47 protein-coding genes and 1 riboswitch are annotated in these 47386 nt (G+C 42.1%); of the genes, 23 read left to right on the top strand and 24 right to left on the bottom strand.

The window, feature by feature from the left end:
• The first annotated feature begins 247 nt into the window (after positions 1-247).
• From BIY37_RS07740 to BIY37_RS07720, 5 genes are all read left to right on the top strand, one after another.
• Positions 248-1366 (top strand): site-2 protease family protein, encoded by a 1119-nt coding sequence (locus tag BIY37_RS07740; protein ID WP_070067258.1) that lies wholly within the window; start codon positions 248-250, stop codon positions 1364-1366.
• 405 nt (positions 1367-1771) lie between these two features.
• Entirely contained in the window at positions 1772-2284 is a 513-nt protein-coding gene (def, locus tag BIY37_RS07735) for a peptide deformylase (RefSeq protein ID WP_080324939.1), read from the top strand.
• Positions 2285-2344: 60 nt separating this feature from the next.
• Positions 2345-3304: a methionyl-tRNA formyltransferase gene (gene fmt, locus BIY37_RS07730; protein WP_070067256.1), complete on the top strand. Its 960-nt coding sequence runs from the start codon at positions 2345-2347 to the stop codon at positions 3302-3304.
• Positions 3305-3361: 57 nt separating this feature from the next.
• Positions 3362-3805 (top strand): DUF116 domain-containing protein, encoded by a 444-nt coding sequence (locus tag BIY37_RS07725; RefSeq protein ID WP_070067255.1) that lies wholly within the window; start codon positions 3362-3364, stop codon positions 3803-3805.
• Positions 3786-5180 (top strand): transcription antitermination factor NusB, encoded by a 1395-nt coding sequence (locus tag BIY37_RS07720; protein ID WP_070067254.1) that lies wholly within the window; start codon positions 3786-3788, stop codon positions 5178-5180. The genes BIY37_RS07725 and BIY37_RS07720 overlap by 20 nt, the downstream gene beginning before the upstream one ends.
• Before the next feature lie 47 nt (positions 5181-5227).
• On the opposite strand, the gene BIY37_RS07715 is transcribed toward BIY37_RS07720, so the two are convergent.
• From BIY37_RS07715 to tatC, 4 genes are all read right to left on the bottom strand, one after another.
• Positions 5228-5806, bottom strand: a complete 579-nt coding sequence (locus BIY37_RS07715) for a Slp family lipoprotein (protein WP_070067253.1) — start codon at positions 5804-5806, stop codon at positions 5228-5230.
• Between the two features lie 172 nt (positions 5807-5978).
• The gene (locus tag BIY37_RS07710) at positions 5979-6512 is read right to left on the bottom strand and encodes a Slp family lipoprotein (protein WP_070067252.1); all 534 of its coding nucleotides are present in this window, start codon (positions 6510-6512) and stop codon (positions 5979-5981) included.
• A gap of 185 nt (positions 6513-6697) precedes the next feature.
• Positions 6698-7219, bottom strand: a complete 522-nt coding sequence (locus BIY37_RS07705; protein WP_080324938.1) for a Slp family lipoprotein — start codon at positions 7217-7219, stop codon at positions 6698-6700.
• 119 nt (positions 7220-7338) lie between these two features.
• On the bottom strand, positions 7339-8685 hold the full coding sequence (gene tatC, locus BIY37_RS07700) for a twin-arginine translocase subunit TatC (RefSeq protein ID WP_143299212.1): 1347 nt from the start codon (positions 8683-8685) through the stop codon (positions 7339-7341).
• A 380-nt stretch (positions 8686-9065) separates the two neighbouring features.
• Here tatC and ribH point away from each other — a divergent pair, with 380 nt between their 5' ends.
• The 6 genes from ribH to BIY37_RS07675 all read left to right on the top strand — a co-directional run bounded on the left by ribH (position 9066) and on the right by BIY37_RS07675 (position 13819).
• Positions 9066-9560 (top strand): 6,7-dimethyl-8-ribityllumazine synthase, encoded by a 495-nt coding sequence (gene ribH, locus BIY37_RS07695; RefSeq protein WP_070067249.1) that lies wholly within the window; start codon positions 9066-9068, stop codon positions 9558-9560.
• A gap of 78 nt (positions 9561-9638) precedes the next feature.
• The gene (gene nusB / locus BIY37_RS07690; RefSeq protein ID WP_080324937.1) at positions 9639-10922 is read left to right on the top strand and encodes a transcription antitermination factor NusB; all 1284 of its coding nucleotides are present in this window, start codon (positions 9639-9641) and stop codon (positions 10920-10922) included.
• A gap of 24 nt (positions 10923-10946) precedes the next feature.
• Positions 10947-12287, top strand: a complete 1341-nt coding sequence (gene ftsY, locus BIY37_RS07685) for a signal recognition particle-docking protein FtsY (RefSeq protein WP_080324936.1) — start codon at positions 10947-10949, stop codon at positions 12285-12287.
• Positions 12288-12290: 3 nt separating this feature from the next.
• Positions 12291-13025: a succinate dehydrogenase/fumarate reductase iron-sulfur subunit gene (locus BIY37_RS07680; protein ID WP_070067248.1), complete on the top strand. Its 735-nt coding sequence runs from the start codon at positions 12291-12293 to the stop codon at positions 13023-13025.
• Positions 13026-13040: 15 nt separating this feature from the next.
• On the top strand, positions 13041-13211 hold the full coding sequence (locus tag BIY37_RS13480) for a hypothetical protein (protein ID WP_179129334.1): 171 nt from the start codon (positions 13041-13043) through the stop codon (positions 13209-13211).
• Between the two features lie 5 nt (positions 13212-13216).
• Complete coding sequence (locus BIY37_RS07675) at positions 13217-13819, top strand: LOG family protein (protein WP_070067247.1); 603 nt, start codon at positions 13217-13219, stop codon at positions 13817-13819.
• Positions 13820-13823: 4 nt separating this feature from the next.
• Here the strand turns inward: BIY37_RS07675 and BIY37_RS07670 are convergent, their stop codons facing one another.
• On the bottom strand, positions 13824-14471 hold the full coding sequence (locus BIY37_RS07670; protein WP_315850102.1) for a thioredoxin family protein: 648 nt from the start codon (positions 14469-14471) through the stop codon (positions 13824-13826).
• 245 nt (positions 14472-14716) lie between these two features.
• On the opposite strand from BIY37_RS07670, the gene BIY37_RS07660 reads away from it, so the two are divergent.
• The 4 genes from BIY37_RS07660 to BIY37_RS07645 all read left to right on the top strand — a co-directional run bounded on the left by BIY37_RS07660 (position 14717) and on the right by BIY37_RS07645 (position 19761).
• Positions 14717-15001, top strand: a complete 285-nt coding sequence (locus BIY37_RS07660; RefSeq protein ID WP_070067244.1) for a hypothetical protein — start codon at positions 14717-14719, stop codon at positions 14999-15001.
• A 173-nt stretch (positions 15002-15174) separates the two neighbouring features.
• Positions 15175-17715, top strand: coding sequence for a magnesium-translocating P-type ATPase (mgtA, locus tag BIY37_RS07655; protein WP_080324935.1), 2541 nt, complete (start codon positions 15175-15177; stop codon positions 17713-17715).
• 13 nt (positions 17716-17728) lie between these two features.
• A complete protein-coding gene (locus BIY37_RS07650) occupies positions 17729-18730 on the top strand; it encodes a lysylphosphatidylglycerol synthase transmembrane domain-containing protein (RefSeq protein ID WP_080324934.1) in 1002 nt (333 codons plus the stop codon).
• Positions 18731-18993: 263 nt separating this feature from the next.
• Positions 18994-19761, top strand: a complete 768-nt coding sequence (locus BIY37_RS07645) for a SagB/ThcOx family dehydrogenase (protein WP_070067243.1) — start codon at positions 18994-18996, stop codon at positions 19759-19761.
• 98 nt (positions 19762-19859) lie between these two features.
• Here BIY37_RS07645 and BIY37_RS07640 read toward each other — a convergent pair whose 3' ends face one another.
• Positions 19860-20690, bottom strand: a complete 831-nt coding sequence (locus BIY37_RS07640) for an ion transporter (protein WP_070067242.1) — start codon at positions 20688-20690, stop codon at positions 19860-19862.
• Positions 20691-20829: 139 nt separating this feature from the next.
• Positions 20830-22293: a potassium/proton antiporter gene (locus BIY37_RS07635; protein ID WP_070067241.1), complete on the bottom strand. Its 1464-nt coding sequence runs from the start codon at positions 22291-22293 to the stop codon at positions 20830-20832.
• Positions 22294-23092: 799 nt separating this feature from the next.
• Between BIY37_RS07635 and rlmN the strand changes: the two genes are divergently transcribed.
• Together rlmN and BIY37_RS07620 are read left to right on the top strand one after the other, a co-directional pair.
• Positions 23093-24190, top strand: a complete 1098-nt coding sequence (rlmN, locus tag BIY37_RS07630) for a dual-specificity RNA methyltransferase RlmN (RefSeq protein WP_070067240.1) — start codon at positions 23093-23095, stop codon at positions 24188-24190.
• A gap of 495 nt (positions 24191-24685) precedes the next feature.
• Positions 24686-24874, top strand: a complete 189-nt coding sequence (locus BIY37_RS07620) for a ferredoxin (protein WP_070067238.1) — start codon at positions 24686-24688, stop codon at positions 24872-24874.
• A 71-nt stretch (positions 24875-24945) separates the two neighbouring features.
• Here the strand turns inward: BIY37_RS07620 and BIY37_RS07615 are convergent, their stop codons facing one another.
• Positions 24946-25083, bottom strand: a complete 138-nt coding sequence (locus BIY37_RS07615; protein WP_080324933.1) for a 50S ribosomal protein L34 — start codon at positions 25081-25083, stop codon at positions 24946-24948.
• Between the two features lie 361 nt (positions 25084-25444).
• Here BIY37_RS07615 and BIY37_RS07610 point away from each other — a divergent pair, with 361 nt between their 5' ends.
• The 4 genes from BIY37_RS07610 to BIY37_RS07595 all read left to right on the top strand — a co-directional run bounded on the left by BIY37_RS07610 (position 25445) and on the right by BIY37_RS07595 (position 29579).
• A complete protein-coding gene (locus BIY37_RS07610; protein ID WP_070067237.1) occupies positions 25445-25762 on the top strand; it encodes an HU family DNA-binding protein in 318 nt (105 codons plus the stop codon).
• Positions 25763-25779: 17 nt separating this feature from the next.
• On the top strand, positions 25780-26247 hold the full coding sequence (locus tag BIY37_RS07605) for a SoxR reducing system RseC family protein (protein ID WP_070067236.1): 468 nt from the start codon (positions 25780-25782) through the stop codon (positions 26245-26247).
• Positions 26248-26316: 69 nt separating this feature from the next.
• Entirely contained in the window at positions 26317-28443 is a 2127-nt protein-coding gene (locus BIY37_RS07600) for a serine/threonine-protein kinase (protein ID WP_070067235.1), read from the top strand.
• Between the two features lie 252 nt (positions 28444-28695).
• Positions 28696-28794, top strand: a riboswitch (cyclic di-GMP riboswitch).
• A 59-nt stretch (positions 28795-28853) separates the two neighbouring features.
• A complete protein-coding gene (locus BIY37_RS07595; RefSeq protein ID WP_070067234.1) occupies positions 28854-29579 on the top strand; it encodes a tetratricopeptide repeat protein in 726 nt (241 codons plus the stop codon).
• Positions 29580-29852: 273 nt separating this feature from the next.
• Here BIY37_RS07595 and mscL read toward each other — a convergent pair whose 3' ends face one another.
• The 12 genes from mscL to groL (BIY37_RS07540) form a co-directional block, all read right to left on the bottom strand.
• Complete coding sequence (mscL, locus tag BIY37_RS07590; RefSeq protein WP_070067260.1) at positions 29853-30290, bottom strand: large conductance mechanosensitive channel protein MscL; 438 nt, start codon at positions 30288-30290, stop codon at positions 29853-29855.
• 436 nt (positions 30291-30726) lie between these two features.
• Positions 30727-30879: a hypothetical protein gene (locus BIY37_RS13475; protein ID WP_179129333.1), complete on the bottom strand. Its 153-nt coding sequence runs from the start codon at positions 30877-30879 to the stop codon at positions 30727-30729.
• Between the two features lie 191 nt (positions 30880-31070).
• On the bottom strand, positions 31071-32960 hold the full coding sequence (locus BIY37_RS07585; protein WP_070067233.1) for a carbon starvation CstA family protein: 1890 nt from the start codon (positions 32958-32960) through the stop codon (positions 31071-31073).
• 171 nt (positions 32961-33131) lie between these two features.
• Positions 33132-33791 carry a DedA family protein gene (locus BIY37_RS07580; RefSeq protein WP_070067232.1) on the bottom strand — a complete coding sequence of 220 codons (660 nt, stop codon included), beginning with the start codon at positions 33789-33791 and terminating at the stop codon, positions 33132-33134.
• A gap of 75 nt (positions 33792-33866) precedes the next feature.
• Complete coding sequence (gene der / locus BIY37_RS07575) at positions 33867-35198, bottom strand: ribosome biogenesis GTPase Der (RefSeq protein ID WP_070067231.1); 1332 nt, start codon at positions 35196-35198, stop codon at positions 33867-33869.
• A 35-nt stretch (positions 35199-35233) separates the two neighbouring features.
• Positions 35234-36445, bottom strand: a complete 1212-nt coding sequence (locus BIY37_RS07570; protein ID WP_070067230.1) for a hypothetical protein — start codon at positions 36443-36445, stop codon at positions 35234-35236.
• Entirely contained in the window at positions 36438-36641 is a 204-nt protein-coding gene (locus tag BIY37_RS07565; protein ID WP_070067259.1) for a DNA gyrase inhibitor YacG, read from the bottom strand. The genes BIY37_RS07570 and BIY37_RS07565 overlap by 8 nt, the downstream gene beginning before the upstream one ends.
• 17 nt (positions 36642-36658) lie before the next feature.
• Positions 36659-36925, bottom strand: a complete 267-nt coding sequence (locus tag BIY37_RS07560) for an FmdB family zinc ribbon protein (RefSeq protein WP_070067229.1) — start codon at positions 36923-36925, stop codon at positions 36659-36661.
• A 106-nt stretch (positions 36926-37031) separates the two neighbouring features.
• Positions 37032-38150, bottom strand: a complete 1119-nt coding sequence (dnaJ, locus tag BIY37_RS07555; RefSeq protein ID WP_070067228.1) for a molecular chaperone DnaJ — start codon at positions 38148-38150, stop codon at positions 37032-37034.
• 247 nt (positions 38151-38397) lie between these two features.
• The gene (gene groL / locus BIY37_RS07550) at positions 38398-40017 is read right to left on the bottom strand and encodes a chaperonin GroEL (protein ID WP_070067227.1); all 1620 of its coding nucleotides are present in this window, start codon (positions 40015-40017) and stop codon (positions 38398-38400) included.
• 53 nt (positions 40018-40070) lie between these two features.
• Complete coding sequence (groES, locus tag BIY37_RS07545; RefSeq protein WP_070067226.1) at positions 40071-40355, bottom strand: co-chaperone GroES; 285 nt, start codon at positions 40353-40355, stop codon at positions 40071-40073.
• Positions 40356-40437: 82 nt separating this feature from the next.
• Positions 40438-42117 (bottom strand): chaperonin GroEL, encoded by a 1680-nt coding sequence (gene groL, locus BIY37_RS07540; protein ID WP_070067225.1) that lies wholly within the window; start codon positions 42115-42117, stop codon positions 40438-40440.
• Between the two features lie 391 nt (positions 42118-42508).
• Here groL (BIY37_RS07540) and BIY37_RS07535 point away from each other — a divergent pair, with 391 nt between their 5' ends.
• A complete protein-coding gene (locus BIY37_RS07535; protein WP_070067224.1) occupies positions 42509-43462 on the top strand; it encodes a biotin--[acetyl-CoA-carboxylase] ligase in 954 nt (317 codons plus the stop codon).
• Between the two features lie 2 nt (positions 43463-43464).
• Here BIY37_RS07535 and BIY37_RS07530 read toward each other — a convergent pair whose 3' ends face one another.
• From BIY37_RS07530 to BIY37_RS07520, 3 genes are all read right to left on the bottom strand, one after another.
• Positions 43465-44061, bottom strand: a complete 597-nt coding sequence (locus tag BIY37_RS07530) for a hypothetical protein (protein WP_143299211.1) — start codon at positions 44059-44061, stop codon at positions 43465-43467.
• A gap of 142 nt (positions 44062-44203) precedes the next feature.
• The gene (locus BIY37_RS07525) at positions 44204-44986 is read right to left on the bottom strand and encodes a ParA family protein (protein WP_070067222.1); all 783 of its coding nucleotides are present in this window, start codon (positions 44984-44986) and stop codon (positions 44204-44206) included.
• A 171-nt stretch (positions 44987-45157) separates the two neighbouring features.
• The gene (locus BIY37_RS07520; RefSeq protein WP_070067221.1) at positions 45158-45754 is read right to left on the bottom strand and encodes a PocR ligand-binding domain-containing protein; all 597 of its coding nucleotides are present in this window, start codon (positions 45752-45754) and stop codon (positions 45158-45160) included.
• 523 nt (positions 45755-46277) lie between these two features.
• Here BIY37_RS07520 and BIY37_RS07515 point away from each other — a divergent pair.
• Positions 46278-46958 (top strand): DUF1326 domain-containing protein, encoded by a 681-nt coding sequence (locus BIY37_RS07515; RefSeq protein WP_070067220.1) that lies wholly within the window; start codon positions 46278-46280, stop codon positions 46956-46958.
• Positions 46959-47031: 73 nt separating this feature from the next.
• On the opposite strand, the gene BIY37_RS07510 is transcribed toward BIY37_RS07515, so the two are convergent.
• A partial coding sequence (locus tag BIY37_RS07510; protein ID WP_230402466.1) for a hypothetical protein occupies positions 47032-47386 on the bottom strand: 355 nt, incomplete at its 5' end.

The following is a 47386-nucleotide window of genomic DNA, read 5'->3' as shown; positions in this document are numbered from 1 at the left end:
AATAGGGCTGAATTTAGGATGATTGGCGAGGTTTTTTAAACCTCGCTTGTTTTAGGTCTAATTTAACGTTTAGATTTTCAAGGATGCGGTTGTAGAATGGAGAGATTCTTCGCTCCACATTGAGAAAGTAGCCTGATGTCTAATCTGGGAAAAATTGCTGCCTACACCAAACTAACGTAGTTGTCCTTTCAATTACTTATTACCTTATAAACTATTTAAACGAAAAAAGGAGAAAGAGGGGTGTAAAATGAACAAAACCTTGGTTTCGGGCTCATGGAAAATTGCAACAATAATGGGGATACCAATACTGATACATTTTTCGTGGTTTATCGCCTTTGGTTTGATAACATGGTCTCTATCTACTCAGTACTTTCCAAAGGCGGCTCCGGAGCTTCCGGTAGCAGCCTACTGGATTAAAGGCACACTGGCTGCCTTGCTGCTCTTTGTTTCGGTCATCATCCATGAGCTTTCCCATTCATACATCTCCCAAAAATATCGTATTCCCATCGCAAGCATTACCCTGTTCATTTTCGGAGGCGTTGCCCAGTTGAAAGAAGAGCCGCCACATCCAAAAGCGGAGTTTTGGGTTGCTATCGCCGGCCCGATTTCGAGTTTTCTCCTGTCGGCAATCTTTTTCCTGATTGCGATAAACACGGGAGGTGGACCTGGCGCGCTTTTTTTCTACCTTGCACGGATCAATTTTATTCTCGGTGCCTTTAATCTCATACCGGGCTTTCCTATGGATGGAGGGAGGCTGCTCAGGGCAGCGCTTTGGAGCAAGACGAAAGATTTTTTCCGTGCAACCCAAAAGGCAGCTGCTTTTGGACAAGCAATTGCCCTGTTTTTTCTTTTTTTAGGACTGCTTCTGGTTTTTACCGGTTCTTCCGGTGGATTCTGGCTGTTGCTTTTGGGATGGTTTCTTTACATGGCAGCACAGTCGAGCCTGCAACAAGCAAACCTTCACGAAATACTTTCCGGTATAAAAGTCAAAGAGGCTATGACAAGGGATATTGTCACCCTTAATTCCGCACTTACCATCGAGGACGTGGTTGATAAATATTTTCTCAGATACGGATATGGTTACGGTGGGTTTCCCGTTATGGACGACGGAAAATTGCTGGGTATTGTAACCCTTAAAGAGATTAAAGATGTCCCTAGGAAGGATTGGAGTAAAGTAAAAGTATCAAATATCCTGATTCCCCATAGTAAAAAATGGGAAGTAACCCCCGATTCTGATCTCATGAGGGCGCTTGAATTAATGATAAAAGAGGACAAAGGCAGGATTCTCGTTATAGAAGATGGGAAAGTTGTTGGTCTGATCACAAGAAATGGCATTGCACGGTATTTGCGGATTAAGGGTAAATAAGTTTCCAGGGAAAGAAAGATGTTTTCGAAATACCCAGCGCGGCATAGCCGCGCCAGGATTTAATATAGACTGATTTTTTAAACACAAAGTGCTAACTTTTTGACTGAATAATAGCTTAGGAAAAGGAAAGAAGCTTGTATTCACTAAACCGTTTTTGTATAATTAAAAAATTAAATAAAACTTTTATCTTCCATTTTTCTAATGGCAAGTAAGGTTTTTTAGAACTGGTGCGATTTTTAAACTGGAGATCCATAGCTGAGATATTAAAATTTACAATCAGGTTTTATCCGTAAGAGTCTTTGCCTCGTTAGAGTATTGCGAGGGAAACTTCTTTTCCCCATACCCCGTCTTTACAAGAATGCGCTTCATGTTTAAATTCCTAACGTTAGATGAGAAATAATAGCCATGAATATTTTACTTTATCCTGAACCCGTGCTTCGTCAAAAGGCAAAACCACTCAAGGAAATTAATACAGAAGTATGCAAAAAGGCGGAAGAAATGATAGAATTAATGCACCATGCCCAGGGTGTCGGTCTTGCAGCGCCACAGGTGGGATGGTCTGTTCGTCTATTTATTATCGACGTAGACGGAACGAGTCACGGGGAAAAGATTTTTATTAACCCTATCATCATAGAAGCTTTTGGCGAGTTGAATAAAGAAGAGGGTTGTTTGAGCTTTCCTGGTATTACGAGCAAGATTATTCGTGCCCATCGGATTAAAGCGCAGGCGTATAACCTGAAAGGGCAAAAAATAGAGATCAATGCTGAGGGGCTGGCCGCCCGTGCATGGCAGCACGAAATGGACCATCTCAACGGAGAGCTTTTTATTGATAAAATGGGTCCTTCAAATCGGTTAGCGATATCTCACCGGTTAAAAGAATTCGAACGGCTCTACAAAGCCACCAAAGTTCCTGTGTAAGTAATAGGGTTCTGGGAAAAAGAAAAGACAAATTTTGAACAAAGACGGATCTATTAAATAATGAAGGTAGTTTTTATGGGGACGTCTGAGTTTGCTGTTCCCAGTTTGTGCTCATTGGCAACGTCTACACATGAAATTGTTGCGGTTGTCACGCAGCCGGACAGGCCCAAAGGCAGAAGTAAAATTCCAAGCCATTCACCGGTAAAGAAAAAGGCACTAGAGCTGGAATTCAATGTTCTGCAGCCTGCCAACGTCAATGATGAACCGGTAGTGAAACAACTCCAGGACCTTTCGCCTGAATGTATCGTTGTCGTTGCCTTCGGCCAGTTTTTGTCTAATGCTGTTCTCCTTCTTCCGCAATATCGCTGCCTGAACATTCATGCGTCTTTGTTGCCAAAATATCGTGGGGCAGCCCCTATTAACTGGGCAATCATGCAGGGTGAAACCGTCACCGGCGTTACTGCCGTAATTATGACTGCCAGGATGGATGCCGGCGACATTGTTGCTCAAAAAACAACCCCGCTATCACCGGACGAAAATGCAGGGGAACTAGAAAAAAGGCTTTCTGCAATGGGCGCAGAACTATTGATAGATACTTTACACCTCGTAGAAACAAGAATAGCTACTTACACGAAACAGGACGAAAATGGCGTATCCTTTGCGCCAAAATTAAAAAAGGAACAGGGCTTGATTCTGTGGTCTCAGGAGACACAAAAAATTCATAATCAAGTACGAGGTATGACGCCTTCTCCGGGAGCGTATACCTATTTTCTCAAAAACGACTCGAAAGAAAAAGTAAGGATTATTATACAAAAGACACAGATTCATAACGCGCCAAAAACGAAACCGTTTTGTACCCCTGGCATGATTGATGAAATTATGCCGTGTGGAATTCATGTGGCAACGATGGACGGGACGATTTGTATTACACAATTACAGCCAGAGGGCAAGCGTGTGATGGATGCGCAGGACTATTTACGGGGTCATAAAATGATCGTTGGGAATATGTTTGTATCGTAAGTTCGGATATTTTCTACGGCAAACTAACCTTTTACCATTTACACAAAGGCAGGTACTATGGAATTTATTGATAAAAAAGTTGTTTCTATCAATAACCTCATGATGAAGTTTCGCAAGAAAAAGTGCTCTCCAAAAAATTTGCTGATTTTATTTCCTCATTGCATTCAGAGTTCGCAGTGTAAACAGAATGTTAAAAACGATTTGAACGAATGTAAACGTTGCGGGAAATGTAAAGTCAAGGATTTGATAGAATTTTCTGAAAAGTACGGGGTTCATATTACCCTTGCCAGCGGGGGACGTGCAGCCCTTCAAAGGGTAATGGATGAAGACATCCATGGGGTAATTGCGATCGCTTGCGAAAAGGAACTCAGAACGGGCTTGATGGCGGCTATGTCTAAAGCAATATTTGCTGTACCCAATCTCAGGCCTCACGGATATTGTAAGGATACGGATGTATATCTGGATGAGGTAAAAGAGGCGATTGAAAAATTCCTCACCTAAGACAGATATCCGCTATGAGTGTATTCGTATCCTGCGGGCAATTGACGAACAAGAGGTTTTCTCCCGTGAATTGCTCGCCGAAAGATGCTCACGCGGCGATTTGTCTGAACGTGACAAAAGACTCCTTGTCGAGTTGACAAATGGTGTTACTCGCCATCGACTGTCCCTTGATACCCTCATTTCTGGTTTTTCAAAAATCCCGCTTGCCAGGATAGAGCCTTGGATAGTGTATGCCTTGCGGATAGGTCTCTATCAGATCGTCTATCTGGACAAAATTCCCTCTTCTGCCGCAATAAACACATCTGTAGAACTGGTAAAAAAATTAATCCGTCGTGCAGACGCTGCTAATTTTACCAATGCAGTTCTCCGATCCATCGATCGCAACATTCACAACAAATCTGCTCCTGCAGCGGAAATTACCGACCCCCGGATGGCCTTGCACAGGCGCGAAGACACCTGGTGTACCTTTCACACTCCGATATTCCCCAATCCCGGAGAAGGGCTCTCTTCCTATCTCTCAATGATGTATAGCCATCCGGAGTGGTTAATACAACGATGGATCGTCAGGCATGGAAAGGAAGATACCATTAAAATCTGCAGAGCCAACAATCGTGCTCCAAGACTATTCCTTCGTATAAATCAAAGGAAGATAACGGCCCGGGAATTTGTTGCGCTGCTTGATCAAAAGAATATCTCCTCACACACTATCGGGAACGCCGTTATTGTTGATGACATTGTCGTTTCAGAGATACCGGGATTTGTGGAGGGGCTGTTCTATGTGCAGGACATTTCTGCCATGAAAGTAGCAGAATTCCTCAAGGCAGAAAAATCGCATACTGTTTTAGATTTGTGTGCTGCACCGGGAGGAAAGACAACCCATATTGCGGAATTATTAGGAAACACCGGGTGGATTTACGCATCAGATATTTCTTCAAAACGCCTGCAGTTGATCAAAAAAAATTGTCTGCGGTTAGGAATTCAGAACGTCTCCCTTGTGTGCGCTGACGCATCGGAAGACCGGGTTCCTTTTCATATTCAGTTCGATCGGGTACTCATTGATGCGCCATGTTCCAATACCGGCGTACTTGCACGCCGCGCAGAAGCACGGTGGAGATTAAGAGAGCAAGACATTCACAAACTTGCCTCTCTCCAATATTCGATCCTGAGGACGGGCGCTGCTCTGATGAAATCTGACGGTTATTTAGTTTACAGCACCTGCAGCATCGAACCGGAAGAAAATCAGGATGTAATAAAAAAATTTATTGATACTACATCCCAGTATTATCTCGACGCAGAGGAGTCTTATTTACCCGGTGAAAATACCGGAGATGGGGGATACATGGCGAGGCTTTATCAGAAACAACGATACCGCTGAATGGTGAATCTGCATCAAACAATCATCAGGTTCTTATGCCCGCAAGATTACTTTTTGGATCTTCGGTGACATCTTTCTCTATCAATAAAATGAGTTCGCCACCACCAATAGTTATCATAGTAAAAATAGGAATAAGGATAAGGATAGGATATATAATCACTATCTTTAATTACTTGCCAAAGATATAATTCCTTTACATGAATCAGTGGATACGTATACTCTATCTTATTTAAAGGCAGGGTTCTCTTTCCCATAATTTCTCCTGCAACAGTAATCTCTCTTCCTTTGGTGTACACATAGGTGTCCAGGTACCGGCTGTCAAGCGCCAAAAACCTTCCTTCTGTTTTGTCCACATCTTTCGGTTGGCCGCGAAAACCAGCAGGGCGTTGTAATATCTGTAGTAAAGTTCCCTCTTTTGTATTTTCTGCATCGACAATAATCCCGCTAAGAACTATCATTTGGCCCTGATAATGTTCCGGATTCTTCAGTACCTCTGAAAAAGTGGTTTCTGGTCTGACCTGATCCCGGATTTGTTTTGAAATAACAGGTGCGCAGCCAGCTATTGACAACAACAAACCAACCGGCATGAGTTTATAAAACAACAAGGACATCTTTTTTGTTTTCATAACATCTAAAAAAACATTTTAGCATTTTGACGAAGATTGTAGCGCCAATCATTCGACCGAACTTACAACAAAGTTCGGCATGGTCAGCATTTGACGGAAAATAAACCGTCAAGCACTACACATGCACAGCGCACTCGGGTTAGACATCTCGTCATATTCAAATATTAGAGGATTAATAATACGGATAGCGGCTCCGCAACCACCAATAGTCTTGCGGGTAATAATAGTAACGACTGGGATATGTTTTTTCCGTTGGCCAGAGGTAGATTTCTTCTACCGAAATCAGTGGGTACTGATAGTCTATTTGTCCCAAAGGAATGATCCTCTTTCCCAGAATCTCCCCGGCAATCGTAACTGACCGCCCTTTGCTATATACATTTACATCCAGATAACGGTTGTCAAGGGCAAGAAACCTTCCGCCTGTCGCATCCACATCCTTAGGCTTCCCGCGAAATCCTGCAGGACGCTGCAAGATTCGCAACACAGTCCCCTCCTTTGTATTTTCAGTTTCGATAATGATTCCACTAAGTATAATCATCTGACCCTTGTAGCTTTCGGGATCGTGGAGTACCGCACTGAAAGTAATATCCGGTCTGACTTTTTCCCTGAGCTGTTTCGATATAACCGGTGCACAACTCACCATGAATAAGAATATAACAATCAGCATACCATAAGAACGGGCAACGCCTTTGTCGGTTTTCTTCATTGTGATTAACCCCTTTTTCAGAGGAGAGATACATTTCTAGAATTAGTATTCTCATTAATAGTAATAGTTAATAACCATATCATCAACAAGATTATTGTGTAATACTAAGGAGATAATTTGCCATTGTGGAAAATATCTTGTGCTATTTTCTGAAGTGCGGTCACTTACTTTCATTTCAAGCTTTATCAGTGCGAATATCCAACACCAAAACCAATATGAACGGAAGGAGAAGGAGTATCATACCTCCTTGTGTCTGGCCAAAGGTATAATTCTTTCACATAAATCAGCGGGTAAGCATACTCTGTTTTATTCAAAGGGAGAATTCGCTTTCCCTGAACCACTCCTGCAACCGTAAGAGCTCGTCCATGAGTAAACACATTCGTATCCAGATAGCGGTTATCAAGCGCCAGGAATCTCCCTTCGCTTTTATCGGTGTCTTTAGGTTTTCCCCGGAAGCCAGGAGGGCACTGTAATATTTGTAATAAAGTGCCCTCTTTGGTGTTTTCGGTTTCGATGATGACTCCGCTCAAGAGGATCATTTGCCCTTTGTAACATTCAGGATCGTTCAGTACCACCTCAAAAGTGACATCTGGTCTTACTTGCTCCCGGACTTGTTTCGATATAACCGGTGCGCAACCAACGATCAATAACAATACAACTGTTAACATGGATTGAGAAGAAACGAAACAGACAAACTTTTTTATCATAACTTAAGCCTAAGCGCGAGAAGACCGAGACGTAATTTCTATAAATTAGTATAAAGATGCCCAAAAAAACAGCTTATTTTATTTGGCTTATTCGCTCTTTGAAGGGAGACGGCATAATGCTATTTACTGCCTTCCGGTTTATTGATCACACCTTCAGACCAGGTAATGATAGCTCCAATGTCGACGGGTTCACCGCCGATGGACATCTTATGCTGACGTCCTTCCAATAACTTTTTTTCCTCACCCTCCATGAACAAAATAGCATCACCCTTCACTGCGGTTACGATAGTTACAAAATCTTTTGCCACAATGTTCAAGGTTCCACCTTGAGTTCTGATCCGCCCATTTGGTGTATCAATTTCCAATGGCATTTCTAACCCTTTTGTGGAAATGAGAATCTGGCCTGATGTAAGCCTTATCTTTCGTGGATCGAGAAAATGCACTTCGGTATTTTCATCCATACCCACATAGACGCCTTTTTTTGCCGATAGAGCGGTTCTTCCTTCGCCACCGGTTTTCAGGGCAATACCGTTCCGGAAATGGGTATGGTTTGACACCCTTTCCCATTCCCGTCCTTCGGGATACATAAATAGAACCTCTCCCCTGGTGTCTAACAAATTGACTTCTCCACCCTTGTGCGTTAGGTAAAAATAAAACACAAACAACAGCATCAGCCCTCCTCCCACAATCATGCCTAAAAAGGTAAACCCCTTCTTTGTGGGCCTTGCAATGAGTATTCCCAATTCATAGAGGACAATCATAGGAATAGCGGTCATGATCTGGGTAAAAGGGTCTGGTGGCGTGACTATGGCGGCGATAATAAAAATTACCAGGACGGCATACTTTCTCCATGCAATAAATTTATCCGGAGAAATGAATCTGATCTTTGAAAGGAGCAGCATGAGAAGCGGCAACTGAAATACAAGCCCCAAGGCTACCGTCAGCATAAAAACAAACGAGACGTAGTCCTGCATGGTAATGATAGGTTGAATGCCCGGGCCAAGGATGCTGATTAAAAATTGCAAACCAAAGGGAATGAGCAAAAAATACCCAAAAAGCCCGCCAACTACGAAGGCCGCATATGATATGGGAAGGAACAAAAGCACGTACCTCTGCTCTCTTTTATACAGCCCGGAGCTTACAAATTGCCATATTTGATATATTACAAAAGGATAGGCCAAAAAAACCGACGTTATGAAGCACAATTTCATATACGCATAGAAACCCTCCTGATAGCTTAATACCTGCAATTCCGTTGAAAGACCAACCTTTTCCATAGCATACTTATGAGGTCTTTTAGCTATATCCAATATCTGCACTTTAAAAAACCAGCACAAGATAAAACAGAGAACAATTGAGACAAGGGAATATACGACCCGGCGTCTCATCTCTTCAAGATGCGCACCTAACGGCATTCTTATACTTTCCGTTTCATGCTTTGCCTCTTCAGGCTTCGTTTCTTTCACATCAGGCTCCCCTTGTGTTGTATTGACGATAAATGCATACCCGGCTGTACAAAAATTAAAAGGTTTATAATACAGACACGTTTCTAAAATTACAAGGAGCAATTCCGTGGTCTCCTCTCTGAAATTTTATTGATAATTTTGTAATGAGCGAGAGAGGTCTTGCCTGATAGAAAAACCTTGAAAGATTTACCGGTATATGCTATTATCTTTGCTGAAATATAGGATGGGTTTCGTCTATAATATGGGCAAAACAAAACCAAAAAATTGTCTTTCCGAAGTTGTATTTTTGTTACCGTCAACAAATACAACGCTGTTAATTACGAATATTAGTTTAAGATATTGGGGTTTTCATTTAATTTAAAATGGTGTAAGGACTTTGTATGGTGAGGGAATTCCAGGGGAATCTGCTTGGCACCGGGAAGGTTTTTGGGATCGTTATTAGCCGCTATAATAACTTTATAACCCAACGATTATTGGAAGGCGCACTTGATGGGTTTACCAGACATGGCGTAAAAGAAGAAGATATTGATATTTTTTGGGTGCCAGGCGCCTGTGAAATACCCATTGCGGCACTTAAGGCAGCGGAGAGCCGCAAATATCATGCATTAGTTTGTTTGGGTGCTATTCTTCGCGGAGAAACTCCCCATTTTGACTATGTCGCAAACGAAGCCGCCAAGGGTATTGCACACGTTGGACTGTCTACGGGTGTTCCAACCATATATGGCGTTATTACCACAGAAACCCTGGAGCAGGCCATTAACCGCGCTGGCGCAAAGACAGGGAATAAAGGGGCTGAAGCTGCTTTGTCGGCAATAGAAATGGCAAATCTTGTCGATCAGATATCGGCCGGTGTACAAACAGCGAAAAGACAATGACCACTTCGGTTACAGTTCATTTCAGCGCATCTCCCGAGTGACTCCTTATTTCGGACTCTTACATAATAGCAATATTCCATGCGCAACAGAACAATTGCCCGAGAAATCGCCCTTCAAGCCCTTTACCAGCTTGACCTGCGGGGCGATGAAATCCTTGGCGAAATAGATAGTTTTTGCAAGAAAAGCACGGAAAAGCATGACGTGTACCAGTTCGCCATAGCACTTACCAACGGTTGCCGGTTACATCTGAAAGAAATCGATGAAAAGATATCACTTGTCACAGAACATTGGGAATTGCGACGTATGGCCATTATCGACAAAAACATTCTCCGTTTGGGAGTTTATGAATTATTATATAGAAACGACATCCCCCCAAAGGTATCGATTAACGAAGCAATAGAGCTTGCCAAAAAATTTAGTACAAAAAACTCAGGAACATTTGTGAATGGAATTTTAGATAAGATTTATAACCAATTTGGAAATGGAAAATTGAAAAACGTTACGTGTTCCTCCGCTCTTCAGGCAGTGCCAGAAATCCATTATGGGGATGCAGATCTGCATATACACACTACCTATTCCGATGGCACCATGACACCGGAGGAAGTTGTCGATAGTGCTATTTGCTGTGGTATCTCAACGATTGCAATTACTGACCATGATACCGTTGACGGACTCGTAATCGCCTGCCGCTATGGCCAGAACAAAAATATCCATATTATACCAGGAATAGAACTTTCGTCATATCTCAGCCCTTCTGAGGTGCATATTCTTGGATATTTTATCGACATATATAATATTTCTTTGCAAAAGACAATACAACAATCGCGCAATGACCGTGTGAATCGTATTCACGCCATGGTAGAAAAATTACATAAGCTTCACGTTAATATTAATTCACAGGAAATCCTTACCCTTGCCGGACAAGGATCCCCTGGGCGTATGCATGTGGCTGAAATAATCTGGAAACACGGCTATTGCGATACAATTGTAGAATCATTTTCAAAATATATTGGAGATAATAAGCCTGCATATGTTCCAAAAAAAACATTGACATCGCAACAGGCAATTGAACTTATCAGAGATGCCGGAGGAGTGCCGGTACTAGCTCATCCAGGACTCACGCAAAGAGACCATATTATTGAAGATTTGGTAAAATACGGCTTACAGGGGATTGAGGTGTATTATCCTTCGCATACTCCACAAGCCGTTGAGAAGTATCTTGAGATTGCAAAGAGGTATAACCTTGCAATAACCGGCGGCTCGGATTTTCACGGCGAAAGAAGAACAGGCTGCCCAATTGCCAAAATAACCATACCGGGTGATCTTATTAGCAAACTGAAACAAAGATGCCCTTCCCGCTAAGAGTACTATGGAGGTAATATCCTGATGGGACAACCATCAAGCAGAGAGAAAAATACCGTAGAAGGAGAAAAGGAAGAAACGCCAAAGACTATCGCTACGCAAGAAAACACGGAAAAACAACCGACAGGTTTATTGCAGAGACAGGATAAAAATTCAGGGAAACCCCGGCGTAGTTTCTGGGTCAGATTCAAGACGTTTACCTTTGAGCCTCCCAAAAAGGTCATTGTGGAAGGCGACACGATACGGCTTGTCCCCATTTTGCCAGAACCAGAAACAGCGGTTGTCGAGAAGGACATCCCCGCAACCACGGAAGAATTCACCGCAGATACAGCAGAAGTGCCGATTGGCAAAAACGAAGCAGAAAGCCAGACCTTGATACCCCCCGAAGAATTGATTTCTCCGTTGCCGGAAGCTGTTTTGGCGGAAGAACCAGTTAAAATTAAAGAAGAATCTCCCGTTGCAACAGAAAAACTCAAAAAAGGCATGGAAAAAACACGGAACCGTTTTTGGTCCCGTTTAAAAGGCCTGTTTTCCTTCAAAAGAGGGATTGATGAATCAACACTTGAAGAATTAGAGGATATCCTGCTCGGTGCAGATATTGGTGCAAAGTCAGTTCAAAAATTGATACACGAGCTACGCGAAGCATGGAAATCAAAAATGATAACTGAGACCTCACAGATACGTGATTTTATAAAAAACAAACTCAAAGAAAGCTTACGGTCTCCTCAAATCGACATCAATTACTCCCATACTTCTCCAACGGTTATCCTGGTTGTCGGGGTAAACGGAGTGGGTAAGACAACGGCCATTGCAAAACTTGCAAACATATTTATTCAGGATGGCAAAAAGGTCATGGTCGCTGCAAGCGATACCTTTAGGGCAGCCGCAGTGGAACAATTGGACATCTGGAGCAAACGCATAGGGGCGGAGATTGTAAAACATCAAACCGGTTCGGATCCCGCAGCCGTGGCATATGACGCCTTGGAAGCAAGCATCGCAAGAGGTATCGATGTGGTAATTGTAGATACGGCCGGGCGTCTCCACACCCACGAAAATCTCATGAACGAACTGAGCAAGATAAAACGGGTTATTTCCAAAAGGATTCCCGGCGCTCCACATGAAGTGCTCATGGTGCTCGATGCCACAACGGGACAAAATGCCCTTTCCCAGGCGAGGATGTTTAATCAGGCCGTAAATGTTACCGGAATATTTTTGGCAAAGCTGGACGGTACGGCAAAGGGTGGTTTTGTGTTTGGGATGCGTAATGAAATAAATATCCCCGTAAAATATATCGGACTCGGTGAAAAAGCGGATGATATAGAAAAATTCGACCCCGATGCCTTTGTAAACGCCTTGTTTGAGTGATTCATGCAAACGAAAGAAACCGTTTTTTTTCATATTTTCCGATTTCATCCGGATCGCGATAAAAAACCATATTTCCAGGAATATGAGATCCCTTTTCTCCGGAAAGACCTGACGGTATTAGAGGGGCTTTTTTATATCCAACACCGGCTGGATGATTCACTCGCTTTCCGGTCTTCGTGCCGGGCAGCCATTTGCGGCTCCTGCGCCATGCATATTAACGGAAAATATCGTCTTGCCTGCAACACTCCGGTTCTGAAGCTCAAAACAAAGAAAATTACCATTTACCCACTTTCCCACATGCCCATCATTAAAGATCTCGTTGTTGACATGAAATCTTTCTGGGAAAAGTATGAAGATATGAAACCATACCTCATGCCAGGCAAGTCATTTCCCGCCGAGGGGGAACAATTACAAAGTCCTGAAGAAAGGACAAAGGTGGACGTTCTTATCGATTGTGTCCTCTGTGCCTGCTGTCATTCCTCGTGTCCGATTACAGCATCGCACGAAAAATATCTCGGCCCTATGGCCTTCCTCACAGCAGACCGGTTTGTCTCTGATACACGGGATGGTGCACGGGAAGAGCGTCTGGCAATGGTAAACGATGAGCATGGCGTATGGCGTTGCCATACGGTTTTCAACTGCCAGGAGGTCTGTCCGAAGGATCTGGATCCGAGCGGTTCCATTGCTCATTTAAAGATGGAAATTATAAAGCGCAAAATCCAACAAAAATGTTTTTGAAAAAGGATGATTGATATGGACGAAAAGAAAAAAATTATCGTTGTTGCACGGACAGAGGGTATTGAAATTATTGTGGAGGGTGAAAAAGATACCGATGACTATGAATTGACCCTCTCAAAACCCCAGGCGATGGAACTTGCCATGAACATCCTGAACACCTTATATAAGACGGGTGTAAAAGTATAAAATACATGGCTGACCACACTTCCATAAAACGCATCTGTGTATTTTGCGGTTCCAAACGCGGTGCACGTTCTGTGTATACAGCCACTGCCCAACAACTCGGCAAGGTCATGGTCTCTAAGGGAATCGGGCTTGTTTACGGTGGCGGAAGTATTGGGTTGATGGGAGATATTGCAGATACTGTTTTGCGGGAAAAAGGCAATGTTATTGGTGTAATTCCTCATGCCCTCGCCTCGAAGGAGTTTGCCCATTCTGGCCTGACAGAACTTCGGATGGTGTCGAGTATGCATGAACGTAAGGCCATGATGGCAGAACTGTCCGATGCCTTTATAGCAATGCCCGGTGGCTTTGGCACACTTGATGAACTCTTCGAGATACTCACCTGGGCACAGCTGGGTTTCCATGCAAAACCCGTTGGATTACTGAATGTAGAAGGATATTTTGATTTATTGCTGGAGTTTATCCATCACGTTTTACAGGAACGTTTTATAAGTGCAAAGCACCGCCGTTTGATCATTGCATCAAACGATCCCGAGGACCTCCTGACAGAGCTTATCCGTTGTACTCATCCCTCAAAAATTCCTCAATTGCTTGACTGGAAAGAAACATAAATAATCAATCCTTTACAAATGACACCTTTGTTGCCCAAATACTATGAGAATAATCTTTCTTGATTTTTCTCCACGCATTGAGTAATGCATCCACGTTATGCGATGTCTTATATTCTGAAACACCATACCAATACTGTGCTTCCGGGGCAATATTACTCCTGGGATACCTGTCAACCACGGACTTCAGTAACAAGCTGGCAGTTTTGCAATTCTGCATTTCCAGCGCCATGAAACCTAACCCAAAGTATACTTGTGGTAAAAATTCGTCAGGAGGTAAAAAACCATTGAACCGGTAATATTCGATACCAAGGGGATCTAACACAAGAATTGTTGGTGTCCAAAACACCCGATATTTGCTGGGAAGATCGGAACCGCTCTGCATATTGATTTGCAGGGGGATAAAATTTTTATTGATAAATTCTACTACTGTGGCGTCAGGGTACGTCACGGTACCCAAGGTTTTGCAACCGGTTCAGGTAGGTACAAAGAAGTCTGCCAGGATATTCTTATGCTCAGTTTTCGCCTTTGCAATGGCATCGTCAAGGCTTTTTTCCCATACAATGGCTGACGGTGCATTTTTAGTGTCTGCAGCAATAGCTACCGGGGTGGATACTATAACGAGGGCGAGACAGCCTGCAACATACCGTAACATGATCATCCTCCTTTTTAAATGTGACCTGACAGATAAAATCCTTTTTATTCAATAGCACACTATTTATCTCGTGTCAATAAAAATATACATCCTTTAAGAAACAGGTTACAAGAAGGAGAAGCCCGACGAAGATATTTCACAGAAAAAAATCAGAGGAATAATTCCTGTAGATAAAACGATGAAAGTTTGTTGTAATTATTCCAACGTAATTATTCAGCGTAATTACTCCATTTGCCCGTATCGCTATGGCTAACGGTGGTACTGAACTTGCCGAAAATAAGGCAAACAATTGTCCCCCGCTGGCGGGGGATCAAGGGGATGGAAAAAGAACGTGGATACCATGCGAAAAAACAAAAGCCGATGATGCCAACAATTGCGCTATGAACAAACACAGCCGTTTTGCCGGCTGCTTGCAGAAGAAAGTGTGTGGTATTATCCTGATGATTGTGGAGTGTTTGACACCGTGGGTTGGCACAGTCCACCCCCCTGCGCCCCCGCCAGCGGGGGACATGTCGGGTGCACAATACTGACGAGAGTTTCATGGTTTTTGTTGATTTCTTAACTTACTACGTATGGACTTTACCCACATGCCCTCTATTGGCGGTCATGCAGGGCTCGATTTCGAAAATACGCTGAATAGTTACATTCCAATAAAAAAGAAATTATGGGCATTAAGAAATCAATTTGAATATTATTTATCTTTATGTATTTCCCGGATACAAGTTTACCCTACTGGTGTTTGCCTGTCGATGAAGTGTTAAAGGTTCTGGGAAGTTGCCGTAACGGCCTTAGTATGGCAGACGCTGCGGAACGATTGCAGCATTTTGGTTACAATACCGTTCTCGAACGCAAACGAGGCAGGCTCTTATGGCTATTTTTGAGTCGCTTTCTGAACCCCCTCGTTCTCATTCTAGTGTGTGCGGCATCCCTCGCTGTGGTGCTTCATGATTGGCTTGACGCAACCATAGTGCTGGCCATTATTTTTATCAGTAATGTGTTAAGCTTCTTGCAGGAACGCCACGCTTCAAATGTTGTTGAAAAGCTTCGCCGCCAGGTATCCGCAAAGACAACGGTACTGCGTAATAGTCAAAGGCAAATTATCCCCAGCGAAAACGTTGTTCCTGGTGATATTATTCAGCTTTCAGCCGGCAGTCTGATTCCTGCAGATGGAATTTTACTTGAGGCAAAAGATTTTTTTGTTTCACAGGCATTTTTAACTGGTGAGACTTTTCCCGTTGAAAAGAGCCCTGACCTTGTACCGAAAGATGCAGACCTCGCGGAACGAAACAACAGCGTGTTCATGGGGACATCTGTCCGCAGTGGTACGGCAACCGCACTGGTTGTACGCACGGCTCGTGATACCGTTTATGGTCAGATATCAAGAAAGCTTGTGTTGGGCCGGCTGGAAACGGAGTTTGAGCGTGGGATCAGACATCTTGGCGGATTACTGATTAAAATCATGGTCATCATCGTAGTGGCTGTCCTTGCTGCAAATATCTTGCTTCATCACCCTACGATCGAAATGCTTCTTTTTGCCATGGCTTTAGCAGTCGGATTGACACCGGAGTTACTTCCTGCAATTTTCACCATTACGCTGGCCCGAGGCGCTAAAGATATGGCGAAACATGGCGTGATCGTAAAACGTTTGAATGCCATAGAGAACCTAGGAAGTATGGACGTACTCTGCACAGACAAGACGGGTACATTAACAGAAGGGGTAGTACAACTGGATGACACCCTGGATTTTCAAGGGTTTTCTTCGGATGCTGTATTATATCTGTCCTATCTGAACGCCCGTTTGGAGACAGGACTGGATAATCACCTGGATGCCGCAATCATACGACGTGCCGAGGCTGCCGGTATGAATGTTTTAGACTACCACAAACTCGATGAGATACCCTATGACTTTGTTCGGAAACGATTGAGTATTGTAGTTTGCAAAGAGCAGGACGCTCAGCCTTTGTTAATCACGAAAGGCTCTTTACAGGACGTGTTGGAGGTATGTGACCGTGTTCAAAATGGTGATAATGCTGAAATGCTGGCTGATGAGGCACGATCTCAGATTTTCCGTCAGTTTTTTGATTGGAGCCAGCAGGGTTATCGTGTTCTCGGTATTGCACAAAAGCGTTTACAGGCAAAAGCAAGGTACGAACGTGCCGATGAACAAACGATGGTATTTATGGGTTTTCTGCGATTCTTTGACCCACCTGAGCCGGGAGTGCGGCAGACATTAGAGGGCTTGCGTCATTTGGGGGTAGATCTTAAAATTATTACCGGAGACAATCATCTTGTAGCACGTCATGTGGCTGAAGCGGTTGGTATGAATGTCAATCGTATACTAACCGGGAAAGAATTGTCGAAGATGAAGGATGAAGCGCTATGGCACCTGGCACCGCTGGCAACGGTGTTTGCTGAAGTAGATCCCAATCAGAAGGAGCGTATTATTCTTGCCTTACAGAAGACGGGACATGTCGTGGGATACTTGGGGGATGGTATCAATGACGCACCCGCATTATATGCAGCAGATGTTGGGATCTCGGTTGACAAGGCCGTTGATGTTGCCAAAGAGGTAGCGGACTTTGTGCTTCTTGAGCATGATTTAGAGGTGCTCCGTCAGGGTATTGACGAGGGCAGGCGAACATTTGCCAATACCCTGAAATATATATTTATTACTACCAGCGCCAATTTTGGCAATATGATAAGCATGGCTTTTGCCTCTCTGGTTTTGCCGTTTTTACCGCTCCTGGCAAAACAAATTCTGCTGAATAATTTTCTGTCTGATATCCCGTCATTGGGTATAGCGGGAGACAACGTGGATCGTGAGTGGGAAAGCACTCCGCATCGGTGGAATATACGGATGATTCGCAATTTTATGATTACCTTTGGGTTGATCAGCACGATTTTTGACATGCTCACGTTCTGGGCATTGTTACACCTGGTTGGAGAGGAGCCTGAGTCGTTCCGCACGGGATGGTTTGTTGAATCGCTCCTTACGGAATTATTAATTATTCTGGTTTTGCGCACGTATAAGCCATTCTATAAGAGCCGACCGGGGCGCTTCCTTTCCTATGCAATCCCGATAGTCCTGATTATCACTGTCTTATTACCTTACTTGCCGGTGAATTCCTTTTTTGGGTTCGTACCTATACCGGTACAGGCAATCGTTGTACTGGTCGGAATTACGGTGTTATACGTAGCTATTTCAGAGTTGTCAAAACGCATCTTTTATCGGTCACTTGACTAACCAGGTTCTGTTTATGCCACAGGAAAACGACAATCAGAGTAAAAAGATCCCCTCAAAATCCAGTTCCATAATCAGCAGACTCCGGGTATGGTTTTTAGGCCTGATATTTCTTGCGGGATTGGTTTTATTTGTTAGTCACTTCAGCGAACTGGAACACTTTGCTCAGCTTTTGCGCCAGGCGAAACCCTTATGGCTGATTGCCGGTTTTCTTCTTCAATCGGCAACATACTTCAGTGTTGCAGCAGTCTGGCATCAGACGCTGCGGTATGCCGGCGTACGATACTCTTTATGGTTACTTGTGCCATTGGGGATTGCAAAACTTTTTTCAGACCAGGCCTTACCTACAGGTGGTATGAGCGGGACATTGTTTCTGGTTGCATCACTGAATCGTCGGGGTATATCTAAGTCACTCTGTATGGCTGTTCTTTTGGTCAGCCTCGTGGCATATTACCTGTCATACCTTCTTGCCGTGCTTGCAAGTATTGCATTGTTATGGTTTTGTCATGATTTACGGGCGTGGATCGTGGCTGTCACCGTTATATTCTGCATAATTGCCGTGGCGATTCCTGCAGGAGCTCTGTGGTTGAGACACCGGGGGAACCAAACAGTTCCTGGGATTTTGATGCGTATTCCGGGCTTAACTGCTGTATTAAATGCTCTTGGTGATGCGCCCGGTTACCTGCTGAAAAGTCCTGCGCTCATAATAAAAACAACTTTATTTCAGGGAACTATTTTCTTACTAGATGCTTATACCCTGAATGTCATGCTGTATGCCATTGGGCAGGACACCTCATTTCTGGTAGTGTTCGCGAGTTTTGTTATAGCCTCGATGGTTGCAACGCTCGGTCCGGTTCCTCTTGGGCTGGGAACCTTTGAGGCAACATGTGTTGCGATGCTTACTATGCTTGGCATTACTTTAGAGGCGGCATTTACAGCAACGTTGTTGTTAAGAGGATTTACGCTATGGTTACCCATGTTTCCCGGTTTGTGGCTGACAAAGCGGGAACTACAATGAAAATACCTGTTTAATTTAACATGTGAAATTTCAATCTTGTTGCAGAACCAGAATATTTGCTGCCAAAGATATAAGACCGCATTCAACTTAAAATCAACAAATACGTTGGTGCTGTGTGTACCCCTAAAGAAAATCGCAGATGGCCTAAGCTAATTATAATAGCATTCTTTTATAGATGTAGGGTATCCTTTTGTAAAGAGAGGCGACTGGTGTTTTATACGGTGTGATATAAATGCATTTAATAAGAAATAAGGACGAAAACAATGGATAAAGATTTGATAGCACAGTACCGATACTTTCTCAAAGATAGCATCCGGAAAGAAATCGATTTTTCACAAACAGACCAAAACAGGGACATTGATATTCCACCCATCGAAAAGCCCTGCCGGGCGGATGCCATGCGAATTGACCTTGTGAAACCTGATTCGTGGAAAACCATTGGCAGGATTGATCTCGTTACAGCGATCATGAACCGGAAAAGCCGAAGGGCATACACCAAAGAGCCTCTTACGCTGGAAGAAATCTCCTTTCTGCTCTGGACAACCCAGGGAGTAAGAGCGGATGTTATGGACGGGCATGCGTATCGTGTGGTACCCTCAGCAGGATGCCGCCATGCCTTTGAAACATATCTGGTCGTACTTAATGGCAAAGGGCTGGATCAGGGGATCTACCGGTATCTTCCGCTTTCTCACCAATTGCTCTTTGAATTTTCCGAGGAACACCTTGCCAGAAAGATTGTTAATGCCGTTTTCCGGCAGCCCTGCCCGGGGAATGCATCGGTGACTTTTATTTGGGCGGCTATTCCTTACCGGATGGAGTGGCGCTACCACCTGGCGGCCCATAAGGTTATTGCTATCGATATAGGGCATGTGTGCCAGAATCTCTATCTTGCATGCGAGGCAATCGGCGCAGGGACGTGCGCCATTGCTGCCTATGACCAGGAAGCTCTGGACCAGCTACTCCGGATTGATGGAAAAGACGAATTCGTCGTTTATCTGTCACCGGTAGGCAAGGTGCGAAATTTAACGTGAAAGCAGAATTGTTTCGCTGATAATTCCCTGAAAGACCGTTTCCGCAAAAACTTGTCCGCAAATACTTTTCTATCATGTAGTTCATCCGATAAATTCACCTATTCAGTGTTCTGAGACCTTTCCGGTGGTTCACTTATATCTTTCCCACAGTGTGGGCACAAATCTCTTTTACCATGCTTTCTCTGAATTTCTCTGGTGAAACCAGAGGTCAGAATTCCTGCGGGTATTGCAATTATTCCAACCCCCAGAATAGCTACTATTGCACCAAAAAACTTTCCCAGGGGAGTTATCGGATAAATATCACCATAGCCAACGGTGGTTAAGGTGGCCACGCCCCACCACATGGTCGCCGGAATACTGGAGAATGACTCGGGTTGGACGGTATTTTCAACAAAGTATATGAGGCTTGAGGCAACTACCAACAGAATCAATACCGTAAATAATGCTATAAGGAGTTCCTCCTTTTTTTCCTTCAGTACGTTTTCCAGTGTCCGCAGAGACTCGGAATATCGCCCCATTTTTAAGATTCGGAGTAACCTGAAGAGCCGTAATGCCCTTATAATACGTAAATCACAGGGAAGTATCATGGGTAAATAAAAGGGTAAAATAGCCATCAAATCCACGAGAGCAAAAGGAGTTACTGCATATCGGACTCTTCCTCCAACAGCGCTCTTAAATCTGCCATCAGCAGTACAGGTCCACAGGCGTAAAAAATATTCAAGAGTAAATATTATTATAGAAAATGTTTCAAACATCTTAAATAAGATCTGGTATCGGGATGAAAAGCCTTCCACTGTTTCCATAATGGCGACAAATACGTTAAGTAAAATCAATGTTATAATGCACACATTGAACACTCTGGCGGATGCATCATCTTCTGACGTCTCATTTAAAATATTCGATATTCTGTTTTTTGTTTTTTGTATCATTTTTTTCTCTGATCATAGAAAAAAATCTAATATTTGTGCATATTTTAATGCCTTCTTACAGTTTGATTGAATGCACCAGGCGCTAAATGACATGCTGTCAACATCATAAAAGACTTAAGGGTTTTTAGAACATTTTTCTTCATTCTTTTTTAAGACGCGACAGCGTTTGTTGAAAGGCCAAAAAATCGGCCTTATTTGCTAATACCAGCAAAACATCACCACTTTCTATGATTATATCTCCTGATGGTATAACAAATTTACCTCCTCTGCCAATAAGCATGATAAGGCATTTCTCGGGAATGTCTAAATCGCCAATCATTTTCCCCACGACCTCTGAGTCAAATGGAACAATAACATCTATCATTTCGGCATCGAGAGCCGCTGTTTTTTCGAATTCAATGGGGTAATTCGTCTGGTTGGCCAGGGGAACGCCCAGCTTCAATATTTTGGAAAGGATCGGAATTGACGTTCCCTGGATAAAAACTGACATAATAACGACAAAAAAGACGATATTAAAGATCGTATCTGCTTGTGGGATACCTGCCACAAACGGAAATGTTGCCAGAATAATCGGAACCGATCCACGAAGACCAACCCAGGCTACCATAACTTTCTTTCGCATATCCATCTTAAACGGCAACAAACATAACAATACGCTAACCGGCCGGGCAATCACCATGAGAAGAAACGTTAGCAAAAACCCCGCCCCTATCAGGGGTGCTATATGCGAAGGAAAAACAAGTAAGCCCAATGTGACAAACATTACAATTTGAGCAAGCCAGGCCAAACCATCGTGAAATCTTATGATCATCTTTTTATTTGGAAACTCTGACTTTCCCAGCATCAGACCGGCAACATATACAGCAAGAATTCCGTTACCATTCAGAAAAAATGCAATCACGTACGTCAAAAGCACGAATGAAATCATCATTACCGGATAGAGTCCCTCATATCCCAGTTTCAAACGAATAATGAAGAACAGAATAAATTTCGACATAAAATAGCCTATGAGGGCTCCCACACTCATATCCAGCATAAATTTGGGAATCAAAGCGATAACGCCCACATTTTTCACCGTCAAAACACTGATAAATCCGATCGTTAAAAAAATGGCCATCGGGTCATTGCTGCCAGATTCAAACTCAAGCAGTGGCTTTAAAGGCGGCTTCAGACTTATTCGTTTAGACCTTAAAATGCTGAATACAGCGGGAGCATCCGTCGAAGAAACTATGGAGCCAAGCAGCATTCCTTCCATGAGAGAAAATTTCAGGATATAAACGGCGAAGAGCCCCGTAAAGATTGCCGTCATTAAAACCCCTGCCGTCGAAAGAACGGCCCCGGGCAAAATAACCGATTTGGTGTCCTTCCATTTGGTATCAAACCCTCCGGAAAAAATAATAAAGATGAGGGCTACAACACCAATAGACTTGGCTAACTGCGCATTATCAAAATATATGCCTCCTATTCCTTCTGAACCTGCAAGCATCCCGATTGTCAAAAACAGCAACAAGATAGGAATTCCGAACTTATCAGAAAGTTTGCTCGAAATAACGCTCACAAATATCAGCACTGCAATCAGTAATAAAATGTTTTCAATGGTCATGCAAAACCATCCCTTTTTTTGGTCAGATTTATTTCCTTTAGTTAGAAATAGGTCTTCCAGTTTTGTGTGGCAAGGTGCTTTCTTTTGAAATATTTATGCTTAAATCCTGCAAACATGGCAGAGTATTGTTGCAGGAACAGGCCGAAAGTGGTAGAATCTCCCGGATATTTCAAGGCCTTTTAAGATAAAAATACCGAAAAGACGGTTCGCCTTTTCCATGAAGAATATAGCACAAAACGAGGAAGGAAAACAATCGAAAATCAAGACGAAGATATGTGGGAAGGGATAAATGGTGTATGCAGGGCTGTTCCCGGCTGTTACCTTTAAAAACGAGGAGACAGAAATCGTATCATCCCGTAATAACGTTTGTGACGGAGACGAAAGAGATATTGCATCGCTGGTTTCGTTTACATAAGCATTTCTGTTATGTTACAACCAGGAGGGTATGTCCGGTAGAAGCTCATAGTTTGTATGGAAATAGAGCAAGTTGTGAGACCTAAATAGAAGGGTGTACAAACCAGATGAATGGGAACAACTTGACCACGTCTGAGTATTAATAAATACAGCGCTGGGTAACAAGGAAACCACAAAAAATTAAAGTTTATCATTGATTTTTGTTGGGTAAAGCTATTGCTGGAGGTCGATTTTCGTCTAACGAAAATCCTCTGCGGAATTTGGGTGCTATACTATATTATTTGAATATTAAATCTTTGATTTGTTATTTTCAAGCAGGATGGAATATGGATTTTCGTAAAGAGGTACCCCGAAATTGTCATTGATACAAGAGCAAAATATTATTATGGAAAAAACAGAGAATCATTCAATTACCGATATGTCGTTGGCTGAAATAACGGCATTGTGCAACAATTTGGGTGAGCCTGCCTACCGGGCAAAGCAAATACTTTCCTGGGTTTACGAAAAAGGAGCAACGATCTTCGACCAGATGACGAATTTGTCCAAAAATTTTCAAAAACAACTTGCTGAACAGTGTCAGGTTTTACAAACGAGAGTTGATTCCGTTACACAAACTGGATATGACACCGAGAAATTGTTAATTCATTTATACGATGGGAATATAATCGAGTGTGTCCTTTTAAGAGAGGGCAAAAGGATTACAGCATGTGTCTCAACTCAGGTAGGATGTGCCATGGCATGTCAATTCTGTGCAAGCGGTCTCCTTGGTCTGAAAAGAAACCTTACCGCCGGTGAAATTGTTGAGCAAATCCTTCATGTGAAAAACCATCTTCTTTCCGGCGAGCATCTTACAAATGTCGTCTTCATGGGTATTGGCGAACCGCTTGCAAATTATGATAATGTGGTCAAGTCCGTAAGAATTATGAATGCTGAATGGGGATTGGGGATTGGTGCGCGTCATATTACTATTTCGACGGTTGGCATTGTTGACGGCATACGCCGGCTGGCACAGGAACGGCTCAAGATAAATCTTGCAATATCCCTCCACGCATCTGATGATATTACAAGGTCAAAGATTATCCCCATGAATAAGAACACAGGAATAAAGAACCTTATTGCTGCCGCCTGGGAATATTTTGAAATTACAGGAAGGGACGTCAGTTTTGAATATATCCTGATCAATGGTATCAATGCATCGAAACAGGATGCTGAGTCTCTTGCACAGTTGCTCAAGGGTATGCAATGCAATATTAACGTTCTCCCGGTAAATCCCGTCGAAGAATTTCACTGGAGGCCGCCTTCCGAGGGAGCAATTGAAATATTTTGTAATATATTACAAAAACACGGTCTTGTTGTTACTATTCGGAAAAAAAAAGGCAATCACATCAATGCGGCATGTGGTCAGCTTCGTTTGCAGAAGGAAAAATTTCATGGAAAAGGAGGGGATATTTTGTTAAATAAACTGGTGGGAAAAAATAAGTGAAGGCATCCTTTACAGGTAAGCATTGATTCAGGCCTAATGTCCGCAACCTCTCCACGGCAATCGAAAAAAGAACCGACAGGGGACATTCCTATCGCAGGTCGTATAAAAACTGAACTCATAGACGTGCTCAGAAAAACGGTTGTGATGGCAGCCAACAAAGCTACTCTCTGAAGAATTGCAGGAATGCTGATAACAGGATTGGCATCTGTGAAATAAAGTATACCCACGCCGGGAACGGCGTAGCCAAGAGCATGATTTATTCTGTTTAAAAAAAGGCTGCCAGACAAGACTGCCGCGGCATATCCAATGAATGTTGGCATAGAAGGCATTAAAGAAGCACCGGATCGGGTTTTAACACTTAAAATGTTTGTTGAGTTTTAATTCTAAATCATTTATAATTTCCGAGGAAAGGAGGGGTTAGCAGCAATATTTGACATGTTCATTTTTCATGAGAATTTAATACGTTTTAAGAAATGAAGAATAAGGAGACTGATTATGCGAGCAAAAGTAGATCCTGATATTTGCACGGGCTGTGAACTATGTGTACAAACGTGTCCAGATGTTTTCTATATGAAGGGGGATGTTGCTGAAGCAAAAGATGCTGATGTATCTTCTGAAAATGAAGACCTTTGCAGACAGGCTGCCGAAGAGTGCCCAGTAGAAGCGATTGTAATTATCGATTAATTAAGCTGCAGGAAAACAAAAAGACCTTACATATTTTTAGAATCATATGTAAGGTCTTTTTATGTTTGATATTAAACATCGAGGAGCGGCCTTCTGCCAATTCTCCTTCTTCTCTTTATGATCGCACGCCCACCCTTTGTGCGCATTCTTTTTCGGAAGCCACACATTTTTTTATGTTTTATAGAACTTTTTCTAATATTTACTTTCATACTTTTCTAACTCCTTAAAATTTTTTAAGCGGCTCAATTAAAAAACTCGATCGTATGAGTGTACAATATAATATTTATTAATTTTTTGTCAAGATATTTTAAAAGGCTATTAAGCCATGATGCTTTTTATATCTTAAATTTAGATCCTGAAAAGTGTTAAAATCGTATTGACATTAATCTTTTGAATTGATAATATGTCGCAACTAATCATAAACATCATGCCTAGAAGTTAGTTAAGACAAGCAAAGATTTTTCTTTTTTTCTGAAACAAGGAGGTGATATTTTACTTTAATTTGCCAACCATACTGATTTCCACAAGGCTACCACCAACATATTCCATAGTTAGAAAAGGAGAATTGTAATGCAAACAACGACAAAAAGGGATCTATGCGAGAAAATTGCCCGAAGAACAGATAATACCCACATGGTCGTAAAGAAAACAATCCAAATGTTTTTGGATGAGATTATTAGTGAGCTTGCGCAAGGCAATCGTATTGAATTACGTGATTTTGGGGTTTTCGAAATACGGCAACGTGCAGCACGAAAGGCAAGGAATCCGCGGACCGGTGAGGTGGCTTTTGTACCGGCAAAAAATGTAGTAGTATTCAAAGTTGGGAAATTGATGCGGGAAAAGGTTGGTAATCCCACCCAGGCACAACAACCTTCCCAAGGGGCTTAAGGTAGTGGTTGCCTGACATGTTTAAGCAAAAAAAGGTTGTTGAAAATGGGATTATCAAGTATATTGATGGTGGTCGCGCAACCGTGGAGGTAATACAACAGAATTTACAGGAATGTAAAAGTTGTAGCGGTTGTGTGGAGACAGGAAACAAACGCAATTTTTTTGAAGTCGATGTACTTCCTGGATTGCATGTAGGGCAGCGGGTAACGTTTCAAACAATCACACATTCTCCTTATAAAGGCATGCTTCTCATTTTCATTCTTCCTCTTATCAGCCTTGTGGTTGGCAGCCTAATAGGGCAAAAATTTCGCTTTCTCTATCTGAATTCGCAAGATGTCAGAATGATATGTTGCGGTTTCATGTTTTTTATATTGTCTATTTTAGTAGTAAGTATTTACGAAAAAATGACAAGAAACAAGAAACAAATACATCGAGAAATCATTTCTACAGATACTCAAAATGATGTTACCCTAACGCCGGGCTAAGTAGTCAAGTCTTAATTAAATTTCTCTGAATTCTATATCTCGCATTAACCTTTTCACCAGAAAATAGCCATGGAAAGCAGATTAGATTTAGATACAGAATTTGGAAATCTTGCCATTTCTGAAGGATTCATAACGCCCGATCAGGTGTATACCTGCCAGCGCATTATCGACACCTTCGAGGATGAAGACCCCCGGAAAAGCCTTGATGTCGTCATGGCAGAACGCGGGCATATTACATTGGAACAAAGGGGATGCCTCCTAAAGACTCTTGGGATCACCATTGTTTTCTGTCCACATTGCAAAAAAGAATTCAAAAAAACGGATGCCGATCTTCAGGAAGTCATGTATTGCAAATACTGTGACAGAAGTTTTGAATATCAAAATATTAGTGCGATGGAGACACTTCAAACATCGATAACATCCGGTAAAACGTTGGCTGCTTTTTACCAGCAGACATGCGATTTTTATATCGGTAAATTATTAGGCGGAAAATATGAAGTTGTAGAAAAAATTGCAGTTGGGGGCTGGAGTACCATTTATAAGGCAAAAAGAAGGATGCTGAATATTGATAATATTGTCGCAGTGAAAATATTACATATAAATTTAAGCGATAATCACCAGGATATTAAAAGATTTTATAATGAAGCCGCAACTATTTGTGAATTACACCATCCCAATGCTATTCACCTGTACGACTTTGACCGAGATGTAACTGGCACAATTTACATGGCAATGGAGTTTGTCCACGGCAGGAATTTAAAGGAAATTATAAGAGATCATGGGCCATTCAATGTGGAAAGAATGTTGCATATTATTTTCCAGGTGTGTGATGTAATAGCGGCAGCTCATAAACACCCAAAAAAGATCATACATCGGGATATTACCCCTCAGAATATCATGTTGTCTCAGGTCGGAGAGTTAGATGATTTTGTAAAAGTTTTAGATTTTGGAATAGCAAAACTTTGGTCACATGACAATGTGTCTCTCACCGGGAGTATTATAGGTACACCTCTTTATATGGCACCCGAACAATGGAGAGGCGCATGTGATGAAAGGACGGATATCTATTCTCTGGGAATTATTATGTATGAAATGTTAACCGGAGAGACTCCGTTTCATGGGGACCAAATAGTCTTAATGAACAAACATTTGAATGAAAAACCGACTCCTTTCCGGAAGTTAGGTAAGAAAGTAGAAATCCCAAAATACATTGAATACATTATTTTTAAATGTTTAGAAAAAAATAAAGACAAAAGACCCCGATCCGTAGATGAACTGAGGTCGTTATTGCAAAATGAGAAAGGCGATACAAGGTCAATGTTTGCAAAGTATTCCAATCGCCCGGTACTCGTCATGATACTGATCTCCCTAATAATCCCTTTATCACTTTACAAGTTTTATTGGCCTCGATGGCAGACGGAAAATACTCCCTCGAATAACATACCTCTTTATAAGGCACCTTTTCAGAAAACAGATGCATTTCAAAAAAATGATATTGGTACTAAACAGGCGATTTCGGATGATACTATAAAAATATTTTCAAACAAAAAAATTGATGCAGACAACAAATTCTATAACATCGACACCAGCAAAAGATCAGTTCTAACTCCACAATATCGGACTGATAACGGTTCCAATCATATATCGGTAAAAAAGGACCAGAACAATAATTCTCTTAATAAAATTGTTGATGAAGTTCAGAAATATGCCATCATTAGAGATCCTAAAGAAACGGTGCCAGACAAGAAAGAAATAATAAAAAATGAAATACAAAGGTGGTTACAGGAGTATAAAAAAGCATGGGAAAAGACGGATATTGAAGCATTAAAAGAAATAGGACATATATCTTCAGAAAAAGAGGAAAAGAAGTTGCAGAAGTATTATTCGTGTGTTCGTGATATTACTGTTTCTATTCGAAACGAAGTAATTGATATTGATGAGGATAACAACCAAGCGGTTATTAGCTTCGACCGAGAGGATGAATGGACAGACGAACGTGGCAAACGGCACAGAAAAGTTTTACCAAAAATAACCAAAATACTTCAGAAAGAATATGGCACGTGGAAGATCACGAACAAGACAGACAAGATGAGTAAACTAAAACTAATATGTAAAAAATATAAAGATATTTTGAATGACATTACGGTAAGATGCGGTGATTTGGTAAAGCAAATCAATAATCATTTTAAAAAATGAACAAAGCCGTACCATATAATATTATGTGCAAAAATATTTTTTTGTGAGTTTTTACAACCTCTCTTAATCGTTTGACTACGCTGATAACGAAAATTTTTAAATAAGAGACCCTGTAGCTGTTTTGTAGTAATATAATGTATAGATATAGGTTATGTTAGCAAACTAATCAAAGCATTAAGAACACATGATAAAACAATCGAATTTTTACTTGACAAAAAAGACTCTTAATGTCATCCTAATAAATATTTCATATACCGATAAAGGCAAACCTTGAGCGATCAGGGGGCGCAAAGTAAAGGGTCTTAGTCTTACAGGGAAGTAAAGGCAAGAAAAGATAGCCTTACTGCCGAAGATGGGTAGAACTTACATCTTTTGCAGTAAGGCTTTTTTTATTGAAAGGAGTTTTATCTATGCGGTTGATATTTTCCATAGCCGTTGTTTTTGGTATTGTCGTTCTAGCCCACTATCCTTCTTTTGCAATCGAAAAGGTTGAGGGGATTTCCAATCCAGACCAAAGCATCTATGATTTAAGCGAGCGGGTGCTTCAGGATTTGGAATGGCAATATGATACAGAACAGTTAAGGGAGTGTATGGGATTTTACATAGATAACCAGCAGTTTGATAGCCCTCAGGGAAGTTATAACAATGCAATTCGCATTGGTTATCAAATTGTTGCTATTAATCACAAAGATATTGATACCTATACTACCATGGCTTGGTTGTTGTGGTCTAAATGGGTATCGTGGACAAAAAATCCAAACCGAATGCCCGACGGTGAGGGAAAAGCAGACCAAGCTGTTGAACTTCTGAATTGGGGCGAAAAATGGAACCAGAAATCTGTACGTTTTTATAAAGAATCAGCAGATACTATATGGCCACTGGCGAAATACCATCGGACCGACTTCTATAAATTCGTAATCGAAAATTACCGAAAGGCAGAGCTTTTGTCAGGCGCAAACGACCTCAGTAAGGTTCGCATCCGTTTGAATCTTGGTCATGCCTACCGTCAAATTCGTGAGAAAAAAACTGCCATCTATTGGTACAAAAAAGTTCTTGAGATCGCTCCAACCAATGAAACCGCTATCCGTTATCTGGCACATTTGGAAAATGAACCTGATAAAAAAAATATCTATTAAGATGAATGTGTTATCTTGTTACACAGTAAACGCAATACAAGCAAGTGTCATTGCAAGGACGGCAGCCCAAAGCAATCCGGACACGGGAGATTGCTTCGCGGAGTTTACACAGAGCAATGCGAATGTACTCGCAATGACAACGTTCTTTTTGCATTCACTATAGTTATTTTTTTAATCCATCGTTAATGAGAAAACGGCCTTGTTTAATAAAGATAAATGTGCATCCGATATTTTGCCGCAACTCGTGGATTAACCTCGCACAGCTTTACTCTTTTATGCCTTCAATTCAGAAGTGCAAAAGGGACACCGGGTAGCCTTTATCGGAACAGGGGAGATGCAGAATGAGCATTCCTTTGTTTTTGCCGGTGCAGCTACGGGTTTTGGTTGTGTGACTTTGTTTATAACCCGGATTAACATGAAAATGGCGAATGCCACGATAAGAAAATCAATAATGGTATTGATAAATGCCCCATAACCGATTGTTGCAACCCCTGCAGCTTGTGCTTCTGCACGACTGCCATAATGTGTACCTGATAGATTAACAAAGAGATTGCTGAAATCTACCCTCCCCAGGAGCAAGCCAATGGGAGGCATGATGACATCATTAACCAGTGAAGTAATGATCTTACCAAAAGCAGCACCTATGATAATACCTACTGCCATATCGAGTACGTTGCCACGCATGGCAAATGCCTTGAATTCTTTTAAAATAGACATCTTTCTCTCCTTTCCTAACGACAGATTATAACTGACGGAACGATTGGGTACGACACCCACAAGAGCCGATACCTTTAACGATTTCTGCTAGCCCTGACATTTATTGTAAATCCTGAGCATACTGCAGGAAAAACTATTACGTCAATACTTCTTTTGGTAAAAATTTTATAAGATATACAAATTTTCAACGTTGTCCGGTTAGAAATTTGCTGGTACGGTTTTGTCATACCCGAACGCTTTTATCGGGTATCCAGTGAACCCAGAACTTTCTGGATTCCCGCTAAAAACATGCGGGAGTGACCTCTCGAGAGCAATAAAACAAGACACACAAATTTCTAACCGGACAACGCTTACAAATTTTTAGATTGTGAAAATTCCTGAGGAAAGCCATGAGTACATAAACTTCTTCTCTTGGAGTTTATAAACAGATTCATGATTTTTTTGCTCCCCGCAATGAATCGTCCCATATGTCCCGCTTTAGCGCATCAAGCGTGGTTTTAACGGCAATCTTTTTGTCGTCATTATTTCCTCTAAGAATAGATATAAGCTTGTTAATATACTTTTGTTCTTCGGGTGAGTACATAAAATCGCTGTTCTCCTTTTTGGTAATAAAAAATGTATTATACGCAGATTTTTATTGAGAATGCAAATTCATTTTGTTCTCCCTGTTGTTGCTGTGAATAATGCGTTTAGGGTGTATTTCCCTGTTGATCATCAAAATCCATGGCCACTTCCATAATTCAAGCCGTTACGAGTCATAAACATCCGGCGTTATCAATCTTTTTTTATGAGACAACCATACCATTTATAGAATGAATCTAAAAGAACGATGATGGCAAGGATTGCCATTATAACAATGAGTGCTGCATCGAGTTTACAGGTAAAGACGTCCCCCGGCAAGTTTGATGATGCTGCTTTCTCAAGAAAGACAAAAAGGAGTTGGTAAGATGCCACAAAGGTTGTTACGAACATAAATACCATGGGCAGAAATGTTATCCATACATATTTGATTTTGTTCATCTTTATGATTATGGTTGTACCAACACAGAAGGCAATTGCCGCTAATAGTTGATTTGCAACGCCAAACATCGGCCAAATCGTTGAAATGCTCCCCGTATAGATAAGATAACCCCATGCGCCGACTACCAGAAGGCTGGATACGACCGTCCCGGGAATCCAGCTTGTTTTTCCCAAAGGTTTGTATGCATAACTACCCAATTCCTGAAGAATAAACCTGGCCACTCTTGTCCCTGTATCAATGGTAGTGAGAATAAAGAGCGCCTCGAACATAAGTGCAAAGGTATACCAGTATGGCATGAGGGATTTCATACCAGGAAGACTTGAGAAGAGTGAAGCCATACTAACCGCAAGAGAAACAGCTCCACCTGGTCTTCCCGCAACATCGACGCCCACATTTTCGGAGAGTTGAAAAATTTTGTCTACCGGAAAACCTAATTCTGCCAAAACGTCAAACGAAAGATTAGTATTGATTGCAAAGTAGTCCCCCGGTATTAGTATCGTTGCTGCAATAAGTGCAATCACGGAGACGAATCCCTCTACCAGCATAGCGCCAAAACCAATCATCTTTATCTCAGACTCATATTCAATCATTTTGGAGGTAGTGCCTGACGAAACGATGGCGTGAAATCCGGATATTGCCCCGCACGCAATGGTGATAAACATAAAGGGGAATAAAGTTCCTGGTATTATCGGACCGCCACCATGAATAAATTTTGTAACAGCAGGCATACGGATGGAAGGAGTAAGAAATATCACTCCCAAGGCAAGAAGTAGAATCGTACCGATCTTCATATAGGTGGAAAGATAATCCCGGGGGCAAAGGAGCATCCATACGGGAAGAACTGACGCGGCAAACCCATAGAATGCCATAAGGCCGATAATGAGATTTCTGTCCAGGTTAAAATATGGTTCAAAGGGAGAACCGGGGATGTATCTGCCAAAAAAGATCGCTAATACAAGGAAAATCACCCCGACAATACTGACTTCTGCCACTTTTCCATATCTGATTTTGTATAGATACAAACCCATAAACAGCGCTATAGGTATTGTTGCAGCTATCGTGAATGTTCCCCAGGGACTGTGAGAAAGAGCATTGACAACTGCAAGCCCCAGTCCTGCCAGGGCAACAATAATGATGAAGAGAATCGCTATTGCTGCGGTGACTCCGGCAACCAGACCAACTTCATCTCTCGCAATCTGCGCCAGTGATTTGCCGTTTCTCCTGACAGATGCAGCAAGGATGACGGTATCATGGACAGCGCCACCTACAGATGCCCCTATCAGTATCCACAAAAAACCAGGGAGATAGCCGAATTGGGCTGCAAGAACCGGCCCTATCAGGGGACCAGCCCCGGCGATTGCAGCAAAATGATGGCCAAAAAGTATCCATTTATGAGTAGGATGATAGTCTCTGCCGTCACACAACCGTCTTGAAGGTGGTATCCTGTTGTCATCAAGATTCAGTACCTTTGTTGCGAGAAATGCAGCATAAAATCGGTAGGATACGATAAAGCAACAGACCGCGGCGAGGATAAGCCATATTGCGTTAACTTTCTCTGCAGGCCGGAATATTTGGGTAATCACCCCCATCGCATATGCACCCGCAACCGCCGGTATAACGAAAATAATAGTTGACACTTTCATATTAAAACGACTGTTCGGTGCTAGATCAAAGACTTCTTCTTAATCATTTGCGGTACTTTTACCTGGACTCACGTTGTGGATTGATATCGAATACTCTCTGTGCAAAAGAAGATGTGCTGCGTGGTTATCAAAGTTACGGCAATTTAACAGATGTGAACAATTATTACGAATCTAATTTTCGATGATTTCCTCTTTCACTTGACGGTGCCTAAAATATTCAACAACTGCAGGGATAAAGGAAATAATTATAATAGCAATGATCATAAAACTAAAATTTTGCTTAATGATGGGCAAATTACCGAGAAAATACCCCATGAAGGCAAGGGTCAGTACCCAAAAGATCGCCCCAAGAATGTTATATAAAGCAAAGCGTAAATACGTCATGCGGCCAATACCGGCAACAAATGGCGCAAAGGTACGAATAATGGGGACAAATCGGGCAATAATAATTGTTTTGCCTCCATATTTTTCAAAAAATTGATACGTCCGTCTAAGATACTCAGGATTAAAAAATACAGACTTATGTTTCCTGAATATTTTCGGACCAATGTGATAGCCAAACCAATAGTTTACCGTATCGCCAAGAATTGCTGCAGTAATCAAAACTACCATCAGGATATACACATTCAAAGCACCCGTAGCGGCAATTGCGCCAGCAGCGAATAGCAATGAGTCTCCTGGCAAAAAAGGCGTGGCTACAAATCCTGTTTCTGCAAAGACAATCAAAAACAGGAAAATATGTACCCATACGCCATAGGTGCCGACCAAATCGTATAAGTGATTGTCCAGATGCAAAACGAAGTCTAAAAAATATTTTCCCATCTCTACCATTCTTTTTCTCTTCTTAAAATGCTTTTGGTTTTGCAGTATTCATGGTACTTTGAATGCAATAAAATTTTAGCAGCACTAAACATGACTTAACGGCGCTTTCGTCCTTGCCCGAAAATAAAACTTTAAGGGAACCTCAGAAAACGGCAGTTTGTTGCGGAGCTGATTGGAAAGGTATCGTTCATAATCATTGTCAAAAAGTTTGGTGTCGTTAACAAAAAGAACAAAGGTTGGAGGAGCAACTCCCACTTGGGTAGTATAATAAATTTTCGGAGATTTAACCCTCGTGCGTGTTGGCCGATGTAAAGCAATCGCTTCTTCCATCGTTTGATTTAATTCAGATGTTGTGACCCGGCTGTGGGCTTGTTCGTAAAGCTCCGAAGCCAGGTGTATCATTTCCTTCACGTGTACGTCATTCTTGGCACTAATAAAGGAGATAGGAGCAAAGGAGAGTCCTGGCAGGCATTTAGAAATGTAGTCATTAAATTTTTGTGTTTCTACTCCTGAGACCAAATCCCATTTATTAATCACGATGATACATGGCTTATATTCGGAGACGATATAATCACCCAATTTTTTATCTACCTCAGACACTTTTAGTGTCGCATCGATAAGAAACAATGCTACATCAGCCCTGCGGATAGATCTCTGAGCACGTGCCATACTATAAAATTCAATTGAGTCCTTGACCTGCCTCTTCTTTCTTAAGCCTGCCGTATCAATAGCCAGGTATCGTTTACCGTCTATTTCAAATTGCACATCCACAGAATCACGCGTAGTGCCAGGAACATCACTCACAATAACCCGTTGTTCTTTCACCAGGGTATTAATGAGCGTTGATTTTCCCGCATTTCGTTTACCTACAATGGCAAGTTTCAGAATCGGTACCGAAGAAATCAACCCATGGCATGGCGCTGGCAAGAGCGAAACGACCTTATCCAGCAATTCAGATCTTCCAAATCCTTCGAGGGCTGACAGGGGGACCGGATTACCAAATCCCAACGCATGAAAACCCGATATATGATATTCGAACTTTGGGGTATCAACCTTGTTTGCGATGAGGATCACCTTTTTCCCCAATCGTCGTAATTTCTCCGCCACCATACTATCCAACGGAGTTATGCCCTCACGAATGTCTACGACAAACAGGATTATATCGGCTTTATGAAGCGCTATTTCTATCTGTTCTTCTATCTCTTCCGTGAGACCATCTGTATCCTTTACCCCCATTCCCCCGGTGTCGATTAACTCAAACACGTAATCCTTGTGTTGAATTTCTGTTGACACGCGATCTCTTGTGACACCGCTGGTAGGCTCGACAATAGAAATTCTGCGTTTTGCGAGGCAGTTGAGTAAGGAAGATTTTCCTACATTCGGCCTGCCAACAATGGTAACAACCGGAATAGTCATTGTTTAACAAAAATATATTATTTAATTTATTGAACCTAGCGATTTCTTTCTTTGTCAGGAAAAGAATTTTCCTGCTTATCCCCATGCGAAGATAGTTCCTCATCTCTCTTCTCTGTCATTTCAGCCTTTTCCGTTTTTTGTTCATTCTCTTCCATGTAAACATCCGAAATGTCGGTACTATCAATTTCTTTTCTTAGCAGAAAATATATAATCGTCTTCGCTGAAAACAGATACGTAGTAAGATAACTCCATACTGCCAGTTTAATCAAAAAGATATAAACAATGAGCATGCCTGCAAGGAATTTCAATGTCCATCGATCCAGAGAAATAGTTGCCGTCGTAACCTCAGGAGATGCTGCGCTGCAAAACCCGAGACAAGCAATATTACACTTTTGCGATATGAAGGATTGAATTGAAGAAAATTTCTGTCCCATGCCTGTTTCTACGGTAAAAAAAGACAATCGTATCATAAGCCATGCAACAAACGCAATTACGAACAGACAAACGAGTCCATAAAGTACATTTATCATGCAGTAGAAAAGGAATTGCTTTGGACGGGAAAGGACATAACTATATGCACGGCTCATTGCATCGAAAGCGTCTGATCCTTCGGCACTAATCGTGGGAAACATAAAGCATAACCCTAATGCACCGATCGCACCAATAAAGACTATGAAAAATCCAGAGATCAGGGCAAACGGAAAACCTATTGCGATAAAAACTTCACCAACGACCGGTATCCGCCCAATGAGGCCGACGATCACATTACATAAAGCAAAGAAGAAGACACCAATCACCGGCACCAAAGGCGACCAAAAATAAGACCATATCTTTTTCCTGGCAAATTTCAGGGCATCAGACAACTGGCCACTTTCATCTTTGGCATAATCCAGTGCGGCAAGCCGTGTAATGGCTCCACCCACTAATGACCAAATCATCAGAAGGCCAAAAACGAGCACGCCGAAGACGAAAAGTTTCCCAAAATCCAATGGTATAAGCGATGAGAATACGCTTTTTACGATTACCTGGACACTCTCTTTAACGGAGAAGAGGACAAGTTTCGTAAAGAAGGCGGGGGTAGTATCAATTAATTTGAGAGCAGAAAAAAATGCAGCCACCAGGCTACACCATGCCAGACTTGCCAAAAGGCCGGCGTACCCAAGGACCATTTTCTTAGGATCAAAAGCCATTTTAAAGGCCCGAAAGATATCACACCAAGTATACATTACCGTTTTTACCTTACTCATTTTTCTTTCGCTCCTTTTTTTCTAATTGTCGCATTATTTCTGCGCCTACCGATTCCTCAATGCGATACTCTTCATCAAGCCACGAACCAAGATCAATTAGCTTACACCGATCACTACAAAAAGGAAACGTCGGCATATCCTGCACCCTCCGGTAGAGAAACTCTTTTTTACAATGAGGACAATTCATTCTTCTCATATCGTATTTCCGGTTTGTCATTTCTTTTCTGTCGCTTTGGTTTCCGTTTTTTCAGATTTTGCCGGTTCGGTTTCTTTTTTGGCTTTTGACTTATATTCCTCACTTCGGTAATCCGTCTGATAGAAACCAGAACCTTTAAAGATAACCGCTCCTCCTGCCCCGATCACCCTCACTGCTTTCAATTTCCCACAGGCAGGACATTTTTTTGCGGGATTTTCATTAATGTGTTGAAACAACTCAAATGAATGATTACAAGCACTACATTTATAGTCATATGTCGGCATATCTTTTCCTCATCAACTATCAGATTATCTAAAACGGGCTGTGCACTACCGATGCAAACCGCTTATCCTCTTTTGTTTTTTTCAGCATCTTCATCTGCAAAATTCTTCAAAAGAGACCTTTCATCTTCTCGAAGAATTTTTTCTGTCTGGGAGAAATATTCTTTTTCTCCAGTTCTGCAAATTCACGCAATAATTCCTCTTGCCGTGGCGTCATCTTCGTAGGCACTTCTACAATTACCTGCACCAACAAATTCCCCTTGCCATATCCATGCAAATTGGGAAATCCTTCTCCCCGAATGGGAATGACCTCATTATTTTGAGTTCCCCTCGGTATCTTAACCTGAATAATATTGCCGGTAAGCGTAGGGACATCAATCGTGCAACCCAGTGCCGCCTGTGCAAAAGGGACTGGCACTTCACAAAGGACATCGTTTCCCTGTCGCTTAAAAATCGGATGGGGTTTAACATGAATATCACAATACAAATCTCCTGACGGGGCTCCGCTTTCACCTGGCTCCCCTTGTCCAGTCAGCCTCAGACGGGTACTATCCTCGACTCCGGGCGGAACCTGAATAGAGATAACCGATTTTTTTGGATATCGTCCAGAACCACCGCATTTTGTACAGGGAGATTCTACTATTTTACCGGCTCCGTGACATTTCGGACACGTAGTTCGCAGTGTAAAAAACCCCTGCGATTGTTGTACCTCTCCTTTTCCTCTGCAGTACGAACAGGCAACGGGCTGGCTACCTTCGCGGGCACCGGTCCCACGACAAGTATCACAGATTTCTCTTTTCGTTAGTTCAATCTTTTTTTCGACTCCGGTAGCAACGTCTTTAAAATCAATTTCAATATCACATTTCAGACTTGCCCCTTTCCGCGCAGCCTTTCCACGAGCGCGTCCCCCTCCAAAGAAATCCTCAAAAATACTCCCGCCGCCAAAAATATCTCCAAAAGCATCAAAAATATCTTCAAAGGTGCTGTAACCAGGAGTCCCCGTACTTCTCAGGCCATCCATTCCAAATTGATCATACTTCGTTCTCTTCTCGGTGTCACCCAGTACACCATAAGCCTCCGCAGCCTTTTTAAATATCTGTTCAGCTTCTTTGTTTCCAGGATTTCGATCGGGATGATACTTTAAGGCAATCTTCCGATACGCCTTTTTTATCTCTTCCCCGCTTGCGTTTTTGTCAACACCCAGAATTTTATAAAAATCTTCTTCCATGCTGTATTAAGTAAGGTATTTTTATATAAAGATATGCCATAAGACATGAAACGTGAATAGTACTGCAAGATTATAGTACATACAACTGCATAAAATCAAGATGTTTTACGACTCTTGTCAAAAACTGATTCAGAACGCTTTTCTCCCAGCATTTGTCAAATGCATCTATAACGCATAAAAGTAAAAAGGCTACGTAACGCAGCCTTTTTACTTCCCTCAATGTCTTAATTGTCTACAAATAACCGGCTTAATGGATGCTACCCTCAATCTCCTTTTCTTCTTCGTCTTCCTTTAATTCGGTAATAATGGTTTCTGTAGTCAACAAAAGTCCGGCAACGCTTGCTGCATTTTGTAAAGCAACCCGAGACACCTTCACCGGATCTACAATACCTGCGTTGATCATGTCTACATACTTTCCCGTATTGGCATCATAGCCCATATTGGTTGCCAGCTCTTTTACCTCTTCCACAACCACTGAGCCATCAACCCCTGTGTTTGATGCAATTTGACGCAAAGGCGACTCAAGAATCTTTACAACGATGTCCACACCGACCTTCTCATCTCCTTTGAATTTCTTCCGCGCTTCATCGAGAGCAGGTATTACCCGAATAAAGGCTACACCACCGCCTGGAACAATCCCTTCTTCTACGGCTGCCCGGGTCGCATGCAATGCATCTTCCACACGCGCCTTCCTCTCATTCATCTCTGTTTCCGTAGCAGCTCCCACATGAATGACCGCGACACCACCCGCTAATTTTGCAAGCCGTTCGCTTAACTTTTCTTTATCATAATTAGAGGTCGTCTGCTCAATCTGGTTTTTTATTTGAGCGATTCTTGCCTGAATATCTGCTTTCTTTCCGGAACCCTGAATAATTGTCGTATTGTCCTTGTCAATCGTAATCCTCTTTGCACGACCAAGGTCTTCGATACCGATGCTTTCCAGCTTTATGCCCAAATCTTCTGTAATAGCACGTCCCTTGGTTAATATGGCGATATCCTCAAGCATTGCCTTCCTACGATCTCCAAAACCAGGGGCTTTTACCGCCGCACAACTTAACACACCACGAAGCTTGTTAACCACCAGGGTAGCCAGCGCCTCGCCCTCTACGTCCTCGGAAATAATCAATAATGGTTTTCCACTCGTCGCGATCTTCTCCAATAAGGGAAGAATATCCTTCATACTGGACACCTTTTTCTCATGAAGGAGTATATAAGCATCCTCCAGAACAACTTCCATATTCTGCGCATCGGTAATAAAGTATGGAGAAAGATACCCTTTGTCAAATTGCATACCTTCAACAACGGTTAATGTAGTTTCGATTCCTTTGGCTTCTTCTACGGTAATTACCCCGTCCTTGCCGACCTTATCCATAGCATCCGCCAACAGATTGCCAATTGATGCGTCATTATTTGCAGAGACGGTTCCTACCTGGGCAATTTCAGCGCGTCCTTTCACAGGTTTACTCAACTTCTTAAGTTCCCCAACGACAACTTCCACCGCCTTGTCAATACCCCTTTTGATTGCCATCGGATTTGCTCCTGCCGCCACATTTTTCAACCCTTCGTTGAAGATGGCCTCCGCAAAAATTGTAGCTGTTGTTGTACCATCTCCTGCAACGTCGCTGGTTTTTGATGCGACCTCGCAAACCATTTTTGCCCCCATATTTTCAAAGGGATTTTTCAGCTCAACTTCCTTTGCCACGGTTACGCCATCCTTTGTGACCGAAGGCGCACCAAACCCTTTTTCAAGAATCACATTTCTTCCTGTAGGGCCCATCGTTACGCGGACGGTGTCTGCTAGCTGCTTAATCCCTTTTTGGAGCAACTTTCTGGCATTTTCATCATACAGTAATTGCTTTGCCGCCATTTTATAACCTCCAAAAAAATTTAATTCTTACAAACTTCAAAGCGCTACCGGCACTACTCGATCTTCGCCAAAATATCACTTTCTCTCATAACCAGATATTCCTTACCGTCCATAGCAACTTCGGTTCCGGCGTATTTTCCGTAAAGGACTTTGTCTCCCTTTTTCACTAAAAGTTCTGCCCTTTTCCCATTTTCCAACATCTTCCCATCGCCAACAGCAACAATCTTCCCCTTCATGGGCTTTTCTTTGGCTGTATCTGGTAACACAATTCCGCCTGCTGTTTTTTCTTCGGCTTCCATGGGTTCAATAACTACCCTGTCATCTAATGGTCTGATCATTTTTTTCTTTACCTCCTCACGAAATAAGAATCAAAATAGTAAAAACATGTAAATCTTATACAAATTTAATTTACGTTAGAGATTACATTCCCATGCCACCCATACCACCCATGCCTCCCATTCCTCCCATGCCACCCATACCTCTCATTCCTGCCCCCATACCACCCGGCATCTTTTCCTCTTCTTTTTTAGGAATATCGGTAATGATACATTCTGTTGTAAGCAGAATGCCAGCAATACTCACAGCGTTCTGCAATGCACTTCTTGTTACCTTTGTCGGATCAACAACACCAGCATCAATAAGGTTACAATAAGTTTCTTTCTCTGCGTCATAACCAAATGCTTTGTCTTTGGATTCCAATATCTTTCGAATGACCACAGATCCCTCCATACCTGCATTCTTAAATATCTGTTTCGCAGGAGCCAAAAGGGCGTTCTTTACAATATCGACACCCATAGCCTCATCGCCCTTCAACTTCAGGTCATTCAGAACATCTGCAGCTCGTAACAACGCAACACCGCCACCGGGAAGGATCCCTTCTTCAACAGCGGCTCTTGTGGCGTGTAGTGCATCTTCCACCCTGGCCTTTTTCTCTTTCATCTCACTCTCTGTTGCTGCACCAACAAATATTTGCGCAACCCCTCCGGCAAGTTTTGCAAGGCGCTCCTGCAACTTCTCTTTGTCATAATCAGATGTTGTCATGTCAATTTCGTTACGGATTTGCTTGATACGCCCTGAGATTGTATCGGTACTTCCTGCGCCCTGAATAATCGTTGTATTGTCGGCATCAATAGTAACCTTTTTTGCCCGCCCCAGATCGCGGAGGTCGATACCTTCCAATTGAATGCCAAGATCTTTAAATATTGCCTTACCGTCCGTAAGAATAGCAATATCATCAAGCATCGCTTTTCTGCGATCGCCGTATCCGGGAGCTTTTACCGCAGCACAACTCAGCGTACCACGAAGTTTATTGACAACAAGCGTTGCCAATGCTTCACCTTCGACATCTTCTGCAATAATAAAAAGAGGCTTCCCTGTCTTTGCTATCTTTTCGAGAAGCGGGACCAAGCCCTTAATAGCAGATATCTTCTCCTCAAAGATCAGTATGTAAGGATCTTTGAACTCAACCTCCATGGCATCAGGATTCGTAACAAAATGAGGGGAGAGATAACCACGATCAAATTGCATACCCTCCACAACATCCACGTTGGTCTCAAGACCCTTTCCTTCCTCGACTGTAATGACGCCATCCTTCCCCACCTTATTCATTGCATCGGCAATCATTTTACCAATCTCCGGATCATTATTTGCCGCAATTGCACCAATGCTCGCAATTTCTGTCTGATTTTTGATCTTCTTGCTCATCTCTTTAAGTTTTTCTACAACTTTGTCCAGCGCTTTCCGCATCCCCCTATTGAGCGACATAGGATCTGCCCCCGCTGTCACATATCTGAGCCCCTCCAGGAATATTGCTTCAGTAAGAACCGTTGCTGTAGTAGTCCCATCACCAGCAACATCGCTGGTTTTTGATGCGGCTTCCCGCACCAGCCTTGCCCCTAAATTTTCATAAGGATCTTTTAATTCAATCTCCTCAGCAACCGATACCCCATCCTTAGTTACGGTGGGACTTCCGTATCCCTTATCTAATACAGCATTTCTCCCCCTGGGTCCCAGAGTAACCTTAACCGCCTTGGCAAGTTTCGAAACACCTCGCGCAATAGCCGCCCTTGCATCTTCATCAAAAGATAGCTGCTTTGCCATTGATACCTCCTTTCAATACCTTAGGTTTTTATCAGAACACAATAAAATTCAAACTTAAAAATCATCGATTGGCGATAGTGAGCAAATACAATGCCTTTATATGTACACAAAAATTAAACAACATTAACTATCCATTATCAAGGATGTTACAATGAATACAATTAAAACAAAAGACTCATTCTTCACAATGGGTATGCCATTGTGACAGCAGAAAATTTTGAGCACAAAACAACATCTGTCAGTATGGCAGGATTCTGATATTTCTTATCCCATACAATAAAAAAATCGATTTTTCTTTTTCATTCTTGACTTTTTATTGATTTGTGACATAGTATTGTGCACCCGAAACTATTTTCACCAAAAAACTTATCCTCTCAGGAAACAGTTGTCCATGTTACAAACAAACCACAACAACCTCGTCATAAATTCAAACAAGAACACAGGCAAAAGAACTTTTCACAAAGAAGTGACTGGAAACAAACCAGAATTCCTTAAAATGGGCAACGGCACAAATAACAATCAGTCACAAAACAGAACCCTATTGCCAGAAGCGCCGGAACGTCTAAATCCGGAAGAAATCACGAAAGGATTAAAAACCAGAATTGTAGGAAGTTCCATAATAACTTACGAACAAACAACGTCGACTATGAATATTGCCAAGAGAATTGCGCGTACGGAATTTAAAAATGGTACCGTGATTTTTGCAGAGGAGCAAACTCAGGGAAAAGGACGTTCTGGCAATTCATGGTTCTGCCCCAGATATAAGGGTTTGCTTTTCACTCTCTTGTTACGGCACAACATACCACTCGACCATCTCTGCTTATTCGTTGGCACGATCGCTGTTTCAATCACAGAAACAATACGTGAAACATTGCAACTTCCTGCTGAAATTAAATGGCCAAACGACATCCTGATTGGCGGGAAAAAGGTTGGCGGTGTGTTAATTGAATGGGAAAAGAGAGTAAAAAACCAGTCGGTGTTTTTGGTTGGGATTGGACTTAACGTTAATACTTCTGAAGGAGAACTTCCAGAACATACCCATCTGCCAGCAACCTCGCTGGCTATAGAAAAACTCGGGGCTGTTGATCGTGTTTTCCTTGCGAAGGCCCTGCTTCAGGATATTGACAAATGGTTTTCCATACTGAAAGACGAGCACTTTGGATACATTACCGAACGATGGAAGAATCTTTGCATTACCGTTGGCGAAACGCTAACCATCAAGGACTGTGACGCTGAATACACGGGCAGGGTTATTGATATCTCAAATAACGGCGGTTTGATGTTAAAGCTGGATAACGGCAAGGTAAAGATATTCCGTGGTGAACATGCCACGATTAAATCTTAATGCTACTTCAAACGCAGAGCCTTTTCTATAACAAAAAGCCTCGCCTCAATTCTGCTCGTCCGTTTCGATAGGTCGTTGTATACAAAATATCCCAAAACAAGTAAAAGCGCTGTATAAGCAATGATGATATAGGTAGAAATCTGCTCCGAAGACAAAGTGAAAGGCAGCCGATTTATTTTCCACTCATTTCTCTGAATCGGGTGTATACGTCTGGACGCCGGCATTGCCGGTTCGACATAATGCACGGGCTCTTGAAATATTCCCTCAGTGTTTTGTGGCATTGACTTTGTTTTTTCAGCAGACGGATTTTCATGCCGCCGTCCAATCACAACCTTTTGTTTTTGCACGGAAACTCCGTCGGCTCTGTTATCAATCGCATCAGGAAGCTTCAATTGTTTCGGAATATGTGGCGCCTTGTTACCAATTACCGGAGAGGGTATTTGTTGTTTCGCTGTTACGCGGGAACCGGACACTTGAACAACCCTTGTATCATTCTGATCCGCTGCATGAACTTCCCCCGCAGGAACCGATTTTTCACCCTCCTTTGACACCTTCATCCAATTCAATGGATCAAAGCCGAGCACACTATCCTTTCCCATATTTCCTCCCACCAATACCATGCCGGTTAGAGAGGCCGGCATAAACGAGAAATTTTTCCGTCTTTAAAATATTTATAAAACGAAAATTAGCATAAAGCTAAATGCCTTACCGATAACTTGTCATGTGCAACCACTGCCCACATCAAACTACCTTTTGCCGTTTTTCTTGTTGTAGCACTTCCTTAGCAAGGGCAAAATAGTCCTCAGCGCCATGGGAGCTCGGTGCATAGGTGACAATTGGCTTACCATGGCTTGGCGATTCTGAGAGTTTTACATTTTTTCTGATAATCGTATTGAATGCTTTGTCTCCAAGCGGCGGATACTCTTTTACTTTTTCAATTACTTCGTTACAAAGCCGGGCACGGCTGCTATACATGCAGAAAATAATACCGGTAATCTCCAGATTATTATTGAGCCGCTTGCGAACAACCTCATACGTATCCAATAATTTACTGACACCCTGCAATGCAAAGAATTCTGTCTGCAAAGGAATAAAAAGTTCCTGCACAAAGGTCAGGACATTCAGCGTTAACAAACCAAGGGATGGAGGACAATCAACAAGAACATAATCATATTGATCGAGGACATTTCCCAAATACTCCTTGAGTACCGTCTCTCTTCCTACAACACCAACCAACTCAATCTCTGCCCCTGATAGCTCAATATTGGCTGGAATAATATCCAGACCCAGCACCGAAGTATGCAAGATTACCTCCTCAGGCTTGCACTCCCCCATAATGAGATTATATACGGAGTATTTTAAACTATGAATTTCCACTCCGAGGTGTACACTGAGATTGGCTTGCGGGTCCATATCAATAGTCAATACCTTTTTTCCCAGCATCGCGAGACATGCCCCCAGATTTGCGGTTGTGGTGGTTTTTCCTACGCCCCCCTTCTGATTAAGCAAAGCAATACTTCTCATCCCGTACATCCTCCTGTCTAAAGGTAGGTCTTGTAAACGGCGCAAACATAAGAGATTTTATGATTAATATGAAAAAGACTCCCATCGGCACAAACACGGAGAAGCAGACCGATGAAAAGTTTAGCATTTCTCATAAAAATTTCAAGCTATAAATTTAATATCACTGAAGACTTATTCGTTTTTGTGACGTTTGAAAATCTCTTCAGCCTCATGGTATTTTTTTGCCATTGCTGCTTCGCTCTGCTTTAAGATATACATACGGCTCATCATCTTCGACATCAGCTCAGTTGTCAAAATTGCCTGCTCGCGGGCAATTTTCAGAATGGGTTTTGGTATAGGAGGGGTTTTTTTCACGGCATCCCATAAAATACGGGCATCAATATTGAATTGTGCTGCAACATCATATACACTGAATTTTGAACGGAATGGGTTGGAAATTGTCACACAATGTGCGCCAATAACGGTTTTTTCGTCCAGACAAAGCGGCATTGAAAGCGTCGTTAAACCACCCGGGCACATATCCTCAAAGGGTTTTTTATATTGGATGGCGCTTTTTGCCAGTTCACGATTGTAAGACAGGCATAAATCTTTTCGTTCGCTGATAAAACGAAGTGTTTTACAATACGAAGAGGCATTAACTTCACCGACTACTTCTCCATCCACATCATATACAATATCACTGGTGTTCAGGATGCTCATCAAGTAAAGTTGAATAGGGGAAATGATTTCTTTTTCGAAATCGATTTTTAAACGTCTAATCGGTTCCATTCAACATTTTCCTGATAGATGTTTTACAATAATTCCAGATTATTGAAACGGGAGAGGTTATCTTACATGCAGTAATATATACTAATTGAGGCGTGTTTTCAACAAAACTTGTAAGATTTTTGAAATTCTTTCGTTATTAATTTGCTCCTCTCTCCTTGCCGCTCCGGTGCTTAAGACGTTATCTCCAATATTTATTCTCCATCAGGTTTACGTTTTGTAGCCGGGCTATGAATATTATAGAATTGCAGACCTGAAGCAGCATATACTATAAAATAAAAAATGATTTGTTTATGTTGGCCAATTTATAACTTATATCCTCTTTATTAGCAAGGCTTTTTATCCGCCAAATTGCCCGGTTTAATCCAACCCCTATAATCTATAATTCTTGACAAAAAATACTTGTCCGATTATGCTAATGGTGTTACGAAGTCTAACGACTACCGAAGGATAAGGAAAACGATCGGCCTGTATATCCATGATCGGTTTGATGTCTTATTTTATCAGAAGAAGGAGGAGGTATACGATGTGGAGGATGAGATATTTGTTCGCAGGATTTATGGTTTCCATCTGGTTGTGTGGTTTTGCCCGCGCTGTTTTCGCTGACCCTGCATGGTCAATTGAAGGTGAGTATTTTGAGGGATGCACTTGCAATCCTGGCTGTCCATGCCTCTTTGGGAGCGAACCAACCCATAATAAAACGTGTAAGATTAGCGGTGTCTTTCATATTAAAAAGGGAGTTTACGGGCAACATACCTTGGACGGACAAACCGTTATTGGCATAACAGATTTAACAGCAAGACCCGACAAAAATTGGATTGTCTTTTATATCGATGAAAAGGCCGCCGCCGTTCAGAAAAACGCATTATTGGACATCTTTCAGAATCACGTATTCAGCTTTGCAAAAGTTCCTCATGACAGGATTACGGTAAAATACGTACCCGTCCAAACGGAATCGTCCCCATGGCACAAGAAGGCGAGTGCGGCCAACAACCTAATATTAGACATCGAGTTGCTGCATGGAACGGGTGATCCCGATAAACCAACCCAAATTGTGAACAAGAATTTTTCGGTTTGGGCAAAGGAATTTGACAAAGTCCTGGATATGGGAAAGGCTGCTACCCATCGATTCCAGGAGGGCAACCAGGAATGGAATTACGATGGGCGAAGCGGATTTGCCACAGCCTTTCGTTTTAGCGCTAACTAAAGCTTCATCTGGCTTTTAATTCATTTTTTATGGTTTCTGGATGTCTTCATTTATCTGAAAGACAACAGGAGAATTAGTCTCGAACATTTTCGATGTTGTGGATGCAATTCCACATAAAATTTGCAATGCCAGGGGTGTAAATATCGCTATGGGCATTGCCACCTTTCCCATAGGGTTTGTTTTTTATTAACTCCGATGCATCAACGATTGAGATTTTTTCGGGATGCTGAAAGCTGTCATTCCATTCCAGTTTCATTTCTTCCTTTATTTTTTCACCCCTTTCCCGCTGAACTTCCTTTACAAGAACATCATAGTTGCGCGGTTCGCTCTCCACCTCTATTTTATAATGACCAAAGATATCCTGATGATCTAACCCGACTTTCGCAATTCGAGCTGAAAAAAGGTTATTTTTAGGCATGAATCGCCCA

This window comes from Candidatus Brocadia sapporoensis (genome assembly GCF_001753675.2).
GTDB classification, from domain to species: domain Bacteria; phylum Planctomycetota; class Brocadiia; order Brocadiales; family Brocadiaceae; genus Brocadia; species Brocadia sapporoensis.
Note: the sequence above shows the minus strand (reverse complement) of the source record. Positions and strands in the feature narration are given on the sequence as shown.

What these genes read in the sequence shown, in the direction of transcription:
- BIY37_RS07740 (WP_070067258.1), top strand. Translation starts at nt 248, where the DNA reads ATGAACAAAACCTTGGTTTCGGGCTCATGGAAAATTGCAACAATAATG.
- def (WP_080324939.1), top strand. Translation starts at nt 1,772, where the DNA reads ATGAATATTTTACTTTATCCTGAACCCGTGCTTCGTCAAAAGGCAAAA.
- fmt (WP_070067256.1), top strand. Translation starts at nt 2,345, where the DNA reads ATGAAGGTAGTTTTTATGGGGACGTCTGAGTTTGCTGTTCCCAGTTTG.
- BIY37_RS07725 (WP_070067255.1), top strand. Translation starts at nt 3,362, where the DNA reads ATGGAATTTATTGATAAAAAAGTTGTTTCTATCAATAACCTCATGATG.
- BIY37_RS07715 (WP_070067253.1), bottom strand. Translation starts at nt 5,806, where the DNA reads ATGAAAACAAAAAAGATGTCCTTGTTGTTTTATAAACTCATGCCGGTT.
- BIY37_RS07710 (WP_070067252.1), bottom strand. Translation starts at nt 6,512, where the DNA reads ATGAAGAAAACCGACAAAGGCGTTGCCCGTTCTTATGGTATGCTGATT.
- BIY37_RS07705 (WP_080324938.1), bottom strand. Translation starts at nt 7,219, where the DNA reads ATGATAAAAAAGTTTGTCTGTTTCGTTTCTTCTCAATCCATGTTAACA.
- ribH (WP_070067249.1), top strand. Translation starts at nt 9,066, where the DNA reads ATGGTGAGGGAATTCCAGGGGAATCTGCTTGGCACCGGGAAGGTTTTT.
- nusB (WP_080324937.1), top strand. Translation starts at nt 9,639, where the DNA reads ATGCGCAACAGAACAATTGCCCGAGAAATCGCCCTTCAAGCCCTTTAC.
- ftsY (WP_080324936.1), top strand. Translation starts at nt 10,947, where the DNA reads ATGGGACAACCATCAAGCAGAGAGAAAAATACCGTAGAAGGAGAAAAG.
- BIY37_RS07680 (WP_070067248.1), top strand. Translation starts at nt 12,291, where the DNA reads ATGCAAACGAAAGAAACCGTTTTTTTTCATATTTTCCGATTTCATCCG.
- BIY37_RS13480 (WP_179129334.1), top strand. Translation starts at nt 13,041, where the DNA reads ATGGACGAAAAGAAAAAAATTATCGTTGTTGCACGGACAGAGGGTATT.
- BIY37_RS07675 (WP_070067247.1), top strand. Translation starts at nt 13,217, where the DNA reads ATGGCTGACCACACTTCCATAAAACGCATCTGTGTATTTTGCGGTTCC.
- BIY37_RS07660 (WP_070067244.1), top strand. Translation starts at nt 14,717, where the DNA reads ATGGCTAACGGTGGTACTGAACTTGCCGAAAATAAGGCAAACAATTGT.
- mgtA (WP_080324935.1), top strand. Translation starts at nt 15,175, where the DNA reads ATGTATTTCCCGGATACAAGTTTACCCTACTGGTGTTTGCCTGTCGAT.
- BIY37_RS07650 (WP_080324934.1), top strand. Translation starts at nt 17,729, where the DNA reads ATGCCACAGGAAAACGACAATCAGAGTAAAAAGATCCCCTCAAAATCC.
- BIY37_RS07645 (WP_070067243.1), top strand. Translation starts at nt 18,994, where the DNA reads ATGGATAAAGATTTGATAGCACAGTACCGATACTTTCTCAAAGATAGC.
- BIY37_RS07640 (WP_070067242.1), bottom strand. Translation starts at nt 20,690, where the DNA reads ATGATACAAAAAACAAAAAACAGAATATCGAATATTTTAAATGAGACG.
- BIY37_RS07635 (WP_070067241.1), bottom strand. Translation starts at nt 22,293, where the DNA reads ATGACCATTGAAAACATTTTATTACTGATTGCAGTGCTGATATTTGTG.
- rlmN (WP_070067240.1), top strand. Translation starts at nt 23,093, where the DNA reads ATGGAAAAAACAGAGAATCATTCAATTACCGATATGTCGTTGGCTGAA.
- BIY37_RS07620 (WP_070067238.1), top strand. Translation starts at nt 24,686, where the DNA reads ATGCGAGCAAAAGTAGATCCTGATATTTGCACGGGCTGTGAACTATGT.
- BIY37_RS07615 (WP_080324933.1), bottom strand. Translation starts at nt 25,083, where the DNA reads ATGAAAGTAAATATTAGAAAAAGTTCTATAAAACATAAAAAAATGTGT.
- BIY37_RS07610 (WP_070067237.1), top strand. Translation starts at nt 25,445, where the DNA reads ATGCAAACAACGACAAAAAGGGATCTATGCGAGAAAATTGCCCGAAGA.
- BIY37_RS07605 (WP_070067236.1), top strand. Translation starts at nt 25,780, where the DNA reads ATGTTTAAGCAAAAAAAGGTTGTTGAAAATGGGATTATCAAGTATATT.
- BIY37_RS07600 (WP_070067235.1), top strand. Translation starts at nt 26,317, where the DNA reads ATGGAAAGCAGATTAGATTTAGATACAGAATTTGGAAATCTTGCCATT.
- BIY37_RS07595 (WP_070067234.1), top strand. Translation starts at nt 28,854, where the DNA reads ATGCGGTTGATATTTTCCATAGCCGTTGTTTTTGGTATTGTCGTTCTA.
- BIY37_RS13475 (WP_179129333.1), bottom strand. Translation starts at nt 30,879, where the DNA reads ATGTACTCACCCGAAGAACAAAAGTATATTAACAAGCTTATATCTATT.
- BIY37_RS07585 (WP_070067233.1), bottom strand. Translation starts at nt 32,960, where the DNA reads ATGAAAGTGTCAACTATTATTTTCGTTATACCGGCGGTTGCGGGTGCA.
- BIY37_RS07580 (WP_070067232.1), bottom strand. Translation starts at nt 33,791, where the DNA reads ATGGTAGAGATGGGAAAATATTTTTTAGACTTCGTTTTGCATCTGGAC.
- der (WP_070067231.1), bottom strand. Translation starts at nt 35,198, where the DNA reads ATGACTATTCCGGTTGTTACCATTGTTGGCAGGCCGAATGTAGGAAAA.
- BIY37_RS07570 (WP_070067230.1), bottom strand. Translation starts at nt 36,445, where the DNA reads ATGAGTAAGGTAAAAACGGTAATGTATACTTGGTGTGATATCTTTCGG.
- BIY37_RS07565 (WP_070067259.1), bottom strand. Translation starts at nt 36,641, where the DNA reads ATGAGAAGAATGAATTGTCCTCATTGTAAAAAAGAGTTTCTCTACCGG.
- BIY37_RS07560 (WP_070067229.1), bottom strand. Translation starts at nt 36,925, where the DNA reads ATGCCGACATATGACTATAAATGTAGTGCTTGTAATCATTCATTTGAG.
- dnaJ (WP_070067228.1), bottom strand. Translation starts at nt 38,150, where the DNA reads ATGGAAGAAGATTTTTATAAAATTCTGGGTGTTGACAAAAACGCAAGC.
- groL (WP_070067227.1), bottom strand. Translation starts at nt 40,017, where the DNA reads ATGGCGGCAAAGCAATTACTGTATGATGAAAATGCCAGAAAGTTGCTC.
- groES (WP_070067226.1), bottom strand. Translation starts at nt 40,355, where the DNA reads ATGATCAGACCATTAGATGACAGGGTAGTTATTGAACCCATGGAAGCC.
- groL (WP_070067225.1), bottom strand. Translation starts at nt 42,117, where the DNA reads ATGGCAAAGCAGCTATCTTTTGATGAAGATGCAAGGGCGGCTATTGCG.
- BIY37_RS07535 (WP_070067224.1), top strand. Translation starts at nt 42,509, where the DNA reads ATGTTACAAACAAACCACAACAACCTCGTCATAAATTCAAACAAGAAC.
- BIY37_RS07530 (WP_143299211.1), bottom strand. Translation starts at nt 44,061, where the DNA reads ATGGGAAAGGATAGTGTGCTCGGCTTTGATCCATTGAATTGGATGAAG.
- BIY37_RS07525 (WP_070067222.1), bottom strand. Translation starts at nt 44,986, where the DNA reads ATGAGAAGTATTGCTTTGCTTAATCAGAAGGGGGGCGTAGGAAAAACC.
- BIY37_RS07520 (WP_070067221.1), bottom strand. Translation starts at nt 45,754, where the DNA reads ATGGAACCGATTAGACGTTTAAAAATCGATTTCGAAAAAGAAATCATT.
- BIY37_RS07515 (WP_070067220.1), top strand. Translation starts at nt 46,278, where the DNA reads ATGTGGAGGATGAGATATTTGTTCGCAGGATTTATGGTTTCCATCTGG.